48 protein-coding genes and 1 tRNA gene are annotated in these 50,768 nt (G+C 52.2%); 31 read left to right on the top strand and 18 right to left on the bottom strand.

The window, feature by feature from the left end:
- Positions 1-211: 211 nt before the first annotated feature.
- The 5 genes from htpX to xseA all read right to left on the bottom strand — a co-directional run bounded on the left by htpX (position 212) and on the right by xseA (position 5,125).
- Positions 212-1,090: a protease HtpX gene (gene htpX, locus BLP78_RS12730; RefSeq protein WP_090459731.1), complete on the bottom strand. Its 879-nt coding sequence runs from the start codon at positions 1,088-1,090 to the stop codon at positions 212-214.
- Between the two features lie 143 nt (positions 1,091-1,233).
- Positions 1,234-1,728, bottom strand: coding sequence for a disulfide bond formation protein B (locus BLP78_RS12725; RefSeq protein ID WP_090459728.1), 495 nt, complete (start codon positions 1,726-1,728; stop codon positions 1,234-1,236).
- 269 nt (positions 1,729-1,997) lie between these two features.
- Positions 1,998-3,176, bottom strand: coding sequence for a THUMP domain-containing class I SAM-dependent RNA methyltransferase (locus tag BLP78_RS12720; RefSeq protein ID WP_090459726.1), 1,179 nt, complete (start codon positions 3,174-3,176; stop codon positions 1,998-2,000).
- A gap of 45 nt (positions 3,177-3,221) precedes the next feature.
- A complete protein-coding gene (locus BLP78_RS12715; protein WP_090459724.1) occupies positions 3,222-3,596 on the bottom strand; it encodes a DUF423 domain-containing protein in 375 nt (124 codons plus the stop codon).
- 185 nt (positions 3,597-3,781) lie between these two features.
- A complete protein-coding gene (xseA, locus tag BLP78_RS12710) occupies positions 3,782-5,125 on the bottom strand; it encodes an exodeoxyribonuclease VII large subunit (RefSeq protein WP_090459723.1) in 1,344 nt (447 codons plus the stop codon).
- A 291-nt stretch (positions 5,126-5,416) separates the two neighbouring features.
- On the opposite strand from xseA, the gene BLP78_RS12705 reads away from it, so the two are divergent.
- From BLP78_RS12705 to BLP78_RS12690, 4 genes are all read left to right on the top strand, one after another.
- On the top strand, positions 5,417-6,073 hold the full coding sequence (locus BLP78_RS12705) for a MotA/TolQ/ExbB proton channel family protein (RefSeq protein ID WP_090459721.1): 657 nt from the start codon (positions 5,417-5,419) through the stop codon (positions 6,071-6,073).
- Between the two features lie 144 nt (positions 6,074-6,217).
- Positions 6,218-6,634, top strand: coding sequence for an ExbD/TolR family protein (locus tag BLP78_RS12700; RefSeq protein WP_090459719.1), 417 nt, complete (start codon positions 6,218-6,220; stop codon positions 6,632-6,634).
- Between the two features lie 230 nt (positions 6,635-6,864).
- Positions 6,865-7,044 (top strand): Trm112 family protein, encoded by a 180-nt coding sequence (locus BLP78_RS12695; protein WP_025040613.1) that lies wholly within the window; start codon positions 6,865-6,867, stop codon positions 7,042-7,044.
- 77 nt (positions 7,045-7,121) lie between these two features.
- Positions 7,122-8,075 (top strand): ADP-ribosylglycohydrolase family protein, encoded by a 954-nt coding sequence (locus BLP78_RS12690; protein WP_090459717.1) that lies wholly within the window; start codon positions 7,122-7,124, stop codon positions 8,073-8,075.
- A 94-nt stretch (positions 8,076-8,169) separates the two neighbouring features.
- Here BLP78_RS12690 and BLP78_RS12685 read toward each other — a convergent pair whose 3' ends face one another.
- Entirely contained in the window at positions 8,170-8,397 is a 228-nt protein-coding gene (locus BLP78_RS12685; protein WP_090459715.1) for a sulfurtransferase TusA family protein, read from the bottom strand.
- 340 nt (positions 8,398-8,737) lie between these two features.
- Here BLP78_RS12685 and argJ point away from each other — a divergent pair, with 340 nt between their 5' ends.
- On the top strand, positions 8,738-9,982 hold the full coding sequence (gene argJ, locus BLP78_RS12680; RefSeq protein WP_090459713.1) for a bifunctional glutamate N-acetyltransferase/amino-acid acetyltransferase ArgJ: 1,245 nt from the start codon (positions 8,738-8,740) through the stop codon (positions 9,980-9,982).
- Between the two features lie 171 nt (positions 9,983-10,153).
- Here argJ and BLP78_RS12675 read toward each other — a convergent pair whose 3' ends face one another.
- Positions 10,154-10,669 carry an EF-hand domain-containing protein gene (locus BLP78_RS12675; protein WP_256330266.1) on the bottom strand — a complete coding sequence of 172 codons (516 nt, stop codon included), beginning with the start codon at positions 10,667-10,669 and terminating at the stop codon, positions 10,154-10,156.
- Between the two features lie 413 nt (positions 10,670-11,082).
- Here BLP78_RS12675 and BLP78_RS12670 point away from each other — a divergent pair, with 413 nt between their 5' ends.
- Positions 11,083-11,946: an ATP-binding protein gene (locus BLP78_RS12670; protein WP_090459712.1), complete on the top strand. Its 864-nt coding sequence runs from the start codon at positions 11,083-11,085 to the stop codon at positions 11,944-11,946.
- Between the two features lie 74 nt (positions 11,947-12,020).
- Positions 12,021-13,025: a Nudix family hydrolase gene (locus BLP78_RS12665; protein ID WP_371128883.1), complete on the top strand. Its 1,005-nt coding sequence runs from the start codon at positions 12,021-12,023 to the stop codon at positions 13,023-13,025.
- Between the two features lie 164 nt (positions 13,026-13,189).
- On the opposite strand, the gene BLP78_RS12660 is transcribed toward BLP78_RS12665, so the two are convergent.
- Positions 13,190-13,387 (bottom strand): DNA gyrase inhibitor YacG, encoded by a 198-nt coding sequence (locus tag BLP78_RS12660; RefSeq protein WP_090459710.1) that lies wholly within the window; start codon positions 13,385-13,387, stop codon positions 13,190-13,192.
- 579 nt (positions 13,388-13,966) lie between these two features.
- Between BLP78_RS12660 and petA the strand changes: the two genes are divergently transcribed.
- From petA to BLP78_RS12615, 8 genes are all read left to right on the top strand, one after another.
- Positions 13,967-14,572, top strand: coding sequence for a ubiquinol-cytochrome c reductase iron-sulfur subunit (petA, locus tag BLP78_RS12650; RefSeq protein ID WP_036575410.1), 606 nt, complete (start codon positions 13,967-13,969; stop codon positions 14,570-14,572).
- A complete protein-coding gene (locus BLP78_RS12645; protein WP_025040623.1) occupies positions 14,573-15,820 on the top strand; it encodes a cytochrome b in 1,248 nt (415 codons plus the stop codon).
- Complete coding sequence (locus tag BLP78_RS12640; RefSeq protein ID WP_090459707.1) at positions 15,817-16,554, top strand: cytochrome c1; 738 nt, start codon at positions 15,817-15,819, stop codon at positions 16,552-16,554. Before BLP78_RS12645 ends, BLP78_RS12640 begins: the two co-directional genes overlap by 4 nt.
- A 55-nt stretch (positions 16,555-16,609) precedes the next feature.
- Positions 16,610-17,209 carry a glutathione S-transferase N-terminal domain-containing protein gene (locus tag BLP78_RS12635; protein WP_090459705.1) on the top strand — a complete coding sequence of 200 codons (600 nt, stop codon included), beginning with the start codon at positions 16,610-16,612 and terminating at the stop codon, positions 17,207-17,209.
- The gene (locus BLP78_RS12630) at positions 17,206-17,631 is read left to right on the top strand and encodes a ClpXP protease specificity-enhancing factor (protein WP_090459703.1); all 426 of its coding nucleotides are present in this window, start codon (positions 17,206-17,208) and stop codon (positions 17,629-17,631) included. The genes BLP78_RS12635 and BLP78_RS12630 overlap by 4 nt, the downstream gene beginning before the upstream one ends.
- 67 nt (positions 17,632-17,698) lie before the next feature.
- A tRNA-Thr gene (locus tag BLP78_RS12625) sits at positions 17,699-17,774 on the top strand.
- Positions 17,775-18,409: 635 nt separating this feature from the next.
- A complete protein-coding gene (locus BLP78_RS12620) occupies positions 18,410-19,114 on the top strand; it encodes a hypothetical protein (RefSeq protein ID WP_090459701.1) in 705 nt (234 codons plus the stop codon).
- Between the two features lie 795 nt (positions 19,115-19,909).
- Positions 19,910-20,245 (top strand): YegP family protein, encoded by a 336-nt coding sequence (locus tag BLP78_RS12615; RefSeq protein ID WP_090459699.1) that lies wholly within the window; start codon positions 19,910-19,912, stop codon positions 20,243-20,245.
- Positions 20,246-20,457: 212 nt separating this feature from the next.
- Here the strand turns inward: BLP78_RS12615 and BLP78_RS12610 are convergent, their stop codons facing one another.
- From BLP78_RS12610 to ppsA, 4 genes are all read right to left on the bottom strand, one after another.
- Complete coding sequence (locus BLP78_RS12610) at positions 20,458-20,865, bottom strand: hypothetical protein (RefSeq protein WP_090459697.1); 408 nt, start codon at positions 20,863-20,865, stop codon at positions 20,458-20,460.
- Positions 20,866-21,173: 308 nt separating this feature from the next.
- Entirely contained in the window at positions 21,174-21,353 is a 180-nt protein-coding gene (locus BLP78_RS12605) for a hypothetical protein (RefSeq protein WP_090459695.1), read from the bottom strand.
- Positions 21,354-21,416: 63 nt separating this feature from the next.
- Positions 21,417-22,031: an undecaprenyl diphosphate synthase family protein gene (locus BLP78_RS12600; RefSeq protein WP_090459694.1), complete on the bottom strand. Its 615-nt coding sequence runs from the start codon at positions 22,029-22,031 to the stop codon at positions 21,417-21,419.
- Positions 22,032-22,078: 47 nt separating this feature from the next.
- Complete coding sequence (gene ppsA, locus BLP78_RS12595) at positions 22,079-24,469, bottom strand: phosphoenolpyruvate synthase (RefSeq protein WP_090459692.1); 2,391 nt, start codon at positions 24,467-24,469, stop codon at positions 22,079-22,081.
- A 121-nt stretch (positions 24,470-24,590) separates the two neighbouring features.
- Between ppsA and BLP78_RS12590 the strand changes: the two genes are divergently transcribed.
- Complete coding sequence (locus BLP78_RS12590) at positions 24,591-25,430, top strand: posphoenolpyruvate synthetase regulatory kinase/phosphorylase PpsR (RefSeq protein ID WP_090459690.1); 840 nt, start codon at positions 24,591-24,593, stop codon at positions 25,428-25,430.
- A gap of 90 nt (positions 25,431-25,520) precedes the next feature.
- Here the strand turns inward: BLP78_RS12590 and BLP78_RS12585 are convergent, their stop codons facing one another.
- The 4 genes from BLP78_RS12585 to BLP78_RS12570 form a co-directional block, all read right to left on the bottom strand.
- Complete coding sequence (locus BLP78_RS12585) at positions 25,521-26,150, bottom strand: hypothetical protein (protein ID WP_090459689.1); 630 nt, start codon at positions 26,148-26,150, stop codon at positions 25,521-25,523.
- A 68-nt stretch (positions 26,151-26,218) separates the two neighbouring features.
- Positions 26,219-28,609, bottom strand: coding sequence for a phosphoketolase family protein (locus BLP78_RS12580; protein WP_090459687.1), 2,391 nt, complete (start codon positions 28,607-28,609; stop codon positions 26,219-26,221).
- An 18-nt stretch (positions 28,610-28,627) separates the two neighbouring features.
- Complete coding sequence (locus BLP78_RS12575; protein WP_090459685.1) at positions 28,628-29,743, bottom strand: acetate/propionate family kinase; 1,116 nt, start codon at positions 29,741-29,743, stop codon at positions 28,628-28,630.
- A gap of 111 nt (positions 29,744-29,854) precedes the next feature.
- Positions 29,855-30,052: a hypothetical protein gene (locus BLP78_RS12570; protein ID WP_090459683.1), complete on the bottom strand. Its 198-nt coding sequence runs from the start codon at positions 30,050-30,052 to the stop codon at positions 29,855-29,857.
- 161 nt (positions 30,053-30,213) lie between these two features.
- Here BLP78_RS12570 and BLP78_RS12565 point away from each other — a divergent pair, with 161 nt between their 5' ends.
- The 9 genes from BLP78_RS12565 (at position 30,214) to BLP78_RS12520 (ending at position 38,920) form a co-directional block, all read left to right on the top strand.
- Entirely contained in the window at positions 30,214-31,089 is an 876-nt protein-coding gene (locus BLP78_RS12565; protein WP_090459681.1) for a Tim44 domain-containing protein, read from the top strand.
- 11 nt (positions 31,090-31,100) lie between these two features.
- Positions 31,101-31,673, top strand: coding sequence for a ubiquinone biosynthesis accessory factor UbiJ (locus BLP78_RS12560; RefSeq protein WP_090459679.1), 573 nt, complete (start codon positions 31,101-31,103; stop codon positions 31,671-31,673).
- A 64-nt stretch (positions 31,674-31,737) separates the two neighbouring features.
- The gene (gene ubiB / locus BLP78_RS12555) at positions 31,738-33,252 is read left to right on the top strand and encodes a ubiquinone biosynthesis regulatory protein kinase UbiB (protein ID WP_090459678.1); all 1,515 of its coding nucleotides are present in this window, start codon (positions 31,738-31,740) and stop codon (positions 33,250-33,252) included.
- A gap of 359 nt (positions 33,253-33,611) precedes the next feature.
- On the top strand, positions 33,612-34,697 hold the full coding sequence (locus BLP78_RS12545) for an ABC transporter ATP-binding protein (protein ID WP_090459740.1): 1,086 nt from the start codon (positions 33,612-33,614) through the stop codon (positions 34,695-34,697).
- Complete coding sequence (locus BLP78_RS12540) at positions 34,690-35,604, top strand: ABC transporter permease (RefSeq protein ID WP_090459674.1); 915 nt, start codon at positions 34,690-34,692, stop codon at positions 35,602-35,604. The genes BLP78_RS12545 and BLP78_RS12540 overlap by 8 nt, the downstream gene beginning before the upstream one ends.
- Position 35,605: 1 nt before the next feature.
- Positions 35,606-36,406 (top strand): ABC transporter permease, encoded by an 801-nt coding sequence (locus tag BLP78_RS12535; protein WP_090459672.1) that lies wholly within the window; start codon positions 35,606-35,608, stop codon positions 36,404-36,406.
- The gene (locus BLP78_RS12530; protein WP_256330265.1) at positions 36,403-37,530 is read left to right on the top strand and encodes an ABC transporter substrate-binding protein; all 1,128 of its coding nucleotides are present in this window, start codon (positions 36,403-36,405) and stop codon (positions 37,528-37,530) included. The genes BLP78_RS12535 and BLP78_RS12530 overlap by 4 nt, the downstream gene beginning before the upstream one ends.
- A 204-nt stretch (positions 37,531-37,734) precedes the next feature.
- The gene (locus BLP78_RS12525) at positions 37,735-38,046 is read left to right on the top strand and encodes a (2Fe-2S) ferredoxin domain-containing protein (RefSeq protein ID WP_090459670.1); all 312 of its coding nucleotides are present in this window, start codon (positions 37,735-37,737) and stop codon (positions 38,044-38,046) included.
- Positions 38,047-38,251: 205 nt separating this feature from the next.
- Positions 38,252-38,920 carry an alpha/beta hydrolase gene (locus tag BLP78_RS12520; RefSeq protein WP_090459737.1) on the top strand — a complete coding sequence of 223 codons (669 nt, stop codon included), beginning with the start codon at positions 38,252-38,254 and terminating at the stop codon, positions 38,918-38,920.
- Positions 38,921-39,040: 120 nt separating this feature from the next.
- On the opposite strand, the gene BLP78_RS12515 is transcribed toward BLP78_RS12520, so the two are convergent.
- A complete protein-coding gene (locus tag BLP78_RS12515) occupies positions 39,041-39,571 on the bottom strand; it encodes a beta/gamma crystallin domain-containing protein (protein ID WP_090459668.1) in 531 nt (176 codons plus the stop codon).
- A 494-nt stretch (positions 39,572-40,065) separates the two neighbouring features.
- Here BLP78_RS12515 and BLP78_RS12510 point away from each other — a divergent pair, with 494 nt between their 5' ends.
- Positions 40,066-40,269: a DUF2905 domain-containing protein gene (locus BLP78_RS12510; protein WP_090459666.1), complete on the top strand. Its 204-nt coding sequence runs from the start codon at positions 40,066-40,068 to the stop codon at positions 40,267-40,269.
- 352 nt (positions 40,270-40,621) lie between these two features.
- Here the strand turns inward: BLP78_RS12510 and BLP78_RS12505 are convergent, their stop codons facing one another.
- On the bottom strand, positions 40,622-43,609 hold the full coding sequence (locus BLP78_RS12505; RefSeq protein ID WP_256330264.1) for a transglycosylase domain-containing protein: 2,988 nt from the start codon (positions 43,607-43,609) through the stop codon (positions 40,622-40,624).
- 702 nt (positions 43,610-44,311) lie between these two features.
- On the opposite strand from BLP78_RS12505, the gene BLP78_RS12500 reads away from it, so the two are divergent.
- The 5 genes from BLP78_RS12500 (at position 44,312) to BLP78_RS12480 (ending at position 50,560) form a co-directional block, all read left to right on the top strand.
- Positions 44,312-45,124 (top strand): carotenoid biosynthesis protein, encoded by an 813-nt coding sequence (locus BLP78_RS12500; protein WP_090459735.1) that lies wholly within the window; start codon positions 44,312-44,314, stop codon positions 45,122-45,124.
- A 315-nt stretch (positions 45,125-45,439) separates the two neighbouring features.
- Positions 45,440-45,745 (top strand): c-type cytochrome, encoded by a 306-nt coding sequence (locus BLP78_RS12495; RefSeq protein WP_090459733.1) that lies wholly within the window; start codon positions 45,440-45,442, stop codon positions 45,743-45,745.
- Between the two features lie 195 nt (positions 45,746-45,940).
- Entirely contained in the window at positions 45,941-46,429 is a 489-nt protein-coding gene (locus BLP78_RS12490; RefSeq protein ID WP_090459663.1) for a DUF1499 domain-containing protein, read from the top strand.
- A 132-nt stretch (positions 46,430-46,561) separates the two neighbouring features.
- Complete coding sequence (locus BLP78_RS12485) at positions 46,562-48,955, top strand: penicillin acylase family protein (RefSeq protein ID WP_090459661.1); 2,394 nt, start codon at positions 46,562-46,564, stop codon at positions 48,953-48,955.
- 351 nt (positions 48,956-49,306) lie between these two features.
- A complete protein-coding gene (locus tag BLP78_RS12480; RefSeq protein ID WP_090459659.1) occupies positions 49,307-50,560 on the top strand; it encodes a PQQ-dependent sugar dehydrogenase in 1,254 nt (417 codons plus the stop codon).
- Positions 50,561-50,768 lie beyond the last annotated feature (208 nt).

Raw genomic sequence — 50,768 nt, 5'->3', positions numbered from 1 at the left:
TCAGATTGCTGAGACTGACATTGCCCCGCTGAAGCGGCAGGCAGTGTACGATTCGCTCGTACTGGGCTTGAGTGATTTCCATGCCCGCAAGTATAGCTGAATACATGCAATATGGCTATTAGAGTTAACAGGCCCTAGATAGTCGAGGGCAAGAAAAAACGGCGGTGGCCATATCAGCCTACCGCCGTTTTATCTCAAAACGATTAATGAATCAGGGCATCGCACGTAGCGCTGCAATACGCACTTCAAGTGGCGGATGCGACATAAATAAACTCTTAAGGCTGCCTTCTCCGCCCGAAATACCGAATGCCGCCAGTCGCTCCGGCAATTGTGTCGGTTCATGCCGCTGTTTCAAGCGCTCCAGCGCAGCGATCATCTTGTTACGTCCTGCCAGACGCGCACCACCTGCGTCTGCGCGAAACTCGCGCTGGCGGCTAAACCACATGACTATCATGCTGGCAAGTATTCCCAGCACCATTTGCGCCACGAGGGTGGTAATCAGAAAAGCCGGGCCCTGATCCCTTTCGGTTTTAAATATAACCCTGTCTACGAAATGACCGATTATTCTTGACAGGAAAATCACGAACGTATTAACCACGCCCTGGATCAGCGCGAGTGTAACCATGTCGCCATTGGCGACATGGCTTATTTCGTGCGCCAATACGCCTTCGATTTCATCTTTATGCATGTTCTGGAGCAGGCCCGAACTCACTGCCACCAAGGCGTCGTTGCGGTTCATGCCGGTAGCGAATGCATTGATATCCGGCGCGTCATAGATCGCCACCTCCGGCATGCCGATACCGACAAGCTCGGCCTGGCGCCGGACTGTCTCAACCAGCCAGCGCTCGGTCGGGTCAGATGGCTGCTCAATGACAACTGCACCGGTCATGCGTTTAGCAGACCATTTGGACATGGCAAGCGAAATCAACGAACCGCCAAAACCTATCACCCCGGACATGATAAGCAATGAATTGAAGTCTATACCGCCCTCGGCATCCAGCATGCGATCCACGCCCAGTATCCGCAGCGTAATGCTTAGGACCAATAACACTGCCAAGTTGGTGATTACAAACAGAAAAATTCGTTTCATAGAGGGTATTCCGTTTCTAATTGTAGAAGACACATTGTAAATAGGGGCACAAGCCGGGATTTCAAGGCCGTTATTCCTGCAATTTGTTGATATCCGGCTGGGTTAAATAATGCTTTCCGGCGCGCTTTTTCCCATTCATCTCATCAATGGCGGTTGCGCGCGGTAAACAAAATATATACCGCCAAACCGCCAAAGATTATAAAAAAAATTGCGGACCAGTCCGGAAGCGTGAGCAATGCAAACTGCCAGGTGACATCGGCACAATCCCCGTTTGCTTCAAACATGCTGGGCCACCACTGTGCCAACGGCAACGCGTTCAAAAACTTTTCTTCTGGACTGATACCGCATTCGAATGCCTCGGGAAAGCGCACCAGCCATGCCTGACGCAAAGCAACCGCCGCGCCGGAGAACGCAAAGGCAGCCATCAAGCCGCTGTATATTCCCGACCCTTTTGCGCGGGGAGAGTGAAAAAATGCCAATAGCGCGATTAATCCGACCAGCCAATACGCAACGCGCTGAACCACGCAAAGCGGACAAGGCAACAGGTTCTTTGCCAGCTGTAGATAAAGGGCATAACTGACCAGGCTGGCGCAACCGAGAAATATCGATAGAAAAATGACTCGTGTTCCTGGCTTCATGCGGCTCACATGACTCGGCTTAAAGGATTTAACCTAAATCCGGTAGTTGGACGGGGTGAAGTGTACGGTTTTTGGGGTGCAGGGCAAGGCGCAACGACGCGGAATGGTCGTTCCATTCCAAGGAGTTGCAACGCAGCCATGTGCCCCAAAAACTGTGCAATTCACCCCGTAGCGCCCTCACCCGGAAGGTGAGCGTCAAATAATATGAAATATTGTTATTAATCATGAAACCGACCTATTAAATGAGCGGTCAACTACCGGATTTAGGTTTAATCGGGCTGCTGGTTGACGTCCGTTTTCTTCACCCTTCGCATTCCCCCCGGCACCATTTTATATTCCAGCAAACGGCATTCCAGCGCCCCATTGAACAACGGCACACGGCGCGAGGGTGTCAAGCGTATGAGCTTTGGCAGAAACGGGTCGGCGGTAAAAATATAAGCATTCCATCCACTGAATTTTTTCTTCAGTACATCTCCCAGTTTCGGATAAAACTCCGCGAGTTCCTGCTGCTCGCTTAAACGTACACCATACGGGGGGTTGGTTACGAGAAATCCGGAAGCCGCGGGCGCGGAAATTTCCAGCAGGTTTGCCTGCTTGAGCGTCACCGTTTCAGAGAAGCCTGCGGCAGATAAATTTGCACGCGCGACGGCAACCGCATCCCCATACAAGTCACTGCCGAAAATCGGCTGGAGCGCTCTCGGTTTCTGCCGCGTCAGCGCTGCTTCTTTAACCTCTTCCCATTGCCTTCTATCAAAGCTCGCCAGTTTTTCAAAAGCAAAGCTGCGACCTAGCCCCGGCGCGATATTCAATGCAATTTGCACTGCTTCGAGCAAAAATGTGCCGCTGCCACACATTGGATCGAGCAGTGGAATGCCTGGCTGCCAACCCGCCAAGGCCAAAATCCCGGCGGCAAGGTTTTCTCTTATGGGCGCTTCGACGGTATTTTTTCTGAGGCCGCGCTTGAACAAGGCATCGCCGGAAGTGTCGATATATAAGGAAAATTCCCTGGCATCCAAAAAGCCGTGAATGCGAATATCCGGTCGCACCGTATCGACACTGGGACGGCAGCCAACTGTACTGCGGAATTTATCGCAGACTGCATCCTTGATCTTGAGTGTGACAAAATCCAGGCTGCGTAGGGGGCACTTGATAGCAGCCACATTGACCCGAATCGTTGAAGCCGGGGCAAACCATTCATTCCATGGCAATGCATGGGCTGTTTCGTACACATCGGCTTCGCCGACGTAGGGATTGCGCGCCACCCGCCAAAGAATTCGACTGGCGATGCGGCTTTCCATATTAGCCCGGTAGCAGGTTTGCCAGTCACCCTGGAACTGGACCCCGCCGTCGCACGCCTTTGCAAAAGAGGCCCCAAGCTGCTCCAGCTCGGCCACGAGTGTCGGTTCCAGTCCTCGCGGGCAGGGGGCGAAAAAATAGTAAGGCGTCACGGTAAAGCCGGGAGCACAATAATTAGCATTGCGACTTCGTGCCGTTTATTTTGCAGTCCAAGCCCCATAGCCAAGCATTGCCCAGGCGCTCAGGAATGCGACGCCGCCAAATGGCGTGATTATACCGAGCCCGCGTATTCCCGTCAGGCTCAGGACATAAAGACTGACGGAAAAAAGAACGATTCCGGCAAGCATCAGCCAGCCCGACCAAGTGAGCAGCCTGGACGCAGGCAGATGCAGCAGTATGAGGCCGACGGCGATCAGGCCCAGCGCGTGATAAAAATGATATTGCACGCCCGTCTGGTATACGGCGAGCATGTCTGTCGAAAGCCGTTGTTTTAAGCCATGCGCACCGAAAGCGCCCAAAGCGACGCATAAAAATGCATTGACAGCACCCAGGGTGAGGAAAACTCTTGACATCGGAGACCTATTTTCTGATGAGAGGACTAAAGAATGTAGCAGACACGACGCAGGCCCGCGCATACGTCTTTTTTACTTGCAAAGACAGCCGGAACACAGAAGGATCGATAAATCGATGCGGATATTTAAAACATTCGTAGTCTGCATCACCCCTGCCCAAATGTCTATACCGACATGGTCAGAAGTTACTCATTTTTCTCTGTCACGTGCGCCGTGCTGCCCCCTTTGGCAAACGCCACCCGAATGGTATCGCCGATGTCGATCTGATCGCTACTTCTCACCACTGCACCATCGGTGCCATAAACAATACTATAGCCCCGCTCCAACACCGACTCCGGGTTAAGATGGGCAAGATTCTCCTGCTGGCGCTGCAAGCTCATTACAAGCGTTTCGATGCGAACGGCAATAGCCCGGCGCAAGCGCAGCCCGAGGTCATGCTGGCGTTCAACCAGGCGGGGAATATCGGGGCTGGCGATCAGGGTACGCTGGTCAAGCTCGCGCAGACGCCAATAGCGGCGTGCCAGATCCTGTTGCCATGAGCGAGACAGGCGGTCGCGCAAACGCTGAAGATGCGCAAGCTGATCATTGATCCGTTTTCCAGGATGCACCAGGCGGCATTCGAGCATATCGACATGCTGCATCCGGCTTTCAATGCCACGCTGCATTGCCCGCTGCAGGCGTCCATGCATGATTTCTCCATGCCGTATTAATTCCTTCCGGTCGGGGCAGACGAGCTGGGACGCGCCGGTAGGTGTCGGAGCGCGAACGTCAGCCACAAAATCGGCAATGGTGAAATCAGTCTCATGACCTATGCCACTCACGATAGGAATGGGACACGCGGCGATTGCGCGTGCCACAGCCTCCTCATTGAATGCCCACAAATCTTCGATACTACCGCCGCCGCGGCATAGAATAAGCACGTCACACTCGGCGCGGTTTCCCGCGTTTCGAATGGCTGCCGCTATTTTGGCTGAAGCACCGGCGCCCTGCACCGGCGTGCCATAAATGATCAGTGGCACGAAAGACATACGCCGCTTCAGCGTGGACAGTACGTCGTGCAAGGCGGCAGCCGCCGGAGAGGTAATGATACCGATCTGCTTCGGGAATAGCGGTAGCGGTTTTTTGCGGTCGGGATCAAACAACCCCTCCTTTCCCAGTCTGGCCTTGAGTTGCTCGAAAGCTTCGAATAGCGAGCCAAGTCCGGCGCGTCGAATAGCCTCGACGTTTAATTGAAAATCCCCCCGGGATTGGTACAACGTCACCAGTGCGCGCACTTCTACCCGCATACCATCGCTGGGCTGCCAATCCAGATACTGATTTTTATCGCGGAACATAACGCAACGTATCTGGGCATCCGCATCCTTGAGTGAAAAATACCAATGGCCCGACCCGTAGCGCTTGATATTCGAAATTTCACCCCCTACCCATAACAATGGGAAAGCCTGCTCCAGCAAGTCCTTGGCGCTACGGTTCAGTTCGCTCACGCTCAAGACGGTGCGAGCGATCTCCATTTCCATAATGAAATTCATCTTGACATTCTACAATAATCCTCACCTGTCACGAAAATTGCGTAATTGTGCCGGCAAACCCGCATGAACACTAAAGAATACTCATAAGTATTTGTTTTTAATCAATATTAATAAGTACAAAAATTAATCTATTCAGAAAAAGTCGTTATGGCAGGGCGACTTAATGGTCCTATTTGCAGATTACCCACAAACTTATCCACAGTAATTGTGGACAAGAAAAAAACGCGTCCTTGCCGAAATCACAGGGGCAAGATACATTACAACTCTGATTTTTGTACCGGAGGTGATTGCGTGTTCGCTTTGATTCAAGCGGCGGGTTGGCCGATTTGGCCGCTCATTTTAGCTTCTATCGTCGCTATGGGCATTATCGGTGAACGCATGTGGGCCTTGCGTCTGAGCATGGTTACGCCAAGAGATCTGCTGCCCAAAGTGGTATACGAGTATCGTAACAGCGGCGTGAGTGCCGACATGATCGCGCGCCTTCAGAAACATTCTCCACTTGGGCAGATTTTTGCCGCGGGATTGAGAAACGACAGAAGCACGCGCGAAGTCATGAAAGAATCAATTGAGGAAGCTGGCCACGCCGTTTCTCACGACCTCGAGCATTATCTCACCACCTTGGGAACTATTGCCTCCATGAGCCCACTGATGGGCTTGTTCGGAACGCTGGTCGGCATGATCGAAATTTTTGGCGTGAATTCTCCTACTGGCGGTAGCGATCCGGCACAACTCGCCCATGGTATTTCCGTTGCACTCTACAATGCCGCATTCGGCATCCTGGTAGCCATTCCCAGCATGATGTTTTATCGTCACTTCCGCGCTAAAGTAGATGCACTGGTGATTGAAATGGAATTGCAGGCGTTAAAGCTGGTGGAAATCGTTCATGGCGAACGTCAGGATGATTCTCCAGCGAGACAAGGAATAGTACAGCCGCTGGCTGGTTCCTGATGGAAATGACCAATACCCTGCCGAGCAAGGACAGGGAATAGTTGAGCCGGGAAATCGGCGCGCGGCCGATAGAATCGGCTTTCAATTTCGGAGCATGACCCGCTTTTCAGATTACCGTCCACTTAATGGAATATAGCAAAAACAATGAACTTCCAACGCGGCAGGCAAAAAGAAGACCCGGAAATCAACCTGGTGCCCATGATCGACGTGTTGCTGGTGATACTTATTTTCCTGATGATCACGACTACTTACTCAAGGTTTTCCGAACTTGAAATCAGTCTGCCACAAGCAGCATCCGACAAGTCCGCTGACCATCCAAATGTTATCGATATTTCGGTAAACGCCAGCGGGGACTATACCGTCAACCGTACCCCCGTCAAAGATTCCAGCATGGAGCGGCTTAGCGAGGACTTGCGCATGGCCGCAGGTGATCGGCCGGACCCGGTGATTGTCATCAACGCAGACGCCGACGCTACACATCAATCCGTTATAACGGTGATGGAAGCCGCGCGTTTAGCAGGATACAACCATATCACTTTCACCACTGAAAACCCCAGGTAGGGTTCCTCATTGGCGCAACATGCCTTACCGGCGCGGCGGACAGCTATAGTATTTGGGGTTGTGAGGGAAACATAACAATTCAACCTAGTGGTCGCGTGCAAGCGCGGGAAGAATACACTGCGATGTAGCGCTTTCACGAAGTGAAGTTTTCGTACATAACCGCCGTCTCTCGGAGAGTATAATCGGTCTGATTGATGTAACCCTTTAAAGCTGAGGAAGTCGAGGAAATTATGGACTTAAAATTATTGGATATCCTGGTTTGTCCGCTGTGCAAAGGCCCGCTGCTCTACAGAAAATCCGAAAATGAACTAGTCTGCAAAGGAGACCGGTTGGCTTTCGCCATCAAGGATGGCATTCCCATCATGCTGGAAGACGAGGCACGAAGACTACCTGTAGAAGAAGAAATTTAGTTCGTGGAAAATCCTTCGAATAGGTTTCGATTTTTGATGGAACGCATTTCCTCCTGAATGAGAGCCCGATATAAACGATGAAAAATGCGAATAGCGCTGCCATCCTGGGCGCACTGGTTGCTGATTCCGCCGCACTTGGCCTGCACTGGCTTTATGATCCTGAGCGCATTGCGGAGATCGAGACAGCAAGGGGTCTGGTATTTCTTCAACCGGCGGCAGCAGACTATACCGTGGCAAAGGGCTACTTCGCGCACGGTCGGAAAGTATCCGGCGACTCTACCGGCTACGGAGAGGTCTGCTTATTGATGCTGAAGCATCTGGCAAAGCACGGCACCTTCAGCCGTAATGAATATCAGGCGGAATACCGCGCGTATTTTGGGCCTGGCGGCGAATTCGTCGGTTATATCGATTCCCCGACCCGCCTGACGTTACGCACGCTGTTATCCCTTGAACCGGCGGAATTTCCCGCCGCATCCGGCGCCGATGACGATCAGCAACCGGCCCTGGCAGCGCTTCCGGCATTGATTGCGACCCACTCCGGGACGCTGGAAGATCTCATGAAGCGCGTCGAGGAGGTGGTACGGGTAACAAATAATAATGAACTGGCGATCGCCGCGGCACGGTCTTCCTCGGCAGCACTGTTCAAGCTGTTGCATGGTGTACCGGTTTCGCAGGCGCTGGCGGATGCTCTGCCATTTGCGGGACCCGTCCTCGAACCATTACTGGAACAGGCGCTTGCCATACCGAAGCTGGACAGCATCGCGGCTACCGAGCGTTTCGGTCGCGCGTGTCATGTCGCGGAAGGCCTGCCGGTCATTTTCCATATTGTGCAACGTGCCACTGACTATCGTACTGCAATAGAGTCCAACATCCGCGCCGGGGGAGACAGCTGTGGCCGCTCGATCATGCTCGGCGCCCTGGCCGCAACGCATGCGGCGATGCAAGACGATTCTGCCTTTCCCATTCCACTGCCTTGGCTGGCGCGATACCGAAAACTTGCCGAGGCTGCCGATGCCTGCGCAGCGCTTTGAATGCGACACCCAGCGGGAAAATCCTTCGATCACATCCATGCGAATTACGGCAAGAACCGAACTCGGCAATTCCTTCTCATATAAATCCTGATTGTCACCTCTTTCTCATATAAAAGATAAATTCTCCAGCCATCTCCGACAAGGACAGCAATTCGTTGCCCGTCTGATCGGCAAAGACCTGGAAATCGATTACTGAGCCAGGGTCGGTAGCGGTTATTTTCAACACTTGTCCGGTAGTCATATCCACCAGGGATTTTTTTGTGCGCAGGATAGGCAACGGGCAGTTCAGGCCGCACACATCCAGTTCTTTATCGCAATTCATGCATTTCTCCTCGATTCCTGGTTACGGAATAGTTGCCTGCCCATGGAATGCAGCAAGTGATTTGCCAAAATTATTTTCATGATCTGCGAAAAATCCAAGAAAAAAACGGATAAGCGGTTATTTACGGTGCAACTGGAAGTTCTGTTTGTTACGCTGGTATTGATAATCATTAGAAGCCAAAAAACGAAAATATGAAAGAAGCGTTAAAGATGAGTTAGCATATGCTTGAGGATGATCTTTTTTCGAGCCTCGAAGACGAGGGCCGAAGATAATACCACCTTGTTGTTTTGATTGAGACTCGACAACACGTCAGTTTCCGCGAATTACCGATAGCGTCATTATGCCAGTCAACTTTACCCCTCCACTACCCGAACATCTGCTTCCTATTAAAGGCGTAACGCTCGGCATCGCCGAAGCGGGAATCAAGAAACCTGGCCGCAAAGACCTGCTTGTCATCGTTTTGGCGGAATGCACCAAGGTGGCGGGTGTATTTACGCAAAACCGGTTTTGTGCGGCACCTGTGGCAGTCGCTAAAGACCATCTTTTGAATCCGGGCTCCACTTCCGCCTGCCCGATCCGGGCACTGATTATCAATACCGGCAACGCCAATGCCGGCACAGGTGAAAGCGGCGTTGCGGATGCCCGTGCCACCTGCGCCGAACTCGCCAACTTGCTCGGTTGTGATAGTCGGCAGGTGCTGCCATTTTCTACCGGTGTCATTATGGAGCCGCTGCCGTTGGAAAGAATCATTGCCGGGTTGCCCGCGGCGGTGGCCGACCTCAAGGTGGACAACTGGTTTGCTGCCGCCCAGGCAATCATGACGACGGATATCGTGCCTAAGGCGGTATCGAAACAGATTTCCCTTGACGGCACAACTGTGACCATCACGGGCATTGCCAAGGGTTCGGGAATGATTCATCCAAACATGGCAACGATGCTGGGTTACATTGCGACCGACGCGGCGCTGAGCCAGCCACTGCTGGAACAAATCGTACGGCATGCGGCGGAGAATACATTTAACCGCATCACCGTGGATGGAGATACTTCAACCAATGACGCGCTCATTCTGATAGGAACGGGCCAGGCCGGCAATTCGGTCATTTCGGATAATGAAAGTACCCAATTCACACAGGTGCGAAACGCGATAACCGAGGTTGCAGCATGGCTTGCGCAAGCTATCGTACGCGACGGTGAGGGAGCCACCAAGTTTATTACCGTCCGGGTGGAGGGTGGGAAGACACTGGATGAATGCAGCAAGGCTGCCTATGCCATTGCACATTCTCCGCTGGTTAAAACCGCTTTTTTCGCATCTGATCCAAATCTTGGCCGAATACTAGCGGCAATAGGTTATGCGGGCATAGAAGACCTTGACGTCAATAAATTGCAGCTCTATCTCGATGACGTTCTGGTTGCAGAAAATGGTGGCCGGGCGCGCACTTACCGGGAAGCAGATGGTCAAAAAGTAATGAAGCAAGCCGAAATCACCGTGCATGTCGTGCTCAACAGAGGGCAGGCTTCGACCACCATCTGGACATGCGATCTATCGTATGATTATGTAAAGATCAACGCGGATTATCGTAGTTAGCAAACAGGCTGCCAGGGAGCCAGCGCAACTTAATAAAGAATCACGCTGTCAGCTGACAGTCGCACACCAATCGTATGCGACTGCAGCACTTTTCATGGACAAGTTTTCTTCCGCTCTTCTCTACTGGCTTCCGATCCTGGCGAGATGGCGCAAATCGCTTACAAGCGTCTTCTACTCGCCCATTGTCTTCATGTGTTCCAGGTTGGGGTTGGTCCAATCCATCCCGGAGCCATAGTTATAGCCTGATCCAGACGACCCGGACGACCCGGATGACCCATACTTATCCCCAGACTTGCGGGAATGATGTCCATGCTTTTTCCTCATTGCGCTGGCTTCATCCTTATCGATGTACCCATCCTTGTTGGTGTCCATCTTGTCGAACATTAATTGGCAATGGGCTGCATGTTCTTCCTGGCTAACCCGCCCATCATTGTTGGTATCCGCCATAGCCATCCCGCATCGGCCCTCTCCGCGTTTCTTGTCGCCATATCCATCCGTTTTGTCCCCATATCCATCTTTCGTGTCGCCGTAGTCATGAGACCCGGCGACCATGTAGCCTTTATCGAGGGATTGCATGGCAAAAGGGTTTTCAGCCGCAGACGCAATGGATGCGGTGCCGAGCGCGGCGGCCAGTGCGGATCCCAGAGCAAGAGAAATAATTGATTTTTTACTCGGCATATTATTCATGATGTTTTTCTCCTAAATATTTTGTTTGATTTAAAGGAAACTTTCGGGAGAGCATGCAATATAAGTGCTGCATCTCATCAATGATTCCACCTTAGTTGTTTCCGTTATTTACAGTCTGTTACGATAGATACCTTAATGGCGGCACCTTGCATACGCTGGACGTAACATGCCGAATCATGACCTTCTTAGCTGAGCGGTTCCGTTCGATAGCACACATATGAACTCCATTTGAATCCATGGGCTTACATTATTCAGATCGCCACTTTTTGCTTGGGACAGTCTGAAGAAAATTGCAACATGCAAAAAGCGAAAACCGTATTTACCGGTTATATGGGATATTCGTGATGGGAGGCGGCCATGCTTCTCATCGCGCGATTGTTATAATTTGAAATTAACGTTTGGTTTGGAGACTTATGGAAGGTTGGGACAAGCTGTACGATCGGGCCGAAGCGCTGCTTTCCCGTCTTGAAGCGCTGCTGCCGGTGGGCCAGACCGACCCCAACTGGAATTCCGCCATTGCATTTCGCTGGCGAAAGTCCGGCCGTACGGGTTCCATTCAACCTGTGAACCACCCTCACCGCGTAACGTTCGATGCTTTGCAAGGCATAGAACGTCAAAAAAATCTCTTAGATCAAAATACACGTCAGTTCGTACAGGGACATCCCGCCAATAACGTATTGCTTACGGGCGCACGCGGCACAGGCAAGTCATCGCTGGTAAAAGCGATGCTGAATAAATATGCTGCCATGGGGTTACGCTTGATTGAAGTGGAAAAGCATGACCTTACCGATCTGCACGATATTGTCGAACAGATATACCAGCGCCCTGAACGCTTCCTTCTGTATTGCGACGACTTATCATTCGAGCCGGGCGACCCCGGCTATAAGGCCTTGAAAGTCGTACTCGATGGTTCTATCGCCACGGCGTCCGAAAACGTTCTTGTCTACGCGACTTCCAATCGCCGCCACTTGATGCCCGATTTCATGCGAGACAATCTGGACACCCGGCATCTGGGGGAAGAAATCCACCCAAGTGAATCGGTCGAAGAAAAGATCTCTTTATCCGAGCGTTTTGGGCTATGGGTATCCTTCTACCCGTTTGATCAAGAGCAGTACCTGGACATTGCCGGGCATTGGCTCAACCATTTCGGTATCGAAGAAATGAGCCCCCCTATACGTGAAGCGGCTCTGCAATGGGCATTGGGGCGCGGCTCACGAAGTGGGCGTGTAGCATGGCAATTTGCACGCGACTGCGCGGGAAAACAGAATCTGCCATGATTTTCGAAGAATCCGGTCATTGCCCCAGTAGATCAGCACGGGATACGCGAGCCGGATTTACGCAAATTTAAAATTTGACCGTTTGCGTAGCATGTTTCATTCATCGGTTGCTGGCCATCCACCTCACCATGCCCTCTCCCACCCATATCACTGAAGTCGCCGTTGCGGTTATCACTGCTCCTGATGGCCGTTTTCTTCTTGCGCGCAGGCCCGAGGGCAAGCCTTATGCGGGTTACTGGGAATTTCCCGGCGGCAAGGTGAACCCCGATGAACCGCTACTGCATGCGTTAAGGCGCGAATTACTGGAAGAACTGGGTATATTTGTCGAGCATGCCTATCCCTGGATCACCCGCACGTTTAACTATAGCCATGCCTCTGTCCGCCTCTACTTTTACCGTGTAGTGAAATGGCACGGCCAGCCGCAACCCCGCGAAAACCAGGAGTTGGCCTGGCAATCCGCGGCCAATGTCTGGGTTGAACCGATGTTGCCGGCAAATGCACCGGTATTGCGGGCGCTGGATTTACCGGCGATCTATGCAATAACCAACGCTGCGGAATTAGGAACGGATATTGCGCTAACCCGGATTGAACACGCATTGAAAGGGGGTGTACGGCTGTTGCAGGTACGCGAGAAGGCGATGCCGGAGAAAGCATTGAATGCTTTTATCGGCGCTTTGATTGCACTCGGTCACCGCCATGGTGCCAGAGTATTGGTGAACGGCAGCATAGACAACATCGACTTTTATCGGAAAGCCGGCGTGGACGGGCTGCATCTTGCGTCAAGACAATTGATGGACATCGCGAAACGTCCGGATGTCGAGTGGTGTGGCGCGTCTTGCCACAATGCGGAAGAGCTTTTTCGCGCTGAGCAATTAGGCATGGATTTTGCGGTGCTTGCGCCGGTACTGCCGACGTTGAGTCACCCCGGCTCTGCGACCCTAGGCTGGCAAAGATTTGCCGCACTCATCCGGGATTGCTCGATACCCGTTTATGCGCTAGGCGGGTTGCACCGGGAAGATTTAACTACGGCATGGGAACACGGCGCGCATGGCGTGGCCATGATGCGGGGTATCGGCTGAAGATTCAGCCCTGCAGAGCAAAGGAAGGTTTGCCAACCGAAGGACCCGCGGTGAAAGACACAAGGCAACAGCCTGAGGCTGAGGTAGACTGGACCAATGTTCGGATTTGTGCGGGTCATTCGTTTTGCGATAGCGCTAATTCTTCGAACTCAAGCGCTTGATCGTTATTGCTCATCCTTAAACACATCTTCGTTCGGTTTTTCCGTGTCCGTTTCCGCATCCGGAATTCGGTAGGACTCCGAAGCCCATTGCCCCAGGTCGATCATCTTGCAACGCTCTGAACAAAAAGGCCGATAACGATTGCTCGTATCCCAGACGATAATCTTGCCGCAGTGTGGGCAATTGACGATAGGTTGCTTCATAATCGTGAACCTGAAAATATCCTATCCGTTGAAACATCACCAGACCCCTTGGCTATTATGGCTTGATTGTGCGAATCAAGCCAGCTAGCAGCCTGTCGGGCTTGAAGAATCGCGGCGAAAAAATAGCTTGCGAGGGCGGATTGTGAGGATTTTAAAGGTCAATAGTTATTCCATTGGCCGAAAAAGCGGCGAAATATGAACCACCCGGACGCTTTTGCAGCCGATTTACACTAAGTCCGGCAGACTGCTGAACAGTGCCCCAGACCGCTCGCTCCGCCGGGAACATAAAATTATGTTATATGAATGTCGTAACCTCATAAATATCCACCGATGTTGCGCGGTTTCCGATTTTTGTATCAAGTCAAACTCATGGCGGATATCGTCGGAAAGAATGCGCGTAGATGCAAGTATCCCGCTCATAACCCATTGATCGATAAAAACGGTCAGGTGCGGTTTTCCACCATCCAATCAATAGTTTTTGTAATGCATATTTATTTTTCGATATGTATTATGGTAAAATGGTTAAGTTTTTTATGAGTTTTTTTAGAAGGTCCGAAATTAAAAACGGGACTGCAAAATATGGCAGATATTGAGAAAAAACAGGAAATGAACGGCAGGAGACGTTTTCTCATCGCCGCAACTTCGATTGCGGGCGGGATCGCGGGCGTTGCCGTGGCAACCCCTTTCATGATGAGCATGATGCCCAGCGAACGCGCAAAAGCGGCGGGAGCGCCGGTTGAGGTGGACATCAGCAAGGTTGAACCAGGCATGCTGCTGATGGTCGAATGGCGCGGCAAGGTGGTATGGGTATTGAATCGCACCCCTGAAATGCTGGCTAACCTGAAGAAGCTTGACGGTCAGGTATCCGATCCAAAATCGGAAAAAGACCAGCAACCCAAGTATGCACAGAATGAAACACGCTCCATCAAACCGGCGATTCTGGTAGCCGAAGGGGTCTGTACCCATCTGGGATGTTCTCCCGTATATCGCAAAGATATTGCGCCCGCGGACCTCGGTTCCGACTGGCTGGGCGGTTTTTTCTGCCCTTGTCACGGTTCCAAGTTCGATCTCGCGGGCCGCGTCTACAAAAGCGTCCCTGCGCCTACCAACCTTGTCGTCCCCCCCCACATGTATTTAAGCGATACCACCCTGTTGATCGGGTCTGATCGCAAGGAGTCCGCATAAATGAGCAAGCGATTAGCGTCCATGGTCGACTGGATAGACGCACGTTTTCCCCTGACTTCCAACTGGAAGGCTCATCTCACCGAATACTACGCGCCGAAAAACTTTAATTTCTGGTATTACTTCGGCTCGCTGGCCATGCTCGTGCTGGTGAATCAGCTTCTTACCGGCATTTTCCTCACCATGAACTACAAGCCGGACGCCAGCATGGCGTTCGCCTCGGTGGAATATATCATGCGGGACGTGGATTTCGGCTGGTTGATCCGCTACATGCACTCCACCGGCGCATCCATGTTCTTCGTGGTGGTCTATCTGCACATGTTCCGCGGGATGATGTACGGCTCGTATCGCAAGCCGCGCGAGCTTCTCTGGCTAATCGGCATGGGAATATTTTTCATGCTGATGATGCTGGCGTTTACCGGATATATCCTCCCATGGGGGCAAATGTCCTATTGGGGTGCGCAGGTGATCGTAAGCATGATCGGCGCGATTCCGGTAGTAGGCGAAACGCTCTCGAACTGGCTGCTGGGTGACTTCATGCTGTCGGATGCCGCACTCAATCGTTTCTTTGCCTATCATGTTGTGACTCTGCCCGTTTTACTCGTGACGCTGGTAGTCGTTCACATATTGGCACTGCACGAGGTCGGCTCGAGTAACCCGGATGGGATTGAAATCAAAAAATATAAAGATCCCGTAACGCACATTCCCGTCGATGGTATCCCGTTCCACCCGTACTACACCGTCAAGGATATTTTTGGCGTCATCGTGTTCCTGATCGTGTTCTGTGGAATCATATTTTTCGCACCCGAGATGGGCGGCTATTTCCTTGAATACAACAACTTCGTTCCTGCCAATACGTTGCAGACGCCTGACCATATCGCCCCGGTATGGTACTTCACGCCATACTATTCGATGCTGAGAGCGGTCACCATCAACTTCCTGTGGATAGATGCCAAGCTCTGGGGCATCGTGCTGATGGGCGGATCGGTCGCGATCTTCGCGCTGTTACCCTGGCTGGACCGTAGTCCCGTGAAGTCCATTCGCTACAAAGGCCCTATTTTCAAATTTGCCCTCACGCTTTTTGTCATCAGCGTCTTTGTGCTTGGCTATCTTGGCACCAAATCGCCCACCCCGCTGTTCACAACACTTGCGCAAATATTCACGGTCATCTACTTCGCCTTCTTTATTCTTATGCCGTGGTACAGCAAGATAGATAAAACCAAGCCTGAACCAACCAGGGTGAAAGAATGAGAAAAATAACAACTATTTTAGTTATGTTATGCTTGGCCCCGCTTGTCGCATTTGCCAGCGAGTCAACCGTAAAGCTGGATCAAGCACCGATCCGGTCGGGCGATAAGCTCTCGCTGCAACGCGGCGCCAAGACCTTTGTCAACTACTGTCTGTCGTGCCACAGCGCGGAATACATGCGCTACAACCGGCTACGCGATATCGGCCTGACCGAGACCCAGGTCAGCGACAATCTTATATTTACCGGGCAGAAAGCAGGTGAACTCATGACTGTCGCCATGAAAGCCAAAGAGGCCAAACAGTGGTTCGGGGTCGCCCCGCCCGATCTATCGGTAATCGCCCGTTCTCGTGGTGCTGATTGGCTCTATACGTATCTCCGGAAGTTTTATCGTGATGACTCTACCGCTACGGGCTGGAATAACCTTGTATTCGATAAAGCCGCCATGCCTCATGTACTCTATCAGTTGCAGGGCGAGCAATCGCTGGTGACGAGCACCGTTGACGACGGTCACGGTGGCAAGCATGAGGTAAAGGAATTGAAGCTGGATAAACCAGGTGCGCTTTCTAAAACGGAATATGAAGCCTATGTGGCCGATCTGGTGAACTTCCTGGTTTATCTAGGTGAACCGGCTGCAACCAAGCGAGTACAAATAGGAATTCTTGTGATGCTCTTCCTGTTTGGCATGCTGGCGCTTACCTACGCCCTGAAACATGAATATTGGAAGGACATTCATTGATTATTTCCCGTTACGAAAGATGCACCCAGCTCGTTTGCGCTGAAAGTAACCAAATATGATGACGTTATACTCAGCAACCACCTGCCCTTTCAGTCACCGCTGCCGTATTGTGCTGTACGAGAAGGGCATGGATTTTCAGATCATCGATGTCGACCTGCATAACAAGCCGGAAGATCTGGCGATAATGACGCCCTACAGCCGGGTTCCCGTGCTGGTAGAGCGTGATCTTATCCTGTACGAATCCAACATCATCAATGAATATATTGATGACCGGTTTCCTCATCCACAACTGATGCCCGCCGACCCGGTCATGCGGGCTCGTGCGCGATTATTCCTGCATCGTTTTGAGCAGGAGCTTTTTTGCCATATTGACACGGTCGAACATGGAAATCCGAAAACCGCGGATAAAGCACGCGCGGCGATTCGCGATAACCTGACCGTGATTGCACCCGTATTTGCCAAGCAGAAACACATGTTGGGGGATGAATTTTCTATGCTGGATGTGGCGATCGCACCGCTGTTATGGCGATTGGATCATTATGGCATTCAGCTACCCAAACAGGCTGCACCGTTGTTGAAATACGCCGAACGGTTGTTTAGCAGGCCCGCCTTCATTGACGCACTCACGGCCTCCGAGAAGGCAATGCGAAAGTGAAGGAACTGTCAACCAAGCCCTATTTGATTCGCGCCATCTACGAATGGTGTTCAGATAGCGGCCTGACGCCCTATCTGTCTGTTAAAGTAGATGCCCAGACACGCGTACCGAATAATTTCGTGAAAGATGGTGAAATCATACTTAACATCAGCTCCGATGCCGCACATCATCTTACTCTAGGTAACGATGCGATCCAGTTCTCCGCCCGGTTTAGCGGTGTCTCACGCGAAATTTCTGTTCCGGTTGGCGCAGTTCAGGGAATATTTGCCAAAGAGACCTCGCAGGGCGTTCTTTTCACCCTTGAGGGCGACGCCAGCACAACGCAGGCAGACGCTAGTATTGAAGAACCGGCCAAGTTACCCCCACCCGAAGGTACGTCACCCTCCACGGGTGACAAGCGTCGCTTTCAGATCGTAAAATAGTCCGCATTATTTATCAGTTCCTTGAGGGTTTGCTACCCTGCCCCCCAGTCTCTATAATTGCACCCGCGCCGGCATAGCTCAGTTGGTAGAGCAGCTGATTTGTAATCAGAAGGTCCCGAGTTCGACTCTTGGTGTCGGCACCAAATAACAATGGCTTATAGAGTTTATCTATAAGCCATTGTTATTCCTTATATTTCTCCGTTATTTCATGATCAACCGAATCTAACCCGTTAATTTCGCTCGAACCTATCGGTTACATTCCGCCAGTTGAAGCTGAGGTAAACTATTATCAACAACTGGTCGAAAGGACTACGGTAGAAGTCTAACTTAAACCAAACAGCCTCCAATGAAACTCGGGGCGATTAAGATACGCTGGATGCGGAGGGGTTTATCAGGCTCCTTCGGACATATGCAGGAATGAGAGCTTAGCAAATAACCAACAAAACATGGTTTAGACGTTGAAAGGTGAGTTCATTGACAAAGCAATAGCTTGTTGTAATTCTTAGATACGGCTCCGCTATGCTTTCCATCTGGACCATAGTACCGATCTTCACGGGCACAGCCGCTCTTTGGCGTCGCAGAAAATGCCGTTGACACACCAAATTTAGTCAGATCAAGTCATTTTTTGAAAACAACTGGACCGCGGCTCTCTTGCCGAGATCCTATCGGTTATGCGCTACTATGCATATCAATGCGAGCTGTACGAATCTATGAGAATATTTGTATATCTCTTCAAAACAAGAATCCCATTCCCGCACTATCAAGATAAAAATTAAAAATGAATATTTATCTTATTTATAGTGTGACAGCGCTAGGAATCTTTCTCTCTCTCTTCTGGATGTTTTTCATATTCCGGGGGCGATCCATCCCTGGTACGCATACAATTACTTGGGGAAAGATTGAAATTAAAACCACTACCGTCCTCGGCGTTTTAACTGCGTCTTTGGCCACTGCAGTACTCCCACTAAGCATGCAATTTTATATGCAAGTTAACAAGCACAGCTTCTCTTCCGAAACGCTCGCGAACAAACAACTCCTAGAAGGGGAATGGTTATTTAAATCAAGCTACGAAAAATATTATGATGAACCAAAGCCTAATCTGTTATTTGGCAAGGGAAACGCAGTTATGCTTTGGAAGCATGATCAGAAGCGATATGACATTTATCTTAGCTATGGAGTTCATCGTTCGGGAGGAGCAGAACTTCTCTCCAGCGATTCTGATCTTCTTGCCGCCACCATTAAGGGTTTGTTATTTGTGGACGAAGAAGGAGCTCTCCCGCCACAGAATTTTACGATGGGCGATTTTGTTATTCTTACGAGGCTGCATTTTAAGAGCTATCCCCCGAGCATGCGGACTTATCAGTTTACAAATTGCTATGTAGGAAAAAAGACTCAAACTCATGTAGATACTATAAGGTGTGATTTCGAAACACCACAAACAAAATCAAAAGTAGAATTTACTTGGAATGGACCCCTCCATTAAACTGCATATAGACCCCCTTAGTTTTTGATACAACATAATCCGATCGCGGGCGCGGAAATATCTTCCCTATTACCTGTTTACTGCTTATCACAGGCCATGCCAACCGCCTGCACGCTCCCATAGACTTTTCTATGCAAGATTTCTATGGCAAGACTTCTAGCCACACGCATTGAACGTAAGAGCCACTATCTGATCCGCAGCCAACAAGGCGGCGACAGTGACGACTGCAGCGATCACCGCTGCAGTCAGGGCCATTCCCAGAACGCTCCGACATACACTGACGCTGGATTAACGGTTGGGGAATTTACCAGCTTTCGTAATATTGAAAAGGGCACAGATCTGGCGTTTATTTCGCCGACTCGTATTTAGCCTGTCAACTTGGAACCAACGAAAACACAAATGGCTTGTTGCGAAGATATTTTCCCAAAAGACTCAGACTTTAGAAATGTAACCCCCGAAAAACTTGCGGCCGCTGTGAAAATACTGAATTATCGACCCCGCAAGTGCTTCGGCTATCGGATTCCTCATGAGGTCTTCCTTGAGGCTAGACGTGGAACGGTTGGAAATGAATTCACCGCTATCTGCACAAAATAGGGGAACATTCATTCACAGTTCAACAATCAATGGCAAATTTACTTTTCGGATCATTACCCTTGGCACATAATAAGAACGTCAACCATAGCTAATTGCTCTGCGTTAACTGTTTTGACTTATGTAATTTAAGAGTCATAAAATCAGGTAATTAAGAAATAATGTAGTTATTTCGAGCTTTGCAACAACAAGAGGGGAATAAAAATGGCTGGGAAATTCGAGATTTATAAAGATAAAGCGGGTGAATTCAGATTCAGATTGAAAGCAAGCAACGGGCAAACTATCCTTGCAAGCGAAGGTTACGAGGCTAAAGCCGGTTGCATCAACGGCATAGCATCCGTCAAAAAAAACGCTCCTGACGATGTGCGCTATGAGCGCAAAACAACCGAAAGCGGTAAATTCAGGTTCAACCTTAAATCAGGGAATCATCAGATAATCGGCACGAGCGAGTCTTATGAATCAGAATCTGCTCGGGATAACGGCATCGAGTCAGTCAAGAAAAACGCACCCGATGCTTCGATAAGCGATACCACGGGGTGATGTGGAAGGGCTTCCATCAGGAAGCCTTCCCATTCGCTCACCGGATTGGGAAACAGGCTGCATGTAGCCGGCGCTAGCGCGATGTAACCAGTCTGTTGGACTACCCATGTGGATGATTTGTGATGCTTGGTTGTTGCATGGTTGGGTTGTGATTTACAGTCATCAAAAAACCCGCTTGAAGCGGGTTTTTTGAGACGTGAACGTGGAATTTCCTATATTGCCAGTACAAAACCAATAATGACCCCCACTACGATTTTTGCCACTATATTGTCTTTTAGCCAGGCCTCGACCTTTTGGGTGAAAACGGGACGATTTTTTTCCGACAGGACCGAATCAAGTACCTTGCTTGGCCACGCCATATCGTCAGGCTGACAGTCCCGTTCCTCTGGCTTACCAAAATTCCTTACCAAATACACTGCCAATCGCTCGGCGATCCAGCCCGACGCATATAATGCCGCCGCAACAAGAAGAAAGTAGGGAAGTGCAATAAGGAACTTGATAGATTTGTCCGCATATTGCTCCATCAAGGGATACCCAAAACTATTCAGCGAGACGAAAATCACCCATAACATCGGGAGAAATAAACAAATCATCAGAATATGAAAAAAAGCCTGTTTCATAGCTCCCCCTTCTCTTTTGGACTCTAAACAAGTATCAAAGAATTGTTACTTCAGGAATAGCCTAGTAAGTCAGCCGAATTCATCAATTAAGTACCCGTCTCATGGCTATATTACGTCCCGTATGATTATGAGCCGTATACGCAGCCTTGCGGTTCCCATATGTTATGCACTAGACTGCCATAAGATATGTGAAGAAGACGTCACATAAATGTGATTAACTTGTTAACAATTGAAATTAATTGGCAAACGGAAGACATGACTGTCTGAGATACAGGCACAGGCCGGCTTTTGCGAGCTGCCTGCCTGGGTTAATTGCGCTTGGCTAGCGCTTGCTTGATTTGCTCTAAATCCTGCTGAATTTGTTCCACTGATGCAGCCAGATAGATAAGGCCGAGGTAAAGATTATATTTTTCCGGCTGGGCTTGCTCGTCACCATACAAATTAAGATTTTCCACAAACATTCTTTTCGCATCCGAGGCAACCGACATGTTAGATCTCCGGTACTATGAATAGTTGATGGGTTTGAGGTTCAATTCAGAATGGGCCTTCAATCACCCGCCAAATGACCTATCCTGTCGCTTGAACCAGGACAGGGCATTCTCAAAATGCTGAGGCTGGAAATCCGGCCAGTATTCGTCCCGAATATAGAAATCAGCATAAACCGATTGCACCGGCAGAAAGCCGCTCAGGCGACGCCCTCCTCCCCATCTTACAATGAGATCCAGGCGCGAAACGTCGTTTGAACGCAAATTGCCATCTTTAAGGCCTCCCAGATCCCATTCCCAGCCATAGTTGATAAGCAAATTGACTTTCATGCCCGTACCTTGCCGCGTCCTGAACTCTTCCAGCACGGTGGGAAACTGTGCTGAAGTCTCATCGCCTACAACAAGCAGGGCCGCTCCCCTACGCGCAATTTCAAAAGCAAATGCCACGGACGCATCGGTAAAAGCAAGTTTCTGAGCCTTGGGCCGTTTGGTATTGTCTTGTGTAAAACAATAAATAGACGCTTCATCTATTCCGCGATCTTTGCATATTTCGTATAAGGTGAGTCCCGGGTCGATGCCGCAACCATATCCATCCTCTTTAGGCAGGCCGCGATTCTGGGCCCAGCGGCGATTACCATCGGGAATGAAGCCGATATGACGTGGCATACGGTTTTTTGCCATTTATATCCTTATACAAACATTCAAGATTGCGCGGCAGGGCGCTGAAATTATATCTTTTTTTTCGCTTCCTCTGCCAGATACAGCCAGGTATCGACCACTGTATCAGGATTCAGCGATAGGCTTTCGATTCCTTCTTCCATCAGCCATCGCGCCAAATCCGGATGATCGGATGGGCCTTGGCCGCATATCCCAACGTATTTATTCGCTCTGCGGCATGCCTGAATAGCCATCCGCAGCAGCGCCTTCACCGCCGGATCACGTTCGTCGAAGGATTCGGCGACGAGGCTGGAATCGCGGTCCAACCCAAGAGTGAGTTGTGTCAGATCATTGGACCCAATGGAAAAACCATCGAAGTACGCCAGGAATTGATCCGCCAGCAGCGCATTGGAGGGAATCTCACACATCATGATGAGCCGCAATCCGTTCTCGCCGCGCTTCAAGCCGTTCTCTTCAAGCAGCTCTATCACTCGCCTGGCTTCAGCCAATGTCCGCACGAAGGGAACCATGATTTCCAGATTGGTAAGACCCATTTCAATTCGTGCTTTTTTCAATGCTAGGCATTCCAGTTTGAAACAATCACCAAAGTCTGCTGCAACATAGCGCGAAGCGCCACGAAAGCCCAGCATGGGGTTTTCTTCAGTGGGCTCATACTGTTGCCCGCCAATAAGACTGGAATATTCATTGGACTTGAAGTCGGACAGACGGACAATGACGGGTTTGGGAAAAAATGCGGCGCCCAGCATGGCGACGCCCTCTGTCAACTTCTCCACATAGAAGCTGACCGGATCGGGGTACCCTGCGCTTTGGTTTTCCACTTGCTGTTTCAAGTCCCGTGGAAGATCGGGATAATGCAGCACCGCTTTGGGATGTATGCCGATCATGCGAGCGATGATGAACTCCAGCCGCGCGAGCCCTACGCCATCATTCGGTAGCCGCTGAAATCCAAACGCCAGTTCGGGGTTGCCTACATTCATGGTGATCTTGACCGGCGGCTTCGGCATGCTTTGGAGCACGAGATCGGTTACTTCAATTTCCAGGACACCGCGGTAGATATGGCCGGTATCGCCCTCCGTGCAAGATACCGTGACCATCTCGTTTTCTGTCAATAAACTGGTCGCGTTACCACAGCCCACCACCGCCGGAATACCCAACTCACGTGCAACGATGGCGGCATGGCAAGTCCGGCCACCGCGATTGGTCACAATGGCCGAAGCGCGCTTCATTACAGGTTCCCAATCGGGATCGGTCATGTCGGTCACCAGAACGTCACCGTCCCGCACGCGCGACATTTCGCTGGCGTTCAGGATCAGGCGCACCGGTCCACTGCCTATCTTCTGGCCAATGGCGCGCCCTGAAGCCAACACATCCGACTTTCCCTTCAAGCGATAGCGCCGCAGCGTATCCACCCCGGCCAGCGCCTGCACTGTCTCGGGCCGAGCTTGCAATATATAGAGCTTGCCGTCCAGGCCATCCTTGCCCCATTCGATATCCATCGGCCTCTGATAATGCCGCTCGATGACAACCGCGTGGCGGGCCAACTCCTCCACCTCCGCATCGGTAATGGAAAACTTCCTGCGCTCGGCCTCTTCCACATCCAGAGTTTCCACCGAACGACCGGTGTCCTTGCCTGTTGCAAATTGCATCTTGATGAGCTTGGAGCCGAGGTTGCGCCTTAGAATTGCAGGTTTCCCTTGCGCCAGCGTACGTTTATAAACGTAGAATTCGTCCGGATTCACCGCACCTTGGACCACGGTTTCACCGAGTCCATAAGAGGCTGTAATGAAAACCACTTCATCAAAACCGGATTCGGTATCCAGCGTGAACATCACGCCGGCGGCGCCGATGTCGCTGCGAACCATCCGCTGCACGCCGACGGATAGCGCTACTTCGGAATGAATAAAACCCTTGTGCACGCGATAAGAAATAGCACGGTCGTTGTAGAGTGACGCAAACACGTCCTTGACCGCCTTCAGCAAATTGTCCAATCCATGGATATTAAGAAAGGTTTCCTGCTGTCCCGCAAATGAAGCGTCTGCCAGATCTTCGGCGGTTGCCGAGGAACGCACCGCGACGGAAATCCCCCTCTCCCCCGCATCGCGCAGCATTTTGTCGTAAGCGACCGAAATTTCTTTTTCCAGACGCGGCGGTATCGGCGTGTCGACTATCCAGCCGCGAACCTGCGCGCCAGCCGCTGCCAGCGCCTTGATATCTCCGGTATCAAGCGCCGAGAGCCTCTTTTCAATACGCTGCGTCAGCCCGCCTTGATCCAGAAAATCGCGATAGGCATCAGCGGTCGTTGCAAAACCACCGGGAACCCGGACGCCTGCCTCGGCCAGCTGGCTGATCATTTCTCCCAAGGACGCATTCTTTCCTCCGACACTGCTCACATCGGTCATGCGCAACTCATCAAACCATAACACGTATCGTGAATCGTTCAATTTCTGCTCCTGTTTTAGTGGTCAGAATTGCGTGAATCGCGCCGGGATAACGATTGTGTTATACGCTAAAAAGCGATATTTTGACCAGTCGAAATTATTGTTATCGATGAACCGCTGATAAATGTCAACCCTAACGAAGCCACCCCGGCGAACCGCGTTTTTCCTCTCGGACCGAACGGGTATTTCTGTCGAAACGCTGGGGCATAGTCTTCTCAGGCAGTTCGAAAACGTGCCGTTTGAGGAAATTGCCCTACCCTATCTTGATACCCGAGAAAAAGTTGCAACCGCTGCCGGGCAAATCAGTGCGCGGGCTAACGCCGATGGGGTGCGCCCTCTGGTATTCAGTACATTCGTAAATCCGGAATTCCGGCTCATTCTTGGCACTGTCAACGCGCTGCATCTGGATTGCTTCAGTATTTTTATCGACCAGATGGAGGCTGAGCTTGGCGTACGTTCGTCGCATGTCGTGGGCCTTTCCCATCGGGTCGATAGCGCCGTCGATCACCTTCCGCGCATCGAGGCAATAAAATATACCCTTGAGCACGACGATGGCCTTTCCCGGAAGAATTGGCGCAAAGCGGATATTACCCTGATAGGTGTTTCACGTACCGGCAAAACCCCCACCTGCCTCTATCTTGCGCTGCAATATGGTATTTTTGCCGCAAATTATCCACTCATCCCCGAGGACTTCAGCCGCTTGGGGCTACCAGCCCAGCTCAAGGATATTCGCCACAAGCTGTACGGCTTTACCATCGATCCCGCCCGACTGCACCGCATACGTAGCGAACGCAAACCCGACAGCGAGTACGCCTCTCTCAAGAACTGCCAACATGAAGTACGTGAAGCAGAAATGCTGATGCGACGGGAAGGGATCTCCTACCTCGATGCAACCAGCAAATCCATCGAAGAACTCGCAACCGCGGTATTGCACCAGGCAAAATTGGAGCGGAAGATTTATTGAGGAATACTTTCTGTCTTGCACACTCCTACGGTTCTTCAGAGAAAGTTGCCTTGCCTTGCCGGGGCTTGACCAGGAGTTTGCATGGCGCTTTCACGCCGCAGGGCGTGAGCCGGTTCCTTCCATTCTTCCGTCATGACGATATTTTGAGAGCAGCGACTTGACGTCCCCATCTTCCGACACCTCGTTTGCCGATACCTTCAGCGTGCGATCATCCGGGTACAAATCGGAAATTGCAACGATCGACATGGCTGCCAGTTCCCATTCTTTCCTCGCAAACCCATTGTCGCTATCTCTGAAATCCGCATTGGCGTATACCGATCTCGGCCTGTCCGCTCTCAAACTCATCTGATAGAGAATATATCCGATAATAAACAGGATAATGCCGGCAGCGAACAATTCCCTGAGAAAATATACGATACCCAGGACAAACGATGTCAGGTATAAAATCACGCTGTTACGCTGCTTCTTCCATGACGTAGCAGGATAGGCGAATGCCATCCAGTATTTCACGATATAAGCGGTTAGATCCTCCGCGTTGTCCCACTTGTCAGCAAGAATTTTCGTTATTGCCGAGGTCGGTATCTCGGGCCTGGTGATCAGTGCCTGCGGTGCCACGATAATTGCATAAAGCGTCGGCAGGATGGCGCCCCAATAAACAGCATATATCTGATTCAGCGAAAATGAAGCAAAAATTGCGATGGCATTGATGAGAAGTATCATCAAACCTCCCTCTTGTATTTATACTCGTTCGCACTCGCAGACAACCTATGATGACCAACCTGATCTGATCAGCATGACCAGTTCCAGTCGCGGATCTCGGGCATATCCTCACCATACTGCCTGATATACCACGCGTGCTCGATCAATTTATCCCGCATCAATTGCTTGAGATAGGCGCCCTTATAACCCAGAGCGGGTACGCGGTCGACCACGTCCATTACCAGATGAAAACGGTCCAGGTCATTGAGCACGGTCATGTCAAACGGAGTCGTCGTTGTGCCCTCTTCCTTGTAACCTCGAACATGCAGATTTTCATGGTTGGTCCGACGGTACGTCAAGCGGTGAATGAGCCACGGGTAGCCGTGATAAGCAAAAATTATGGGCTTGCAGGTAGTGAACAGCGTGTCGAAATCGCGGCCGGATAGGCCATGCGGGTGCTCCTCTTTCGGCTGTAGCGTCATCAGGTCCACTACATTTATCACCCGTATCCTCAACTCAGGAACGTGATGGCGCAGCAGGTCGACCGCTGCAAGGGTTTCCAGGGTGGGGACATCGCCGGCACAGGCCAGCACCACATCCGGTTCGCCATCCTGATCGTTGCTTGCCCAGGCCCAGATACCGATGCCGGCAGTACTGTGCGTGATTGCGGCATCCATATCCAGCCACTGTAGCGCAGGTTGCTTCCCCGCCACGACAACGTTGATATAATTGCGCGAGCGCAGGCATTTATCGGTGATGACCAGCAACGTGTTGGCATCCGGCGGAAGATAGACGCGGATGATATCCGCTTTCTTGTTTACCACGTGGTCTATGAATCCAGGGTCCTGATGCGAAAAACCGTTGTGATCCTGCCGCCATACATGCGATGTCAGAAGATAATTAAGCGAGGGGATTGGCCTGCGCCAAGGGATTTGCTTGGTGACCTTGAGCCATTTGGCATGCTGATTGAACATGGAATCAATGATGTGAATGAATGCTTCATAGCATGAAAACAAGCCGTGCCGGCCAGTCAGCAGGTAACCTTCGAGCCAGCCCTGGCATGTATGCTCGGAGAGAATTTCCATCACGCGCCCATCCGGAGAAAGATTCTCATCTTCCGGCAGGATTCGCGCCACCCAGGTTCGAGCCGTTACTTCGAACAAAGCACCAAGGCGATTTGAACTGGTTTCATCCGCTCCCATCACGCGGAAGTTACGGCTGTCCAGGTTGAGTTTCATGACATCGCGTAAAAATTTCCCCATCTCCCGCGTGGCTTCGCCTACTACGGACCCTGGCGTGGGCACAGCAATGGCGTAATTACGGAAATCCGGCATTTCCAGGTCTTTCAGCAGTTGGCCGCCGTTGGCATGGGGATTTGCGCCCATTCGCCGCTCGCCCTGCGGCGCCAGCGCTGCCAACTCCGGTACCAATGTTCCCCTGTCATCGAATAACTCTTCCGGCTTGTAGCTTTTCATCCAGTCTTCAAGCAGCTTCAGATGCCATGACTTTGAACCGATCTCCGCAAACGGCACCTGGTGCGAGCGCCAAAAATCCTCGACCTTCTTGCCATCAACCTCTTCCGGGCCAGTCCACCCCTTGGGGCTGCGCAAAATAATCATCGGCCAGCGCGGGTATGTCGTTACGCCGTTGCTACGCGCCTCCTGCTGAATTGCCCTGATCTTGTCGATCACGACATCCAGCGTAGCCGCCATCGTCTGATGCATGGGTTCCGGATCGGACCCATCGACGAAATGAGGCTCATAGCCATAGCCTGCGAATAGTCTCTCCAACTCTTCGTGGCTGATGCGCGCGAGCAGCGTGGGGCCCGCAATTTTATAGCCATTCAGGTGCAGGATCGGCAGCACCGCGCCATCATGGGCCGGATTCAGAAATTTGTTGGAATGCCAGGCGGCGGCAAGCGGTCCGGTTTCAGCTTCGCCATCCCCCACCACGCACGTCACGATCAGATCCGGGTTGTCGAAAGCCGCCCCGAAGGCATGCGACAGTGAGTAACCCAGTTCACCGCCTTCATTAATCGAGCCCGGCGTTTCCGGCGCCACATGGCTGGGAATGCCGCCGGGAAACGAGAATTGCTTGAATAGCCGTTGCATGCCTTTGGCATCGCGGGAAATGTGGGGATAGAATTCGCTGTAGCTGCCCTCGAGCCACGTATTCGCGACCATGGCCGGTCCGCCGTGGCCGGGCCCGGCTATATAGAGCATATTCAGGTCATATTTTTTTATGACACGGTTCAGATGTACATAAATAAAATTAAGCCCGGGTGTCGTGCCCCAATGGCCAAGTAATCGGGGCTTGATATGCTCAAGCGCGAGCGGCGCCTTGAGTAAAGGGTTGTCCAGCAGATAGATTTGTCCGACGGAGAGATAATTCGCCGCACGCCAGTATGCGTTCATCTTGCGCAGATCATCTGCTGAGAGCAGCTTATTTTCAGGTGTGCTTATCGGCCGGGTTTCGCTCATGGTTTTCTCCTGCAATCGTTAATCCGCTTCGCATTTCATTAAAGCGTCCGCCTCGCGCGCCAGGATAACCGCCTCATTTACGGGTGTAACCCAGACCTCAATCCGGCTGAAAGGGCTGCTGATGCATGACATTCCACTGGCACCGTAATTTTTTTGGGTATCGACTTCAATTCCGCACCAACCCATGCCGGTCAAAATCTTTTCCCTCACTTCCGGCACGTTCTCGCCCACGCCGCCTCCAAAAATGATGGCTTCGGCGCCGCCCAATACTGCAAGATAAGCGCCCACATATTTACGTGCCCGGTAACAGTATAAATCCACCGCCAGTCGCGCAAGCTCATCCGGAGATCGTAACAACTCACGTATATCGGCGCTGATCCCGGAAACACCCAACAGGCCCGAGCGCGCATTGAGAAATCGATCCAGTTGCTGCGGTGTCAGGTTTTCCTGACGCTGGAGAAATGTGGTAAGACCCGGATCTATATCGCCTGAGCGCGTCGCCATCACGAGCCCCTCCAAGGGTGAAAATCCCATTGAAGTATCTCGCGGCAATCCGTCATCGGTCGCCGTGATCGAACAACCAGCCCCGAGTTGCATCGAAATTATTCTCGCACTTCGCAAAGAACCCGGTTGAAGCGCCTGCCAGCTTTGCCACATCGATTTATGCGCCAGCCCATGAAAGCCATACCTGCGCAACCCATGCTTCTCAGCAAGCTCATGCGGAATAGCATAAGCTCGCGCAGTTTCCGGCAGAGCCGTAAAAAACGCGGTATCAAACACCGCGACCTGGACAATGTCCTTCAACACCTCGCGGGTTGCGCGTATCCACCGCAGCGCGACGGGGTTGTGAAGTGGCGCCAGCAGCGCCAATCGCTCGATCTCCTGCTCGACTTTCCTGTCGATCAGGCATGGCGCGGTAAGATTCATACCGCCGTGAACCACTCGATGCGCTGCCACGGTGATTCCTCCGAGTGCATGTGTCTGCATGAATTCTTTCAGTTCGCCCGATGGTTCGCCAACGGAAAGATCGTGACGTATGCTCGCCACCTCTGTGAACGTGTCGCCATCGCGAACGAAGACCGCCAGGCGAACTGATGAACTGCCGGTATTAACGGTCAATATGGTTGTGGTCATGGGCTCAAAAACGTATCGCCAGTCGCGAGCCTTGGGAATGATCGAGACTGGACATCAGGCAACTTGATTCTCTGATTAAACACGATTGTGCATGGGAGTCTGTACGCCAGATCACATATGACACCCTGTTTCGATCCCAGCCATAATCCGCAGTGCTTCGGAACAACTGTTCAGGCTAAGGTTTGCATCACTGCCGACAGCGATAAATCCTCGTATCAAAATAGTAAGTGACAAGATTGCACTTACAGCATCGCTAGCGGTCAGAACATTGATGCCGACAATCATCGATCGCTCGCTAAAATCAGCCATGTCTTTCGATGCTGTTCCCTTATCCGGGCAGCGACATGACGAGATTGTGATTAACGTTGGCAAACGCTTTCAGACAGGCGTATCCGATGCAATTTATGGAACATCCAGGTGAATCGATAATGCTATACTCTTCCTTTCACCCGTCCTCTCAGGAGACCATCATGAAGAAAATATTGACCCTGCTGACTCTGGCCATTTTAAGCTTCGGACTGGCCGCCTTTGATGCCGAAGCAAGACGCTTTGGCGGCGGCAAGAGCATCGGCAAGCAACGTGAAGCCATCAGCCCGCAAACGCCTCCAAAATCGGCGCAAACACCCCCCGCTGCGTCGGCACCAGCCGCGGCGGGCAATAGGTGGATGGGCCCGCTGGCTGGATTGGCCGCGGGAGGATTGCTGGCAGCATTATTCATGGGTGGCGCATTTGAAGGCATCAATATGATGGATGTGTTGATGCTGGCTGCGCTGATGGCTGCGGTTTTCTTCGTTGTGCGCATGATGCGCAAGCCGCGGCAGGAACACTCGGCACGGCCGATGCAGTATTCGGGCATGGGAGCAGACACCGGCAGTAGCGGAACCGCGACGGCGACAGAACACGCAACGGCACCGGGGAAAAGTACGGCAGCACCAGCCCAGGCACAAGCTGTTGCCAGCCAAACCGCGAATATTCCCGCGGACTTCCAGGTCGAGCCATTCCTGCGCAATGCAAAAACGTCATTCATCCGCTTGCAAGCAGCCAATGATGCACGAGACCTGAGCGACATCCGTGAATACACTACGCCGGAAATGTTTGCGGAGATCAGCATGCAGATCACCGAACGCGGCAATGAACCTCAAAGAACCGAGGTGATGGGCATCAATGCGGAACTGCTTGAGGTGGTTACCGAAAACAACACGGCCATTGCCAGTGTCCGGTTCAACGGGCAACTGCGGGAGTCATCCAATCCACCGGAAGCGTTTGATGAAATCTGGCACGTGCAGAAGAATATCAAGGATCCTGAATCCGTCTGGCTGTTGGCAGGAATTCAGCAAGTCTCATAGATCCGGCCGCAATGCTGGCATCCGTTGCGATAGCCCCGCTTAACCACTTGTTGCGTGGCGAGAACTGGGCGCGCAAGCGGTTGCAGCTTCATGCAGGCAGGACGGCACGTTTTCGCATCCCTCCCTTCCCTGATCTCGCCCTGACCATCCAGGCCAGCGGCGAGGTTTCGGCGGCGGCAAAGGGCGCGCTCGATGACGCCACCTTGACGCTTATTCCAGGTTTATTGCCACGCTTGCTTGCCCATGACGAAGATGCCTATCGCGAAGTCAGGATTTCGGGCGATAGCGAGTTTGCGGAAGAAATTCTCCTTATCGGAAAGAGCCTGCATTGGGATGTGGAGCAGGATATAAGCGGTGTAATGGGAGATATCCTCGCGCATCGGGTGGTGAGAGCCGGCGAAGGCCTGATGCACTGGCAAGTTGAAACCGCACGTAATTTATGGCAGACGCTGGCGGAATATCTGACGGAAGAGCAGCCATTGCTTGCAAAATCAATGGATATGCACGAGCTTATTCATGAGATAAACACATTACGGAGCCATGCCGCAAGTCTGGAAATGCGCGTGAACGCGTTGGATCGCTAAAAAGTCGGCCTCACGACAAACAAAATTGAGAAGATTACAGACGTACCACCATTCCTTGGCATAAATGCGTTTCTTTCGCCTTCTCAAAATACTCTCGGTAGCATTTCGTTTTGGCCTGGATGAATTTTTTCTGGGCCACGAGCGGCTTCGGCTTCTGCGGCCTGTTGTCAAGGCGGCAACGTTCTGGCGGCGGTTGGATAGAGCGCGAGGCGAGCGCCTGCGCCTTGCTCTGGAAACCCTGGGGCCTATATTCGTCAAGTTCGGCCAGATGCTTTCGACTCGCCGGGATCTTCTGCCGCAGGATATCGCCGATGAACTGGCCAAGCTGCAAGATCAAGTCCCGCCGTTTCCCTCCAGTCTCGCCATCAAGACGCTGGAGCAGATCTATGGAAAACCGGTCACCGAAGTCTTTCTGGTCTTTGATGCAGAACCGGTAGCCAGTGCATCCATCGCACAGGTTCATCTGGCGGTGCTGCATGACGGAACGGAAGTTGCGGTCAAGGTGCTGCGACCGGGCATCGCTCCCATTATCGCGCATGACGTGGCATTGATGGATTCCGGCGCTTTGCTGGTCGAAGCGCTGTGGCCCGACGGCAAGCGGCTTAAACCGCGTGAGGTGGTGACCGAATTTGCCCGGCACCTGGATGACGAGTTGGATCTCATGCGCGAGGCAGCGAACTGCAGTCAGCTGCGGCGTAATTTTCTGGATTCTCCATTGCTGTTAGTGCCCGAAGTTTACTGGGATTATTGCTATTCCGGCGTTATGGTGATGCAGCGCGTAAAAGGCATACCCATCAGCCAGGTGACGAAACTACGCGAGCAGGGAGTCGATATTCCAAGACTTGCCAGAGTCGGTGTGGAAATATTTTTTACTCAGGTATTTCGGGACGGTTATTTCCACGCCGATATGCATCCAGGCAATATTTTTGTTGGTCAGGACGGGCGTTACATCGCGGTCGATTTCGGCATAATGGGAACGCTCACCGACGAGGACAAAAATTATCTGGCGCAGAATTTCCTGGCATTTTTTCGGCGCGACTACAAGCGTGTGGCCGAAGCGCATGTGGAGGCGGGGTGGGCACCGAAGAATACTCGCGTTGATGATTTCGAAACTGCGATTCGTGCCGTATGCGAACCCATCTTTGACAAGCCGCTGAAGGAGATTTCCTTTGGCCGTGTGCTGCTGCGGCTGTTCCAGACGTCGCGCCAGTTTAATGTTGAAATCCAGCCGCAGCTGGTAATGCTGCAAAAAACCCTACTGAATATCGAAGGGCTGGGGCGCGACCTCGACCCCGATCTCGACCTGTGGACGACGGCGAAGCCCTACCTGGAAAACTGGATGGCCGAACAGCTTGGCTGGCGCGGACTGACTCGGCGGCTAGCCAAGGAAGCATCGAGCTGGGCAGTCATCATGCCGCAGTTTCCACGCTTGCTGCATCAGATTTTAAATGAAAATCGCGCACATGCGATGGACGAAAAAATAACCGAAATACTCACCGAACAAAAACGCCAAAGCCGCTTGTTCGCTGCCATTGCAGCGACACTGGCTGCATTGCTGCTGTGGCAGACATGGCACTGAAACGCTGGCAACCTGTCGGACTTGAAGAATCGCAACGAAAAAGTGACTGGGTAAGGGCAGATTTTTGCGGATTTTAAGGCCAATAGTTATTCTATTGGCCGAAAAAAGCGGCTAAATATGAACCAGCCAGATGCTTTTGCAGCCGATTTCCTTTAAGTCCGACAGGCTGCTCCAGGTCTCCAGGCTTCTTTGTACGCGCGGGTTGTCGTCCCGGCAAATCTCCCGCATTCACCGCCGGCCCTACTCTGCCTATACTTCGGCCAACCCTGTAAGCATATCGATCCATGTCGATCTCGGGAGCGGCAGGCGGAACAAATTTTGGTAAAATTCCGGTCTTTTGTCTTTTAACCGGCACGACAATGGCACTACTTGAAATCCGTAATGTCACGCGGCGCTTTGGCAGCTATACCGCGGTCGATAATGTCAGCATCAGTGTAGAGGCGGGTGAATTCTTCACGCTGCTGGGGCCATCGGGTTGTGGAAAAACGACGCTCCTGCGAATGATAGCCGGGTTTGATCTTCCGGACTCGGGCCAAATCCTGCTGGACGGAAGAGACATGGTCGGCACGCCGCCGGAAAAACGCCCGGTCCATACCGTATTTCAAACATATGCGCTGTTCCCGCATATGACCGTAGCGGACAATATTGCGTTTCCGCTCAAGATGGCCGGCAAAAAAACACATGAAATAAAAACCAGAGTAGCGGATGCCCTGGACAGCGTACGCCTGTCGAATTTCGGTAACCGTTTCCCTAATGAATTATCAGGTGGGCAGAAACAGCGAGTGGCATTTGCCAGAGGGTTGGTCAACCGCCCCCGGTTGTTGCTGCTGGACGAACCATTGGGCGCACTCGATGCCAAATTGCGCGAGGAAATGCAGATGGAGTTGATCAATCTGCAGAAAGAAGTTGGGGTAACATTCGTTTTTGTTACCCATGCCCAGAATGAGGCACTGGCGCTGTCACATCGCATCGCGGTGATGAACCGCGGCAATGTCGAACAAATCGACGAACCTTCCAAAATCTATGGTTTTCCCAGAAATCGCTTTGTTGCGGATTTTATCGGCAAGATCAGCATGATGAGTGCACAAGTCCTGGAGGCTTCGCCTACCCATTTGAGACTTGATGTGGGCGATATGGGGGAAGTTACCACCGCCGGCAAGGAAGGCATCAAAGCGGGTGATAAAGGTACGATCGCGATTCGTCCCGAACAGATATTGATTTCCCACCCCTCGGAAGCGCCACGGCTGAAAAACCATTTCCTCGGTAAAGTACAGGATTTTTTATATGCTGGAGATGTTACCACCTATATCGTTGAGCTCGCCAATGGCGCCTATATGGAGGCCTTGCTGCCTAATTCAGCGCCTGGACGCGCAAAGTTTTTCGAGGTGGGGGATCCAGTAAGCGTCTCATGGCATCACGACGCCGGTATTTTTCTCAATGACTAAAGAAGAAGCCAATGCGCCTCGCGCTGCCCGATTTCTGGTAAGCGGACCACCGCTATTGTTCCTGATCGTATTCTTCGTTGTCCCCAGCCTGATCATGATTCTCACCTCGTTCCGCTTTCCGGGCGAGTTCGGTGGGCTGGCACCCATCACTGCACCCGCGGGCGCGAACCACGGCGAATACGGCCTTACCACCGAAGCTTACCAGTTTTTTTTCAGCGACATTCTTTACGCGGAAATTTTTCTCAAATCCTTCGGCGTTGCGTTAGCAACCACCCTCATTTGCCTTGTTATGGCTTATCCGCTGGCAGTGCTGATCGCGCACAGTGAAAAACGCTTCCGAAACCTGATGGTGTTGCTGGTGGTGTTGCCATTTGCCAGCAATTTCCTCATCCGTATTTATGCCTGGATGATTATTCTTGGGCCGGAATCCGGGCTCAGCCATTTCATCAATGCTATTCTCGGCGCATTCGGAGTTGCTCCTGTGACGTTGTTGTTCTCGCCGTTTGCCGTATTGATCGGCATGGTATATGTACACCTGCCGTTTATGGTGCTGCCGCTTTATACCAACCTGGAAAAGCATGATCCCTCGCTTCTGGACGCGGCACAGGATCTGGGCGCCAACGGCTGGCAGCGGTTCTGGCGCGTCACGTGGCCGCTATCCCTGCCCGGCGTTTTTTCGGGTTCGGCACTCGTATTCATCCCAGTACTCGGCATGTTTGCCGTGCCGGACATACTCGGCGGCACGGGCGACATTCTCATCGGCAATCTGATCAAGGATCAATTCCTCGGCACCCGTGACTGGCCTTTTGGTTCAGCGCTATCCATCATGCTGACACTGGTGGTGCTGTCCGTCGCCGGGTTGGCGGCCTGGTTCGCACGCTCGGCCACCGGGCAGCGCGCGGTATAGCATGAGCCGCACCAACATCTGGCTTTGGTCCGCAGCCGGCGTGATTTACGCCTTCCTGTACGTTCCGCTGGCTATCGTGGTTTTGTATTCGTTTAACGATTCAAAACTGAATGCCGAGTGGGTGGGATTTACGCTGTCCTGGTATAAGACGCTGTTCCAGAATACGGAAATGCTCACCGCCGCGCGCAATTCGCTGATCATCGCACTCAGTGCAAGTTTCAGCGCAACCCTGCTCGGTACGATGGCCGGCCTGGCGATACATCGGTATAAGCTCAAGGTCTTGCCGGTATTGGTGTTCACGCCGGTGGCGATGCCCGAAATCCTTCTGGGTGTATCGCTGCTTTTATTCTTTTTGCAGGTGCTTAATTTAACGCTCGGCATGGTGTCTATCATCATTGCGCACACGACATTTTGTATCGGTTTCGTTGCCATCATCGTACGGGCGCGGCTCCAGGGCATGGACGAAAGTATTTTTGAAGCCGCGCGCGATCTCGGCGCCTCTCCCTGGCAGACTTTTCGTCTTGTCACGTTGCCGCTGATCATACCCGCCGTGGTTGCCGGTGCATTGATGTCGTTTACCTTGTCCATCGATGACTTCGTCATTACATTCTTTACCAAAGGGGTGGGCGAACCGATTCTGCCCATCCATATCTATACGATGATAAAGGTTGCGGTGACGCCGGAAGTGAACGCCATCTCCACATTATTGATGCTGCTCACGCTGGTCATGATCATCATTGCGGCCAGGTTCGAATCGCACGCCTCATCAAGCGCGAACGCAACGTCGCGCGAGACGGGATGATGAATACGCGGTGCACCCATCCGGCGCCGGTCGCATCGTTGCTGTTCCTGCTTGCATGGCTGGTGTTGTTCACCACGGGCTGCGCAAAACAGGATCAGGATGCTGTCCTCTCCAGCAAGGAAAATGTTCTGCATCTATTCAACTGGAATAATTACATCGCACCGGAAACGGTCAGGCGCTTCGAGAAATCCTGCAATTGCAAGCTTTCCCAGGATTATTATTCCGACAATGAGGAAATGCTGGCGAAGCTGTCGGCGGGCGCGACCGGCTACGACCTCATCATTCCCACCGGCAATGCAATGGATACCCTTATTCGCCAGGGCGCGCTGAAATCGCTGGATAAAACCTTGTTGCCCAATCTCGGAAATATCAATCCTGCATACCTCGACACACCATTCGATCCCGGCAATAAATATTCCGTTCCATATGCCTATACACTTACCCTGCTCGGCTTCAATCAGGAGAAAGTAAAGAGCCTTGGCCTGCCTACCGACACCTGGGCAGTCATTTTTGAGCCGAAATACCTCGAAAAAATAAAAGGGCGCGTAACGGTACTCGACAGCCAGCGCGAACTGATGGCTGCGGCGCTGAAATATTTAGGCTATTCGGTTAACGATACCGATGAGAAACACTGGGAAGAAGCCGCCAACCTGATCGTGCGCGCCAAGCCTTACTGGGCAGCCTTCAGCAATACCAGCTATATCAAGGAACTAGCGGTTGGCAATTTGTGGGTGGCGCAAGGATATTCCAACGATATGTTCCAGGCGGCGCTTGATGCCAGAAATACCGGGCGCAAATTCACGATCGGCTACTCGACTCCGAAAGAAGGCGCGGTTCTGGCACTCGACAGCATGGTACTGCATCGAAGCGGAAGCCGTTCCGACCTCGCCCATCAATTCATCAACTTCATGCTGGAGGGGAAAAATTCCGCCGAACTTACCAATCTCATCGGTTCCGGCAATCCCAACATGGATGCAATACAATATATCCAGGCAGGAATCGCGGACAATAAAGCCATATTCCCAGCCCCTGAAATACTGAACCATCTCGAAATGCTGCGGGACCTGGACCGCAAACAACGCCGCGTGTTAAGCCGCTTGTGGACCGAAATAAAATTGAGATAGACAGCACAATCCAGAATAATAAAGAAGAGATCGCGAAAGACGGCAGTGGTTCGTTCCAGGCCAAGCTCGTTTTCGCCCTTCTCGAAAGTATCTGCTAAGCAAGCCGTGCGGGGCAATAACTTCAATCAACTCGTCAGTAGAAGAAATAATCGCTGTTCCGTATAATAATTTTGATTCATTATTTCTCATCCCGTTGAACATATTATGAGCTACTACCTGCGGCACGTATTTTTCTGCGTAAACCAGCGCGAGCCGGGAACTTTGTGCTGTAACAATTATGGCGCTCAGGCCATGCGTGATTATGCCAAGGAACGAATCAAGGCCCTCAAACTCGATAGCAAGAGCAGGAGGGTACGGATTAACAATGCAGGTTGTCTCGATCGTTGCAACGAAGGTCCGGTTATCGTTGTCTATCCCGAAGAGGTCTGGTATACATATGTGGACAAAGAAGATATTGACGAGATCATCGAAGAGCATTTGAAAAACGGACGTATCGTCGAGCGATTGCGAATCTAGCAGCCTGTCGGACTTGAAGAATCGCAGCGAAAAAGTGACTGGGTGAGGGCAGATTTTGAGGATTTTGAAGGCCAATAGTTATTCTATTGGTCGAAAAAGCAGCGAAATATGAACCAGGCGCCTTTGCAGCCGATTTCCTTTAGGTCCGACAGGCTGCCAGGGCAGGCAACAAACGTATTTTCCATTTATATTGGAAAGCATCCTGTTGAATTCACATATTCCCCAGAAATTATTCATTGATGGCCCGGCGGGAAAGCTGGAAACGGTTCTGGCGGAACCGGATTTCCGCTACCGTCGTGGCTTTGCCATTATTGCGCATCCCCATCCATTATATGGTGGGACAATGAATAACAAGGTGGTCCATACCCTATTCAAGGCGTTTCTCGAGTTGGGATTTGTCACAGTCAAATTTAATTTTCGCGGTGTGGAACAAAGCGAAGGCGAACTTAACTCGGGCAAAGACAATGGGGCGGGTGAAACGGAAGACGTGCTCGCAGTTGTTGAAACCATCAGAAACCAATTCGCCACCTCCTTTGATACCCCTCCGCTATTACTGCTGGCGGGCTTCTCCTTCGGAGGGGCAATCCAGGCGTATGCGGCGCAACGACTCAAACCACAGATAGTGGTATTGGTCGCTCCCGCCGTTGGGCGGCTCAACGCGCCCCACCTCGCCCAACCGGATATTAAAGGCGATATTGAAAGCACCAGGCAGGTCCTGATCATACAAGGCGATCAGGACGAAGTAGTTCCCCTTCAAACTGTTCTGGATTGGGCTGCCCCGCAGGAACTACCTGTGGTCGTCGTGCCCGGCGCGGAACATTTTTTTCACCGCCGATTGCATATCCTCAAACGCATCGTTCTCGATTCATGCTGATCTTGAAGGCAGCCGGAAGGCTAGTGCAGGCGGCCATGGGACTTTATGGATGGGCTGGCGCCAGCGCCTGGAATACGCCTGGATGGCACGCTAACGCCAGCTTCCTTTCCTTTTACCGGCTCATATGCAAGTGAGCATCATCGACCGGAAATCATCAAAGAATCCCATTTTTTTTGACATGTTGGGGACTTTTTTACCTGCATCGACGAATTTATCCTGGTCCCGAAAATTGCGATTATCAAAAATCGTGAGATTGGCGTTGGGGCCGACCTCGAGGCTGCGAACCTTATTTTCCCAGTTGAAGCCGAAGGGCCCGGTCATCACCGGTAGTTCGACGGGACCGACCAGCAAAAAGCTATCGCCGCTATAGTCTTTCTTATCGTATAGCTTCACCCAGCACCCGCTATTCGTCGACATATCGCTCGACACCTCCACGGGAACCATCATCAGCACCGGCACCTCAACGATGGTTCCTCCCTCATTTTTCTTCGTCTGTGAATTTTTTTTGCTTTTTTCCGCATGCTTCGATTTCTCGCTCGCATTGGATTTGTCGATCGAGTCTTGCGCATAAACACCAGACCCGGCATATAGCCCAAACACTGCCGCGATGGCAACCAGGAGGTTACGAGGGTTCTTTATCAGAATATTCATATTCTTCTCCTTAAAAGAATGGTTGAAAGATCGATGCTCGAGTAGGATCGTGCGTGCAAATCACACTGCTGAGGTCTGCCTCTCCACTCAGCGGAGCCGATGTGACAGCGCAGCCATTTATCTCGGCACCTATTGCGGCGGGTACCGTGAACAGCGCGACGAACAGAACAAGGTGATGGGTCATTTTTCCCCGGATTTCAAGAAATCTAAAAAAATTTTATCGGGGGCTGTGCCGTACTTCCGTGTGTTAGCACACTAACAAGAAAGAGAATCAGCGAAGCGATGAGCTGAGGCTGGAAAAATATACAACTTAAGAAGTTGAAACCAGCAAAGGTGGGCGTTGCCGGCCTGATCTTGTGGATGCAGAGGGCTGACGCGGAAAGGGTTAAATTGATCTTTCCGAAGAAAACGGTTTACACTAATCTGTAGACTTCTGCATACCCTCGCCCAATTGTGCTGAAGAAGGTCCGCAAAAATCCTCAAAGGAAATCCTTATGCAACGTCTACTCGTCGTTCTCGGGATACTGCTGGTGGTTGCGGGCATTGCATGGCCGTGGTTATCGAAACTACCGTTCGGGCGGCTGCCGGGAGACATTACTATCGAGCGGGAAAACTTCAGGCTCTACTTTCCGCTGACGACAGGCTTGCTGGTGTCCTTGTTTCTATCGTTACTGCTATGGTGGTGGTCCCGTAAATAGCGGTCTTTTTTGAGGGGTATGAACGATTGGATTTATATGAAGCGATGGTGTACTGGTTCGTCAAGGAATTTGTAAAGGCCATCCTGGGCCTCGGGCTTGTGCTGGGTGTCGTCGTCTTCTTATGGTGGATCAATACCGAGGATTGAACCCAGGATAATCCATTAGGACACGAGATGATAGCGAGACAGTTTTGTCGGTTGAGAGAAGTCCATAGCTTGGTCTATGGACGCCGCGCAGGTAGCAAAAAAATGGCGGCGAAAATAGCCGCAAACTGACCGCCAGCACTCGCGTAGGCTCGCAGAGCCGCCTAATGAATTATCTGGGTTTAACTATCGGTGTATTTCGTATATTTTCAGTGCAATTCGATTAAATGACGCGCTAGCTGACTCATCTCCAGTTTTTCATTTTCTTTTTTACCTCCCTTTCTACTCCCCTTTTTACGTTCTTCAGGTAGCTCGCCCTTGGTCGCGTTTCTTGCCAGGATCTGCTCTGGCAACGGCTGGGCCCGATCGATGAGGGGTTTCAGGATGGGCAAGAGATGCTTCATGACTTGCGTAGAAAGCGCTGAGGTAAACGTGTAGTTGGCGGCGTCCGCGCCGGGCACGAATGCGGTCATCGTTCCGAAAAAACGGTCTCCAATGAAGAAGACAAAAGTGGCGGAGCGATTTACGACGCGTGATTCCTTGACGACGCCCGGCGAAGAAAACGTGATATGACGATGGTCGCCCGTCCCGGTCTTTCCGCCAATCGAAATTTCAGCCCCATCCTCTTCCACAATGGCTCGCGCCAACCGCGAAGCTGTACCTCTCTCGACCACATCTGTCAGTACGCCACGCACTGCCGCGGCCAATTCAGGAGAAAACATTTTTTCTCCTTGAATGGGCGCTCGTTCGACCATTGTCTCAAATGGGGTGTCGGCTCCGAAACGCAAGCGTTCAATTAGTACAGCCGGCATTCGCACGCCATCGTTCAGAACGATACCCATCAATTCCGCAAGTGCGGCAGGGTGATCAGCGGAACTCCCAATGGCTGTGGCAAGTGAGGGTACCAGCGAATCGAATGGGTAGCCGAGGCGTTTCCAGCTACGATGAATTTCGAGAAATGCTTCAAGCTCCAGAAGACCGCGAATCCGCACATCCTGCGAATTCTTGTGAATGGTCTTGAACAACCACTGGTAGACAGCGATTCGCTCGTCCGTGCTCGCCGCGATCACATCCTTGTACTGGGCAAGCGGATGGGAATTCAGGTAGCGTACCAACCATAATTCCAGTGGGTGGACGGTTACTATGTAGCCCTGATCGGCCAATGAATATTTGCCTGGTGCATACGCTTCATACAGATCTTGAACCATTGTCGGGGTCACACGTTTAAAGCCGGGCAGATACGGCGCCATGAATTTCTCGAACTCTGCAAAGGTAGACTCTGGATAAATATAACGGTGAGCGGCGGCCAAACGGCGCGGCGTGTGCCGGAAGCTGGAGAAAAGCAGCTTGCTGATCCCGCCCGGTTCGGTTGTTTTACCTTTGTACTTGAGATAAAAACGATTGATGAATTCCGTGCCTTCCTTGTCTGCAAAGCGTCTGAGGTACTCCACGCGGCCCGAATTCCCGACGTCCTTGAGTATCCTGGCTGATGAACCTCCTACCTGAAACATGTGATAACGCACGATATCGCGCATCAGGCGAATATAGACAAGGTTGACCGAATTCTTTGTCGCTTCGCGCACGCTCATGATCTTGCGGTCGTCTTCATGCTTGAAATTATGAAAGACGTGTGATCCGCCGCCGGTGAAGAATCGCTCTTCCGAATTAGCCGAGTACTTGCGCTCAAGAGCGGCATCCAGCATGGATGCCAAACTCTTGTCCCCGCTTTGCAGGAGATAACCGATCGCCCAGCGGCTGAGAATATCGCCGGGGTCAACCTCTTGTCCATTAAGTACTTTCGGTGCCAGCGTCGCATATTTATTATGCAGTGCTTCCACAATTTCAAGATAGGTCACCAACGTCCGCAATTTTGCGGTGGAACCCAGATCCAGCTTGGTCCCCTTGTTGATGTCCAGTGGTTGTTCAAAATTATCCGCCAGGATTCGAAACTTGGCGCCTTGCGGCGTCAATTCGGAAAGCGTGAAGCTGTAGATAATCTTTCCCGGATCTTCCGTACCCAGCAGGCGCTGCCCATAGAGCCCGGCAGCCTGCGCATGTTCCACATCCTTTAATTCGCGCAGCATATCGGTGGTTTTTTTCTGTAGCTCCAGGTCAAGAGTGCTTTGCACTGACAGATCCAGGCGGTCCAGGTCATACATGCGCTGCAACCCGAGCTGAGAGGCGAGTCGCACGCGAACAGCATTGACAGCCTTCTTCGAAGCAAAATTTCGGCCTTCTTCCGGAGAGTGCGCAACACGAAAATTCAGCGGCAGCTCAAGCGCCGCATCCCGGAGGCGAGCTGGTATCACGCCAGCCTGAGCCAGTACCCTCAGATAACTGTCGGTAAGTTCACCCAGTTCTTTTCGCCCCGCTATCAGGTAATAGGAAGGTCTACGCTGCGCAATCATCAGGCTCAACACGTGCTTGTAGAGGCGCGCCTTCTCGGTAAGCGCATCTCCTTGCGCAAACCGTGAATTAAGGATGTGATTGGTTTCGTCGAAATCCAGGCCATACCACGCCCACAGGCCGTCTCCAATCCCGTTCGTTTCTCCAAAACCTGCGGCTGCCGAAAGCGGGACTGTATTAAGGTAATCCACCAGGATCTGCTTGCGCGTGGGCAACGTGTACTCGCCCTGTAGATAAGTGCGCACGGATGCGGACGCAATCTGTTGAAGCTTATCTGTTGCATTCAGCGTCATTCCGTTGGGAGAGTGGCGGTATTTTTCAATTTGCGTCGCCAGCGTGCTGCCCCCTGATACGTCGTGCTCGGGACGAAAAAGCTGAATCGCCTTATCCAGCACTGCCCTGCCCAACCGATTCCAGTCGACGGCCGGATTTTTTTTCGGCTGGGTCAGGTCCAGCAGTTCGCGATTTTCGATAAACGTCAGGCTATTCGCCACTACCGGCGGCACCGACTGGAAATCCGCGTAAACACGTGCCGGAAACGCAGCGCGATACAATGGCGCGCCATCGTCGGCAGTTATTTCCAGACCGGCCTGGGATTTTTCGCGGTAAGGAATAAACAAGCCCTGCGCGACAAGCTCCTCCATGCGTGCAGAAACCCGCGCCTGCGCATGAACCTCAAAACCATGCTTTGCCAGATGCTGAACCAATTCCGGAAGGCGACTATAACCCAGGCGGATGTCATAAGGACCCGCCTGCGGGAAATGCGACTGGTCGCTTGGACCGCTTTTCATTTCCCAGCGCAGATCATCGGCCAAATTCCACAATTGCCGTGCTTGATAGGAAGACGTTGTAACCTCCCGGTAAAGAAGGAAGGCTGCAATAGCAAGTGCGGCGAAAAGCAGAGTCAAAACAGCAAAGGCAAAAAACCTGAGAATGCGCCTCACGATGGAGTCATCAAAAATAATACAGCACTAAAGATTCCTGGAAGACAGCAAGCCACAAAATTTACAAGTATAGGGAGGAGAAATCTTTTCCACGGTCGTATTTGAGGGGTAAAAACCCGCCAAATCTGAAGGGAAACGGATACATATCGATTACGACTCGATTACGGCTGACGACAGCGCTTTCATAGAACAGGACTTTCATCGCAATCAAAAAATACGGATGACGGTGCATGATGCGCTGAGCTTTCTGTTGCTCTGCTGACGCGGGCTATCTGGTTTGTGTGGTTTTATGCGAAAATTTGATTCTCGCCAGTCCTGTTCGCCCGGAAAAATCCAGCAGAGGTTTGCATGCTGCCTTATAGTTTCCGGTTACCGAATATGACAGGATATAATCTCGTCCGGCAAATAAAGGACGATGGGCTGCGCCAAAACGCCACAAAGCCCGGATAGCACAAAAAATAATGTATTGCGCTCCTTCGCTCCTGGAGACGAACCTCCAGGAGATCAATCTCCGGTACGAATCCATCTACCGGACCAATGGAATATTCGATGGAATTCCTTAGTCTCCTGCTGAAGACAATTACGCTTCGCCCCTATGTATTTGTGTTCCTCGCCGCGTTCCTCTTCTCCGCCAGCAGGCTGATCGGCTGGCGCAGAACAGCCTGGTTCATGGCTATCACATACACTGTGGCGCTTCTGTGCGAACTCTCTTCCACTCGCACGGGAGTTCCTTTCGGCTGGTATTACTATACCGGTTCAACGGTCGGGCAGGAATTGTATATCGCGGATGTTCCCGCCATGGATTCCCTCTCGTTTCCCTTTCTTCTCTATGCGAGCTATTGCATGGCGCTGGCTTTTCTCCTGCCCGCCGACAGCACAAGCTCCCGTCCTGGTATGAGCATGATCCGGATGGGGTTTCCCCTCGCAGCCAGAACCGGCTGGCCGGTAGTGGTACTCACCATTCTTTTTTTCATGTTCATCGATGTCGTCATCGATCCGGTCGCGCTCCGCGGCGAGCGATGGTTCCTCGGTCGAATATACTACTATCCTGATCCGGGCACGCATTTCGGCATCCCGATAGCCAATTATATTGGCTGGACTGTTGTGGGTTTTCTCTCTCTTCGCGCCTATCTTCCTCTCGATCGCAAACTTCAGGCTGAAGCCAGCCTCTTCCCTGCCCCATCGGTGACCGGACGCGTGCTGCTCGGTTGCGGTTTATATTATGGGGTATTGATCTTCAATCTCGTCATCACTTTCTGGATTGGAGAATCGCTTCTGGGCGTTACGGGCCTGTTCATTTATCTACCGATCACCGTACTGCTTGCCCTTCGACTCCTTGGTCACCCGCCTGCAAACGGATAAGGCGTCAAGTCTTTCCTCCTTCTTCTCCATCGAACCCTGCGGTGATCATCGCAATATGGACAATCGCGGCAATAATCCTGAATCCGGCAGTTGAACGGAATGGAGTGAGCTTACCAGGAAGGTGAAGCTCACGGGGTACGAAAAATTCCTTCGGGTATAGCGCTTAGTTGGTAGACGAATTGGCAAATGAGCTGAAAAAAGCGGTCAACAGTCGGATTCAGGATAATACCTGAACGATCCGTAAGGACGATATAATGCCTCCCCATGGCAGCTTGAAAGAAATATTTCCATCTTATGAAAATTGGAGTGCACAAAATGAAAAAAATGGTCTTGGCGCTAGCTGTTTCCGCATTGGTGAGCTTGGTTGGTTGCTCGAAGACGGATAATTACACACCGGCCGAGAATGTCAGCGGGGAGGACATATTTTATACAAACTGTACAAAATGCCATAAGCCGGAAAGCGGCAGCGTGATGGTTATCAGCACCGCGATGGCGAATAAGGACGCAATTATTCAGAAAGTTCAGAAAGGAAGCATGGGGATGACCGCGTTTCCGAATATTAAAGGCGAACCGGCGCAACGTCTGGCGGAATTCGTCCTGGCAAATAGCAAAACCAAGTAGCTTGACCATTGGCTAGCCTTTATTGGCACTGATGGCGCAGCCATGCCGGCAAAAGCGGATGACATGGCGGATAAAGGACCGGCATGGGCAAAGGAGATTATGTGATGCGGCCGCTGCCGGCGATTTTGTGACGCCCGCTATCGGCTTAGGGAGTACGTTCCTCGTCCATCACATTGGGGGTCGCCGGGCATTGACATGGTTATTGTAAAGTGGGCACTTGTTGTCATTGCCGTTGTCGTCATCACGGGGTTGCTTGCCGGTCAACTCGGGCTGCTCAAAGGCACGCCGCCCACCGATCTGGGCGTGCATGACGGAAGGCTCAAGCCTCCCTCTAACACGCCTAATAGCGTGTCGAGCCAGGCGTCGCTTTACCCAGATCATCCCCAACGCGCTTATGCCGAGATCGCACCGCTGCCGCTGAAAGGCGATCCGGACGCCACACTGGACCGCATCGCCGAGGTTATCAGGACAATGGATGGCGCCAAGATAGTGAAAAGAGAACCGGACTACCTCTATGCACAGTTCACTACCCGGCTCATGAAGTACGTGGATGATGCCGAGTTCTGGTTCGATCCGGCGGCCGGGGTGATTCAAGTCCGCTCCGCATCCCGCTTGGGAAAATCGGATCTCGGCGTGAACCGCGAACGCATCGAATCCATTCGTCATAAACTCGGCTCCTCTTGAATTGTTGAACCGCTGCCAAAATGGCTGGGTTCGCCATAGCGTTGCCTATCGTCAAAAAAACGCCCGAACAAGTCCGTGTGGCGCGTTGCCCCGACACGGAAATAACCCGTTTCCAATCGCTCTTCCTTGAACATGACGGCTGCGTTCCGCCCGATCTACTGGGTTCTACTGGTATTTCTCATACTGGCGGTATTGTTGGCAGGTGGTGGCTGGCTGATGCTGCGCGGTAGCTTGCCGCAATATGCCGGAACAGTGGATGTAAATGGCCTGTCTGCCCCAGTCACTGTGGAGCGCGATGCGCTGGGTAGCGTAACTTTGCGTGCGCAGGATCGCCATGATCTGGTTTGGGCGCTCGGTTATGCCCATGCGCAGGAACGCTTCTTTGAAATGGATCTGATGCGACGACAAGCAGCCGGTGAATTGGCTGAGTTGTTCGGACCGGCAGCCCTGCCGGCCGACCGAAAAGCGCGGAAGCACCGTATGCGCTCGCGTGCATCGGCGATATTGCAGGAACTGCCGACCAGCCAGCAGCAACTGCTCGACGTATATCGTGATGGGGTAAACGAAGGACTGAATGCGCTCGCTACGCGACCGTTCCCCTATCTGCTGACGCGCACGCTCCCGGTTGCATGGCGCAGTGAAGATAGCATACTGGTCGTCAATGCGATGTATTTCACGCTGAATGACGGAAGTAATTTTCGCGAGCTTGCGTTCTCTACCATGCACGCAACATTACCCGAAGCGGCCTACCGGTTTCTCGCCGCCGGCGGCGGTGAGTGGGATGCGCCGCTTATTGGCACCGCATCCCACTGGCCGCGAACCCCATCCGCTGACGAGCTCGACCTGCGCAAGCTAGACCCCAGCCTTTTGCGCGATACCGAGGATCACAGCGATGACCTGCCCGGCAGCAATAGCTTTGCCGTGGCCGGCGAATTGGCTGCGGGCGCGGCGCTGGTCGCCAACGACACGCATCTGGAACTGCGTGTTCCAAATATCTGGTTCCGTACCCGTTTGATCTACCCGAACTTGCGGCGCCCCGGATTTGACAATGACATTATCGGTGCCAGCCTTCCGGGGACACCCGCAATCGCAGTGGGTTCGAATCGCCATATCGCCTGGGGTTTTACAAACAGTTATGGCGATTTCACGGACTGGGTGCGGGTCAGGCTGGATCCGGCGGATAAGTCAAGATACCGCAACGCAGCCGGCTGGAATAGCGTCACTGTTCATCGTGAAACCCTGCATGCGCGCGGCGCACCGGATGAGGCTCTGGATGTTTATGAGACCGAGTGGGGACCAATACTCGCCACTGATCACGATGGCGTACCCCTTGCGCTCGCCTGGACAGCGCACCGGCCCGGCGCGATCGATATGGAGCTCGCCCAGCTGGATGGGGCGGAAACCGTGGATGAAGCCGTCGTGATCGCGCAGAATGCGGGTATTCCCGCCCAGAATTTTATTGTCGGTGACCGAAAGGGCAAAATTGCCTGGACCATCGCCGGGCGTATTCCGGTCAAAACCGGTGGTTACGATCCAATAAGACCGGCAGACTGGAGCGTGCCGGGTATGGGATGGAGCGGCTGGCTCAAGCCCGCCCAGTATCCATTGATCGTTAATCCGCCCCAGCACCGCCTGTGGACGGCGAATGCACGTACCGTCGACGGTCTCATGCTCGACCGGCTCGGTGATGGAGGCTATGACCTCGGTGCCCGCGCGAAGCAGATCCGCGATGGCTTACGCGGAAGCGAGCATTTCTCACCCGCAAGCATGCTGGCAATCCAACTGGACGATCGCGCATTATTCCTGACGCGCTGGCGGAGACTTCTCGAGCTGACGCTGAACCATGCAGAAGCGGCGCCTTGGCAGGTCGAAATGCAGCAAGCGCTCCGCGATTGGGACGGACATGCCTCGACATCGTCGGTTGCCTATCGTCTGGTCCGCTCATTCCGCCGGGAGGTTACTAATAGGGCACTTGACGGTTTTGCGGCAGCAGTGCGCAGTAACGCGCCAGATTTCGTGCTGCCAAAGTTGAATCAGGCTGAGCACGCTGTGTGGACTTTGATCGAGCAGCGTCCACAACACCTGTTGCCGCCTGTTTATACCGACTGGGAAGACTTGCTGAGTAGCTCTGCCAGACGCGTGGCGGAACGTATGCGAAGCCAACCGGGCGGTATCGCGGCTCGCAGCTGGGGTGAGCGTAACACTGCCCGCATCAGACACCCGCTCAGCCGTGCTCTACCCGACTTTATCGGCGTATGGCTGAATATGCCAAAGGATGAACTGCCCGGCGACAGCAATATGCCGCGGGTGCAGGGGCCAAGCTTCGGTGCCGCAAATCGTTTTGCCGTTGCCCCCGGTAATGAAGAGCAAGGTTATTTCGAAATGCCCGGCGGACAGAGTGGGCACCCCTTCTCACCTTATTATGGCAGTGGGCATGCCGATTGGGTTAACGGCATACGCACTCCATTTCTCCCGGGGCCGCCCGAACAGACACTGCACCTGCATCCGCTTGCGAAAATGCCGTAATTCGTGGCTGGAACCCTGTTACTTTCATTTTCCCCATGAAGGCTGGCTCCCGATTATTCCGCCGGCTTAAGCGTTTTCTCTTGTATATAGAGGTAGATGGGGCACCTCTCCAATTACCCCGGGATGAAGCTTCATCAGTAGCCTCACATACAGCGACGGCGGGTCAATTCGGCTAGGCTGCGGCGAGATACTGGCAGCGTAAAAAAAAACGACAGGCATGATCGCACCATTTGACAACCGATCGAGCATTGTCTATATAAATAAAGAACACGTACTTTTGTCATTCCTGCTTCCGCATCGGCTTCTTATAGCTTTGTACAGCCCGGTATAACCCGACTCCCAGGAGCTATCATGAACAAGTTTTTTTCAATCTTGCTCGCTGCAGCTTTTGCCGCTACCGTCTGGATACCACCTGCTCTTGCGCAGTTGCAAACCCAAATTGTCGCCACCGGTTTAAGCCGACCCTTGTTCGCCACTTCACCCAATGGCGATTCGCGGCTATTCATTGTAGAGCAGGGTGGATTGATTAAAATCCTCGAGAACGGGACGGTGCGTCCCACTCCATTTCTCGATTTGTCCAGCTCGGTCGATACCGACGGCGAGCGCGGCCTGCTCGGTATGGCGTTTGATCCGAATTTCGCGACCAATCGGCGCTTTTATGTCGATTATATAGACAGGACCACGCTCAATACCGTGGTCGCCACTTATCAGGCCAGCGCGGGGCAGCCTAATATAGCGGATGCCGCAAGCCGGCAAACGGTGATCACTATCGCTCAACCAGCCGGGCTCAACAATCACAAGGCAGGCTGGATCGGTTTTCGCCCCGGCGAAGCCGCGAACCTTTACATCGGCACCGGCGACGGCGGATCTCACGACGATCCCCAGAATCGTGCACAGAATCTCTCTGAGAATCTGGGAAAAATGTTGAGGGTTGATGTATCGGCCGATCGTTCGCCTGATGATGCTGCGCAATATGGCTACGAAATCCCTGCGGGCAACCTTGCCGGCGGCAATCCGGAAATCTATGCTTATGGCTTGCGCAATCCATACCGGGACAGCTTCGACCGGGAAACCGGCACGTTTTATATTGCCGACGTCGGGCAGGATAATCGCGAAGAGATTAATATCGGCACCGCTGGTGCCAATTACGGGTGGCGCAAGTTCGAGGGCACACGGTTGAACTTTCCTGATGATCCGTCGCTTGCGCATCATACATTGCCAATCTTCGAATATGACCACAACGGCGGCGGTGCCTCGATCACGGGTGGTTATGTTTACCGTGGGTCGGCGATTGATGGGCTGGACGGCACTTATTTCTTCGCAGACTTCATTAACGATAAGGTGATGTCTTTCCACTTTACCGGGGCGCCCATTACGAATGCCGATGTTACCGACCGAACGGCCGAATTGCTGTCCTCTACTGGTATTTCAGGGGGCATCTCCTCATTTGGCGAGGATGCCGCCGGTAACTTGTATCTGGTGAGCATCAATGGTCAGGTGGGAATGATCACCGCCATACCGGAACCGGAGGGTTGGGCTATGATGCTCGCAGGCATGGCCCTTGTCTCGCTACGGACGAGGTGTTTCGCTACATATAAGACATAAATAAAAAGTAGCAGCCGTGCTCGGGTAGTATGCAACGACGCTCTATGCAGCTTTATCGCAGACTAACTGGGTCGTCCCTGAAAAACTTGTTTTTCAGCCAGTCAATTGTAAGCTTGGTATTTTGCTTGCCAGCAATTGATTGAGGCTGATCCGAAAACGGGCGCATAAAAGCGCCAACCGGCGCAGGATCTTGCGCAGGTTGTGGCCT

Origin of the sequence: Nitrosospira sp. Nsp1 (genome assembly GCF_900100985.1) — a bacterium.
In the GTDB taxonomy this organism is placed as follows: Bacteria; Pseudomonadota; Gammaproteobacteria; order Burkholderiales; family Nitrosomonadaceae; genus Nitrosospira.
Note: the sequence above shows the minus strand (reverse complement) of the source record. Positions and strands in the feature narration are given on the sequence as shown.

Excerpts from the sequence above, each read along its gene's own strand:
- htpX (WP_090459731.1), bottom strand. The coding sequence starts at position 1,090 with ATGAAACGAATTTTTCTGTTTGTAATCACCAACTTGGCAGTGTTATTG.
- BLP78_RS12725 (WP_090459728.1), bottom strand. The coding sequence starts at position 1,728 with ATGAAGCCAGGAACACGAGTCATTTTTCTATCGATATTTCTCGGTTGC.
- BLP78_RS12715 (WP_090459724.1), bottom strand. The coding sequence starts at position 3,596 with ATGTCAAGAGTTTTCCTCACCCTGGGTGCTGTCAATGCATTTTTATGC.
- xseA (WP_090459723.1), bottom strand. The coding sequence starts at position 5,125 with ATGAATTTCATTATGGAAATGGAGATCGCTCGCACCGTCTTGAGCGTG.
- BLP78_RS12700 (WP_090459719.1), top strand. The coding sequence starts at position 6,218 with ATGAACTTCCAACGCGGCAGGCAAAAAGAAGACCCGGAAATCAACCTG.
- BLP78_RS12695 (WP_025040613.1), top strand. The coding sequence starts at position 6,865 with ATGGACTTAAAATTATTGGATATCCTGGTTTGTCCGCTGTGCAAAGGC.
- BLP78_RS12690 (WP_090459717.1), top strand. The coding sequence starts at position 7,122 with ATGAAAAATGCGAATAGCGCTGCCATCCTGGGCGCACTGGTTGCTGAT.
- BLP78_RS12685 (WP_090459715.1), bottom strand. The coding sequence starts at position 8,397 with ATGAATTGCGATAAAGAACTGGATGTGTGCGGCCTGAACTGCCCGTTG.
- argJ (WP_090459713.1), top strand. The coding sequence starts at position 8,738 with ATGCCAGTCAACTTTACCCCTCCACTACCCGAACATCTGCTTCCTATT.
- BLP78_RS12675 (WP_256330266.1), bottom strand. The coding sequence starts at position 10,669 with ATGAATAATATGCCGAGTAAAAAATCAATTATTTCTCTTGCTCTGGGA.
- BLP78_RS12670 (WP_090459712.1), top strand. The coding sequence starts at position 11,083 with ATGGAAGGTTGGGACAAGCTGTACGATCGGGCCGAAGCGCTGCTTTCC.
- BLP78_RS12660 (WP_090459710.1), bottom strand. The coding sequence starts at position 13,387 with ATGAAGCAACCTATCGTCAATTGCCCACACTGCGGCAAGATTATCGTC.
- petA (WP_036575410.1), top strand. The coding sequence starts at position 13,967 with ATGGCAGATATTGAGAAAAAACAGGAAATGAACGGCAGGAGACGTTTT.
- BLP78_RS12645 (WP_025040623.1), top strand. The coding sequence starts at position 14,573 with ATGAGCAAGCGATTAGCGTCCATGGTCGACTGGATAGACGCACGTTTT.
- BLP78_RS12640 (WP_090459707.1), top strand. The coding sequence starts at position 15,817 with ATGAGAAAAATAACAACTATTTTAGTTATGTTATGCTTGGCCCCGCTT.
- BLP78_RS12635 (WP_090459705.1), top strand. The coding sequence starts at position 16,610 with ATGATGACGTTATACTCAGCAACCACCTGCCCTTTCAGTCACCGCTGC.
- BLP78_RS12620 (WP_090459701.1), top strand. The coding sequence starts at position 18,410 with ATGAATATTTATCTTATTTATAGTGTGACAGCGCTAGGAATCTTTCTC.
- BLP78_RS12615 (WP_090459699.1), top strand. The coding sequence starts at position 19,910 with ATGGCTGGGAAATTCGAGATTTATAAAGATAAAGCGGGTGAATTCAGA.
- BLP78_RS12610 (WP_090459697.1), bottom strand. The coding sequence starts at position 20,865 with ATGAAACAGGCTTTTTTTCATATTCTGATGATTTGTTTATTTCTCCCG.
- BLP78_RS12605 (WP_090459695.1), bottom strand. The coding sequence starts at position 21,353 with ATGTCGGTTGCCTCGGATGCGAAAAGAATGTTTGTGGAAAATCTTAAT.
- BLP78_RS12600 (WP_090459694.1), bottom strand. The coding sequence starts at position 22,031 with ATGGCAAAAAACCGTATGCCACGTCATATCGGCTTCATTCCCGATGGT.
- BLP78_RS12590 (WP_090459690.1), top strand. The coding sequence starts at position 24,591 with ATGTCAACCCTAACGAAGCCACCCCGGCGAACCGCGTTTTTCCTCTCG.
- BLP78_RS12585 (WP_090459689.1), bottom strand. The coding sequence starts at position 26,150 with ATGATACTTCTCATCAATGCCATCGCAATTTTTGCTTCATTTTCGCTG.
- BLP78_RS12580 (WP_090459687.1), bottom strand. The coding sequence starts at position 28,609 with ATGAGCGAAACCCGGCCGATAAGCACACCTGAAAATAAGCTGCTCTCA.
- BLP78_RS12575 (WP_090459685.1), bottom strand. The coding sequence starts at position 29,743 with ATGACCACAACCATATTGACCGTTAATACCGGCAGTTCATCAGTTCGC.
- BLP78_RS12570 (WP_090459683.1), bottom strand. The coding sequence starts at position 30,052 with ATGGCTGATTTTAGCGAGCGATCGATGATTGTCGGCATCAATGTTCTG.
- BLP78_RS12565 (WP_090459681.1), top strand. The coding sequence starts at position 30,214 with ATGAAGAAAATATTGACCCTGCTGACTCTGGCCATTTTAAGCTTCGGA.
- BLP78_RS12560 (WP_090459679.1), top strand. The coding sequence starts at position 31,101 with ATGCTGGCATCCGTTGCGATAGCCCCGCTTAACCACTTGTTGCGTGGC.
- ubiB (WP_090459678.1), top strand. The coding sequence starts at position 31,738 with ATGCGTTTCTTTCGCCTTCTCAAAATACTCTCGGTAGCATTTCGTTTT.
- BLP78_RS12545 (WP_090459740.1), top strand. The coding sequence starts at position 33,612 with ATGGCACTACTTGAAATCCGTAATGTCACGCGGCGCTTTGGCAGCTAT.
- BLP78_RS12540 (WP_090459674.1), top strand. The coding sequence starts at position 34,690 with ATGACTAAAGAAGAAGCCAATGCGCCTCGCGCTGCCCGATTTCTGGTA.
- BLP78_RS12535 (WP_090459672.1), top strand. The coding sequence starts at position 35,606 with ATGAGCCGCACCAACATCTGGCTTTGGTCCGCAGCCGGCGTGATTTAC.
- BLP78_RS12530 (WP_256330265.1), top strand. The coding sequence starts at position 36,403 with ATGATGAATACGCGGTGCACCCATCCGGCGCCGGTCGCATCGTTGCTG.
- BLP78_RS12525 (WP_090459670.1), top strand. The coding sequence starts at position 37,735 with ATGAGCTACTACCTGCGGCACGTATTTTTCTGCGTAAACCAGCGCGAG.
- BLP78_RS12515 (WP_090459668.1), bottom strand. The coding sequence starts at position 39,571 with ATGAATATTCTGATAAAGAACCCTCGTAACCTCCTGGTTGCCATCGCG.
- BLP78_RS12510 (WP_090459666.1), top strand. The coding sequence starts at position 40,066 with ATGCAACGTCTACTCGTCGTTCTCGGGATACTGCTGGTGGTTGCGGGC.
- BLP78_RS12505 (WP_256330264.1), bottom strand. The coding sequence starts at position 43,609 with ATGAAAAGCGGTCCAAGCGACCAGTCGCATTTCCCGCAGGCGGGTCCT.
- BLP78_RS12500 (WP_090459735.1), top strand. The coding sequence starts at position 44,312 with ATGGAATTCCTTAGTCTCCTGCTGAAGACAATTACGCTTCGCCCCTAT.
- BLP78_RS12495 (WP_090459733.1), top strand. The coding sequence starts at position 45,440 with ATGAAAAAAATGGTCTTGGCGCTAGCTGTTTCCGCATTGGTGAGCTTG.
- BLP78_RS12490 (WP_090459663.1), top strand. The coding sequence starts at position 45,941 with ATGGTTATTGTAAAGTGGGCACTTGTTGTCATTGCCGTTGTCGTCATC.
- BLP78_RS12485 (WP_090459661.1), top strand. The coding sequence starts at position 46,562 with ATGACGGCTGCGTTCCGCCCGATCTACTGGGTTCTACTGGTATTTCTC.
- BLP78_RS12480 (WP_090459659.1), top strand. The coding sequence starts at position 49,307 with ATGAACAAGTTTTTTTCAATCTTGCTCGCTGCAGCTTTTGCCGCTACC.